The organism is Nocardiopsis suaedae, assembly GCF_027706745.1.
GTDB classification, from domain to species: Bacteria; Actinomycetota; Actinomycetes; order Streptosporangiales; family Streptosporangiaceae; genus Nocardiopsis_A; species Nocardiopsis_A suaedae.
The window spans coordinates 1-55,954 of record NZ_JAQFWP010000030.1 but is presented as its reverse complement, the minus strand read 5'-3'; the positions used below and the strand labels follow the sequence as shown (position 1 = coordinate 55,954).

54 protein-coding genes, 2 tRNA genes and 1 other RNA gene (1 of these 57 cut by a window edge) are annotated in these 55,954 nt (G+C 72.6%); 33 read left to right on the top strand and 24 right to left on the bottom strand.

Going from position 1 to position 55,954, the window contains the following annotated elements; translation table 11 throughout:
- From O4U47_RS16750 to O4U47_RS16715, 8 genes are all read left to right on the top strand, one after another.
- Positions 1-832, top strand: the end of a protein-coding gene (locus O4U47_RS16750; protein WP_270678804.1) for a transglycosylase domain-containing protein. It extends 1,454 nt beyond the left edge of the window; only the last 832 of its 2,286 coding nucleotides appear in the window; its start codon lies beyond the left edge, outside the window; it ends in the stop codon at positions 830-832.
- Between the two features lie 535 nt (positions 833-1,367).
- The gene (locus tag O4U47_RS16745; RefSeq protein ID WP_270678803.1) at positions 1,368-3,977 is read left to right on the top strand and encodes a transglycosylase domain-containing protein; all 2,610 of its coding nucleotides are present in this window, start codon (positions 1,368-1,370) and stop codon (positions 3,975-3,977) included.
- A 48-nt stretch (positions 3,978-4,025) separates the two neighbouring features.
- Positions 4,026-5,552: a glycosyltransferase family 87 protein gene (locus O4U47_RS16740; protein WP_270678802.1), complete on the top strand. Its 1,527-nt coding sequence runs from the start codon at positions 4,026-4,028 to the stop codon at positions 5,550-5,552.
- Positions 5,553-5,642: 90 nt separating this feature from the next.
- Positions 5,643-5,933, top strand: a complete 291-nt coding sequence (gene rpsF / locus O4U47_RS16735; RefSeq protein ID WP_270678801.1) for a 30S ribosomal protein S6 — start codon at positions 5,643-5,645, stop codon at positions 5,931-5,933.
- Between the two features lie 62 nt (positions 5,934-5,995).
- Positions 5,996-6,577, top strand: a complete 582-nt coding sequence (locus tag O4U47_RS16730) for a single-stranded DNA-binding protein (RefSeq protein ID WP_270678800.1) — start codon at positions 5,996-5,998, stop codon at positions 6,575-6,577.
- Positions 6,578-6,656: 79 nt separating this feature from the next.
- Positions 6,657-6,893, top strand: a complete 237-nt coding sequence (rpsR, locus tag O4U47_RS16725; protein WP_017539584.1) for a 30S ribosomal protein S18 — start codon at positions 6,657-6,659, stop codon at positions 6,891-6,893.
- Between the two features lie 28 nt (positions 6,894-6,921).
- Positions 6,922-7,368 (top strand): 50S ribosomal protein L9, encoded by a 447-nt coding sequence (gene rplI / locus O4U47_RS16720; RefSeq protein WP_270678799.1) that lies wholly within the window; start codon positions 6,922-6,924, stop codon positions 7,366-7,368.
- A 148-nt stretch (positions 7,369-7,516) separates the two neighbouring features.
- Positions 7,517-8,401, top strand: a complete 885-nt coding sequence (locus tag O4U47_RS16715) for a peptidoglycan recognition protein family protein (protein ID WP_270678798.1) — start codon at positions 7,517-7,519, stop codon at positions 8,399-8,401.
- 53 nt (positions 8,402-8,454) lie between these two features.
- Here the strand turns inward: O4U47_RS16715 and O4U47_RS16710 are convergent, their stop codons facing one another.
- Positions 8,455-9,807, bottom strand: coding sequence for an MATE family efflux transporter (locus O4U47_RS16710; protein WP_270678797.1), 1,353 nt, complete (start codon positions 9,805-9,807; stop codon positions 8,455-8,457).
- A gap of 331 nt (positions 9,808-10,138) precedes the next feature.
- Here O4U47_RS16710 and O4U47_RS16705 point away from each other — a divergent pair, with 331 nt between their 5' ends.
- Complete coding sequence (locus tag O4U47_RS16705) at positions 10,139-12,769, top strand: replicative DNA helicase (RefSeq protein ID WP_270678796.1); 2,631 nt, start codon at positions 10,139-10,141, stop codon at positions 12,767-12,769.
- Between the two features lie 7 nt (positions 12,770-12,776).
- On the opposite strand, the gene O4U47_RS16700 is transcribed toward O4U47_RS16705, so the two are convergent.
- Positions 12,777-13,727 carry a LysR family transcriptional regulator gene (locus O4U47_RS16700; RefSeq protein ID WP_270678795.1) on the bottom strand — a complete coding sequence of 317 codons (951 nt, stop codon included), beginning with the start codon at positions 13,725-13,727 and terminating at the stop codon, positions 12,777-12,779.
- Between the two features lie 166 nt (positions 13,728-13,893).
- Here O4U47_RS16700 and O4U47_RS16695 point away from each other — a divergent pair, with 166 nt between their 5' ends.
- A complete protein-coding gene (locus tag O4U47_RS16695; RefSeq protein WP_270678794.1) occupies positions 13,894-14,451 on the top strand; it encodes a sugar O-acetyltransferase in 558 nt (185 codons plus the stop codon).
- Positions 14,452-14,631: 180 nt separating this feature from the next.
- Here O4U47_RS16695 and O4U47_RS16690 read toward each other — a convergent pair whose 3' ends face one another.
- The 5 genes from O4U47_RS16690 to upp form a co-directional block, all read right to left on the bottom strand.
- Entirely contained in the window at positions 14,632-14,838 is a 207-nt protein-coding gene (locus O4U47_RS16690) for a hypothetical protein (protein ID WP_270678793.1), read from the bottom strand.
- 298 nt (positions 14,839-15,136) lie between these two features.
- Positions 15,137-15,652: a PH domain-containing protein gene (locus O4U47_RS16685; protein WP_270678792.1), complete on the bottom strand. Its 516-nt coding sequence runs from the start codon at positions 15,650-15,652 to the stop codon at positions 15,137-15,139.
- A gap of 19 nt (positions 15,653-15,671) precedes the next feature.
- Positions 15,672-15,836, bottom strand: coding sequence for a hypothetical protein (locus O4U47_RS16680; protein ID WP_017539576.1), 165 nt, complete (start codon positions 15,834-15,836; stop codon positions 15,672-15,674).
- A gap of 175 nt (positions 15,837-16,011) precedes the next feature.
- A complete protein-coding gene (locus O4U47_RS16675; protein ID WP_270678791.1) occupies positions 16,012-16,236 on the bottom strand; it encodes a hypothetical protein in 225 nt (74 codons plus the stop codon).
- A gap of 395 nt (positions 16,237-16,631) precedes the next feature.
- Positions 16,632-17,285, bottom strand: a complete 654-nt coding sequence (gene upp / locus O4U47_RS16670) for a uracil phosphoribosyltransferase (protein WP_270678790.1) — start codon at positions 17,283-17,285, stop codon at positions 16,632-16,634.
- 245 nt (positions 17,286-17,530) lie between these two features.
- Here upp and O4U47_RS16665 point away from each other — a divergent pair, with 245 nt between their 5' ends.
- From O4U47_RS16665 to O4U47_RS16640, 6 genes are all read left to right on the top strand, one after another.
- Entirely contained in the window at positions 17,531-18,040 is a 510-nt protein-coding gene (locus tag O4U47_RS16665) for a tRNA adenosine deaminase-associated protein (protein ID WP_270678789.1), read from the top strand.
- Positions 18,041-18,105: 65 nt separating this feature from the next.
- Positions 18,106-18,606 (top strand): tRNA adenosine deaminase-associated protein, encoded by a 501-nt coding sequence (locus O4U47_RS16660; RefSeq protein WP_270678788.1) that lies wholly within the window; start codon positions 18,106-18,108, stop codon positions 18,604-18,606.
- A gap of 154 nt (positions 18,607-18,760) precedes the next feature.
- Entirely contained in the window at positions 18,761-19,240 is a 480-nt protein-coding gene (locus tag O4U47_RS16655) for a nucleoside deaminase (protein ID WP_270678821.1), read from the top strand.
- Between the two features lie 10 nt (positions 19,241-19,250).
- Positions 19,251-19,335 (top strand) — tRNA-Ser (locus O4U47_RS16650).
- Positions 19,336-19,876: 541 nt separating this feature from the next.
- On the top strand, positions 19,877-20,668 hold the full coding sequence (locus O4U47_RS16645) for an MHYT domain-containing protein (protein WP_270678787.1): 792 nt from the start codon (positions 19,877-19,879) through the stop codon (positions 20,666-20,668).
- 75 nt (positions 20,669-20,743) lie between these two features.
- On the top strand, positions 20,744-21,193 hold the full coding sequence (locus tag O4U47_RS16640; protein WP_270678820.1) for a phosphoribosyltransferase: 450 nt from the start codon (positions 20,744-20,746) through the stop codon (positions 21,191-21,193).
- Between the two features lie 57 nt (positions 21,194-21,250).
- Here O4U47_RS16640 and O4U47_RS16635 read toward each other — a convergent pair whose 3' ends face one another.
- From O4U47_RS16635 to O4U47_RS16625, 3 genes are all read right to left on the bottom strand, one after another.
- Positions 21,251-21,925: a hypothetical protein gene (locus tag O4U47_RS16635; RefSeq protein ID WP_270678786.1), complete on the bottom strand. Its 675-nt coding sequence runs from the start codon at positions 21,923-21,925 to the stop codon at positions 21,251-21,253.
- Positions 21,926-23,527: 1,602 nt separating this feature from the next.
- Positions 23,528-24,208 (bottom strand): HAD family hydrolase, encoded by a 681-nt coding sequence (locus O4U47_RS16630; protein WP_270678785.1) that lies wholly within the window; start codon positions 24,206-24,208, stop codon positions 23,528-23,530.
- Positions 24,205-25,047 carry a GntR family transcriptional regulator gene (locus O4U47_RS16625; protein WP_270678784.1) on the bottom strand — a complete coding sequence of 281 codons (843 nt, stop codon included), beginning with the start codon at positions 25,045-25,047 and terminating at the stop codon, positions 24,205-24,207. Before O4U47_RS16625 ends, O4U47_RS16630 begins: the two co-directional genes overlap by 4 nt.
- A 153-nt stretch (positions 25,048-25,200) precedes the next feature.
- Between O4U47_RS16625 and O4U47_RS16620 the strand changes: the two genes are divergently transcribed.
- The 7 genes from O4U47_RS16620 (at position 25,201) to O4U47_RS16590 (ending at position 30,665) form a co-directional block, all read left to right on the top strand.
- On the top strand, positions 25,201-25,842 hold the full coding sequence (locus O4U47_RS16620; RefSeq protein WP_270678783.1) for a hypothetical protein: 642 nt from the start codon (positions 25,201-25,203) through the stop codon (positions 25,840-25,842).
- Positions 25,843-26,033: 191 nt separating this feature from the next.
- Entirely contained in the window at positions 26,034-27,017 is a 984-nt protein-coding gene (locus O4U47_RS16615; protein WP_270678782.1) for a DUF2637 domain-containing protein, read from the top strand.
- Between the two features lie 126 nt (positions 27,018-27,143).
- Complete coding sequence (locus O4U47_RS16610; protein WP_270678781.1) at positions 27,144-27,272, top strand: hypothetical protein; 129 nt, start codon at positions 27,144-27,146, stop codon at positions 27,270-27,272.
- A gap of 83 nt (positions 27,273-27,355) precedes the next feature.
- Positions 27,356-27,634, top strand: coding sequence for a hypothetical protein (locus O4U47_RS16605; RefSeq protein ID WP_270678780.1), 279 nt, complete (start codon positions 27,356-27,358; stop codon positions 27,632-27,634).
- Between the two features lie 11 nt (positions 27,635-27,645).
- Positions 27,646-29,055, top strand: coding sequence for a DUF3631 domain-containing protein (locus tag O4U47_RS16600; RefSeq protein ID WP_270678779.1), 1,410 nt, complete (start codon positions 27,646-27,648; stop codon positions 29,053-29,055).
- Between the two features lie 95 nt (positions 29,056-29,150).
- Positions 29,151-29,354 carry an excisionase family DNA-binding protein gene (locus tag O4U47_RS16595; protein WP_270678778.1) on the top strand — a complete coding sequence of 68 codons (204 nt, stop codon included), beginning with the start codon at positions 29,151-29,153 and terminating at the stop codon, positions 29,352-29,354.
- 57 nt (positions 29,355-29,411) lie between these two features.
- On the top strand, positions 29,412-30,665 hold the full coding sequence (locus O4U47_RS16590) for a tyrosine-type recombinase/integrase (protein WP_270678777.1): 1,254 nt from the start codon (positions 29,412-29,414) through the stop codon (positions 30,663-30,665).
- A gap of 77 nt (positions 30,666-30,742) precedes the next feature.
- Here O4U47_RS16590 and O4U47_RS16585 read toward each other — a convergent pair.
- Positions 30,743-30,830, bottom strand: a tRNA-Ser gene (locus O4U47_RS16585).
- A 254-nt stretch (positions 30,831-31,084) separates the two neighbouring features.
- Here O4U47_RS16585 and ffs point away from each other — a divergent pair.
- Positions 31,085-31,180: signal recognition particle sRNA small type (gene ffs, locus O4U47_RS16580), an RNA gene on the top strand.
- Positions 31,181-31,312: 132 nt separating this feature from the next.
- The gene (locus O4U47_RS16575; RefSeq protein WP_270678776.1) at positions 31,313-33,613 is read left to right on the top strand and encodes a DNA polymerase III subunit gamma and tau; all 2,301 of its coding nucleotides are present in this window, start codon (positions 31,313-31,315) and stop codon (positions 33,611-33,613) included.
- A gap of 176 nt (positions 33,614-33,789) precedes the next feature.
- On the opposite strand, the gene O4U47_RS16570 is transcribed toward O4U47_RS16575, so the two are convergent.
- Entirely contained in the window at positions 33,790-34,929 is a 1,140-nt protein-coding gene (locus O4U47_RS16570; RefSeq protein ID WP_270678775.1) for a methyltransferase domain-containing protein, read from the bottom strand.
- Positions 34,930-35,086: 157 nt separating this feature from the next.
- Here O4U47_RS16570 and O4U47_RS16565 point away from each other — a divergent pair, with 157 nt between their 5' ends.
- The 4 genes from O4U47_RS16565 (at position 35,087) to O4U47_RS16550 (ending at position 38,798) form a co-directional block, all read left to right on the top strand.
- Positions 35,087-35,437 (top strand): YbaB/EbfC family nucleoid-associated protein, encoded by a 351-nt coding sequence (locus O4U47_RS16565; protein ID WP_270678774.1) that lies wholly within the window; start codon positions 35,087-35,089, stop codon positions 35,435-35,437.
- A gap of 211 nt (positions 35,438-35,648) precedes the next feature.
- Positions 35,649-36,248, top strand: coding sequence for a recombination mediator RecR (recR, locus tag O4U47_RS16560; RefSeq protein WP_270678773.1), 600 nt, complete (start codon positions 35,649-35,651; stop codon positions 36,246-36,248).
- 220 nt (positions 36,249-36,468) lie between these two features.
- Positions 36,469-37,740 (top strand): aspartate kinase, encoded by a 1,272-nt coding sequence (locus O4U47_RS16555; RefSeq protein ID WP_270678772.1) that lies wholly within the window; start codon positions 36,469-36,471, stop codon positions 37,738-37,740.
- Positions 37,737-38,798, top strand: coding sequence for an aspartate-semialdehyde dehydrogenase (locus tag O4U47_RS16550; protein ID WP_270678771.1), 1,062 nt, complete (start codon positions 37,737-37,739; stop codon positions 38,796-38,798). The genes O4U47_RS16555 and O4U47_RS16550 overlap by 4 nt, the downstream gene beginning before the upstream one ends.
- 134 nt (positions 38,799-38,932) lie before the next feature.
- Here the strand turns inward: O4U47_RS16550 and O4U47_RS16545 are convergent, their stop codons facing one another.
- Positions 38,933-39,661: a GntR family transcriptional regulator gene (locus O4U47_RS16545; RefSeq protein WP_270678770.1), complete on the bottom strand. Its 729-nt coding sequence runs from the start codon at positions 39,659-39,661 to the stop codon at positions 38,933-38,935.
- Positions 39,662-39,663: 2 nt separating this feature from the next.
- Complete coding sequence (locus O4U47_RS16540; RefSeq protein ID WP_270678769.1) at positions 39,664-41,475, bottom strand: S9 family peptidase; 1,812 nt, start codon at positions 41,473-41,475, stop codon at positions 39,664-39,666.
- Between the two features lie 175 nt (positions 41,476-41,650).
- Between O4U47_RS16540 and O4U47_RS16535 the strand changes: the two genes are divergently transcribed.
- On the top strand, positions 41,651-42,232 hold the full coding sequence (locus O4U47_RS16535) for an NADAR family protein (RefSeq protein WP_270678768.1): 582 nt from the start codon (positions 41,651-41,653) through the stop codon (positions 42,230-42,232).
- Here the strand turns inward: O4U47_RS16535 and O4U47_RS16530 are convergent.
- The gene (locus O4U47_RS16530; protein ID WP_270678767.1) at positions 42,195-42,803 is read right to left on the bottom strand and encodes an HXXEE domain-containing protein; all 609 of its coding nucleotides are present in this window, start codon (positions 42,801-42,803) and stop codon (positions 42,195-42,197) included. The genes O4U47_RS16535 and O4U47_RS16530 overlap by 38 nt on opposite strands.
- A gap of 46 nt (positions 42,804-42,849) precedes the next feature.
- Here O4U47_RS16530 and O4U47_RS16525 point away from each other — a divergent pair, with 46 nt between their 5' ends.
- On the top strand, positions 42,850-43,779 hold the full coding sequence (locus tag O4U47_RS16525; protein ID WP_270678766.1) for a Gfo/Idh/MocA family protein: 930 nt from the start codon (positions 42,850-42,852) through the stop codon (positions 43,777-43,779).
- Here O4U47_RS16525 and O4U47_RS16520 read toward each other — a convergent pair.
- From O4U47_RS16520 to O4U47_RS16495, 6 genes are all read right to left on the bottom strand, one after another.
- Positions 43,742-44,254 (bottom strand): NUDIX domain-containing protein, encoded by a 513-nt coding sequence (locus O4U47_RS16520; RefSeq protein WP_270678765.1) that lies wholly within the window; start codon positions 44,252-44,254, stop codon positions 43,742-43,744. The genes O4U47_RS16525 and O4U47_RS16520 overlap by 38 nt on opposite strands.
- 248 nt (positions 44,255-44,502) lie before the next feature.
- Complete coding sequence (locus tag O4U47_RS16515; protein WP_270678764.1) at positions 44,503-45,120, bottom strand: GNAT family N-acetyltransferase; 618 nt, start codon at positions 45,118-45,120, stop codon at positions 44,503-44,505.
- A gap of 243 nt (positions 45,121-45,363) precedes the next feature.
- Positions 45,364-46,641 (bottom strand): dihydrolipoamide acetyltransferase family protein, encoded by a 1,278-nt coding sequence (locus O4U47_RS16510; RefSeq protein WP_270678763.1) that lies wholly within the window; start codon positions 46,639-46,641, stop codon positions 45,364-45,366.
- Positions 46,642-46,654: 13 nt separating this feature from the next.
- A complete protein-coding gene (locus tag O4U47_RS16505; RefSeq protein WP_270678762.1) occupies positions 46,655-47,653 on the bottom strand; it encodes an alpha-ketoacid dehydrogenase subunit beta in 999 nt (332 codons plus the stop codon).
- A gap of 18 nt (positions 47,654-47,671) precedes the next feature.
- The gene (pdhA, locus tag O4U47_RS16500) at positions 47,672-48,781 is read right to left on the bottom strand and encodes a pyruvate dehydrogenase (acetyl-transferring) E1 component subunit alpha (RefSeq protein WP_270678761.1); all 1,110 of its coding nucleotides are present in this window, start codon (positions 48,779-48,781) and stop codon (positions 47,672-47,674) included.
- A gap of 383 nt (positions 48,782-49,164) precedes the next feature.
- Positions 49,165-49,833 carry a GntR family transcriptional regulator gene (locus tag O4U47_RS16495; RefSeq protein ID WP_270678760.1) on the bottom strand — a complete coding sequence of 223 codons (669 nt, stop codon included), beginning with the start codon at positions 49,831-49,833 and terminating at the stop codon, positions 49,165-49,167.
- A 696-nt stretch (positions 49,834-50,529) separates the two neighbouring features.
- Between O4U47_RS16495 and O4U47_RS16490 the strand changes: the two genes are divergently transcribed.
- Together O4U47_RS16490 and O4U47_RS16485 are read left to right on the top strand one after the other, a co-directional pair.
- Positions 50,530-51,267 (top strand): phosphatase PAP2 family protein, encoded by a 738-nt coding sequence (locus tag O4U47_RS16490; RefSeq protein ID WP_270678819.1) that lies wholly within the window; start codon positions 50,530-50,532, stop codon positions 51,265-51,267.
- A gap of 79 nt (positions 51,268-51,346) precedes the next feature.
- Positions 51,347-52,315, top strand: coding sequence for a hypothetical protein (locus O4U47_RS16485; RefSeq protein WP_270678759.1), 969 nt, complete (start codon positions 51,347-51,349; stop codon positions 52,313-52,315).
- Positions 52,316-52,367: 52 nt separating this feature from the next.
- Here O4U47_RS16485 and O4U47_RS16480 read toward each other — a convergent pair whose 3' ends face one another.
- From O4U47_RS16480 to O4U47_RS16470, 3 genes are all read right to left on the bottom strand, one after another.
- Complete coding sequence (locus tag O4U47_RS16480; protein WP_270678758.1) at positions 52,368-52,910, bottom strand: GNAT family N-acetyltransferase; 543 nt, start codon at positions 52,908-52,910, stop codon at positions 52,368-52,370.
- Between the two features lie 275 nt (positions 52,911-53,185).
- Positions 53,186-53,548: a peptidase inhibitor family I36 protein gene (locus tag O4U47_RS16475; RefSeq protein WP_270678757.1), complete on the bottom strand. Its 363-nt coding sequence runs from the start codon at positions 53,546-53,548 to the stop codon at positions 53,186-53,188.
- 309 nt (positions 53,549-53,857) lie between these two features.
- A complete protein-coding gene (locus O4U47_RS16470) occupies positions 53,858-54,523 on the bottom strand; it encodes a DUF5701 family protein (RefSeq protein ID WP_270678756.1) in 666 nt (221 codons plus the stop codon).
- Positions 54,524-55,954: the final 1,431 nt, after the last annotated feature.

Below are 55,954 nucleotides of genomic sequence, written 5' to 3'. Positions count from 1 at the left end.
GGTGACCGCGCTCGACCAGGCGTCCGGGTTCGCGACCTTCGCCAACGGCGGCGTGCACATGCCCCGCCACATGGTCACCGGCGTCGAGGGCGCCGAGGGCGAGCTCACCCCCGAGGACGCCGGGAAGCTGGAGACCGGGACGCGCGCCTTCGGCGAGGGCGTCGCGGCCGACGCCACCTACGCCATGGAGCAGGTCGTGGACGGAGGGACCGGGTCCTCGGCGGCACTGCCCGACGGCCGCCCCGCGGCCGGCAAGACCGGCACGACCGACAGCGCCAAGGCGACCTGGTTCGTGGGCTACACACCGCAGCTCTCGGTGGCGGTCGGCATGAGCAGGGCCGACGGCCAACCCCTGGAACTGCCCGGCATCGGCGCGGTCTACGGCGGCACCACCTCCGCACTGGTCTGGAAGGACTTCATGGAGACGGCCATGGAGGGCCGGCCGGTGCGGGAGTTCCCCGAGCCGGTGTGGGGCGGCGGAGGCGGCCAGGACACGCCCGTACAGCCGCAGGAGCCCCAGCGGACCCAGCAGGACACGCCGACCCGCGAGCCGCAGGACACGCCCACCGATGAGCCGACGGATGAGCCGACCTCCGACGGAGGGGGCGACGACGGGGGCGACGACGGTGACGGCACGGAGTCGCCCGACGCCGGGGACGGCGGTGACGGGGGCACCGGAGGCGGCGACGGCGGCACCGACGACGGCGGCGGCGACGGAGGAGACTCGGGGACCGGCGGTGGCGACGGCGGCACCGGCGGTGGCGGCGGATCGGACGGTGGCTCGGAGGGCGGCGGCGGAGGAGGCGCATCACTCCTCGACTCCGGGACGTGATGACCGACCGGTCCGGGTGTTGCCTGGATCACTTTCGCAAAGCGCGGGCGCCGCCCGCGCTTTGCCTTTTCTTTACCGCGGTTGCCCTGCGCAGACGGGGGTCGGCGGGCTCTTCCGGTGCGGGTCCCTCCCCGGCAGGGCGGCCACGGAGTACGCTGCGTGCCGAGCCCCTGAGTTGTCCGTACCGTGACCCGCTCAGGGGCGTCGCAGGGTAACCTCGCGGCTCGGGTTGTGCTATATGGCACCGTGCCCTTAGCGTGGCGCCTGCTTTACCCGGGGCGGCGCGGAGGCGCACCGGCACGAGGTGCGCCCGCGGTCCGAGACCGTCCCCAGTGAGGTCCAGCGACAGGAGGAAGCCGAGGACCACGTATTCCGGTCGACCGGAAAACCCCGCCCCAGGGCGGCGCGTCCCCTTAACGGACGCCGCCCCCTTGGGCGCGACCGACCGGAACCGTATCCCCCATGGGGCGACCGAGCGCCCCGCTCCTACCCGAGTCGTCAGGCCGTACGGCCGTAGATCAGCAATCGAGGACGCGTGAGTACCGAAAGACGACGTAACGCCGGCGGCGGCCGTCGGCGGGCCTCGGGCCCGTCCGGTGACGCGCCGCGGGGAAGCGGCGGCAGGCGCCGGGCCGCCGGCCCGGCCGCGGACGAACGCGCCGTCGGGCGCCGCCGGGACGACGACGGCGGCGACAGCGGCTTCTGGGACGACGAGCGGCCGCGAGGCCGCCCCGAGGGCGCGCGCTCGGAGGGGCCGCGCTCCGGCGGCCGGCGCCGCCCGCAGCAGGACGACCGCGGACGCGCCCACGGGGCCCGCTCCGGGGGCGCCCGGCGCTCCGGCAGCGGCGGCGGGGGAGGCGGTCGGCGCCGCCCGCCCGCGAACGGTGAGCACGACGACCGCGGGCCCATCCGCCGCTTCTGGTCCAAGGCGTGGAAGCCCATGGTGATCACCGCCGGTGTGCTCTTCATCGGCGGGGTCGTCGCGTTCTTCATCGCCTTCGCCCTCACCCCTGGGCCCGGGGACATGAAGGCCCAGTCCGAGGCCACGCAGAAGGCCACGGTCATCTCCTACGCGGGCAAGGAGGGCGAACCCGGCGAGGAGATCGTCACCACCGGTGACATCAACCGTCAGCCGGTCACCTACGACGAGATCCCCGACTCCGTCATCAACGGCGTCCTCGGCACCGAGCAGCGCACCTTCCCCAGCGACGGCGGAATCTCGATCACCGGCACCATGCGGGCCGTGCTCAGCGGCGGCTCCGCCGGCGGCGGGTCGACCATCACGCAGCAGATGGCCCGCAACTACTACGACACCCTCACGCGCGACCAGACCATCACGCGTAAGGCCAAAGAGATCATGATCTCCATCAAGCTGGGCCAGCAGCTTGACAAGGAGCAGATCGTCGAGCAGTACCTGAACACCATCTACTTCGGCCGCGGCGCCTACGGTGTGCAGGCCGCAGCGCAGGCCTACTTCGGCAAGGACGTTCAGGACCTCGACCAGGCCGAGGGCGCCTTCATCGGCGCGATCATCCAGCAGCCGGGCAACTTCGAGAACTACCAGGCCGACCCCAAGATCGAGGAGATCCTCAAGGAGCGCTGGAGGGACGACTCGGTCAACGGCATGGTCCTGATGAACCAGGACTACCCCGACTACGGCATCACCCAGGCCGAGGCCGACAAGCTGGAGTTCCCCGAGACGGTCCCGTACTCGCCCGGGGAGGACCTGACCGAGGGCCACAAGGGCTACGTCCGCGACGCGGTCATGAAGGAGCTGGAGCAGCGGTACGGACTGACGGCCCAGCAGATCGCCACCGGCGGGTACCGGGTCACCACCTCCCTCGACGCCAAGCTGATGAACAAGGCGGACAAGGTCTTCGGCGAGGTCCTGCCCGAGGGCATGCCGGAGGACACCAACTACGCCCTGACCTCCGTCGACCCCGCCACCGGCGAGATCAAGGCGTTCCGCGGCGGAACCGACTTCACCCAGGACGCCAACAACTCCCTCACCGAGCGCGCCCAGGCCGGTTCGGCGTTCAAGCCCTACGTGCTCGCCACCGGCCTCGGCCAGGGCATCAGCCTGGAGAGCGAGTTCGACGGCTCCTCCCCGCAGAAGTTCGAGGGCATCGAAGGCGAGATCCAGAACGACAGCAACCGCGACTGGGGCGTCGTCAACCTGACGGAGTCCACCAAGCACTCGGTGAACACCGCGTTCGTCCAGCTCGCCATCGACGTGACCCCCCCGGCCGTCGTGGAGACCGCCAAGGCCGCGGGCATCGCCGAGAAGCAGTTCGAGACCGCGGACATGGGCCCGAACATCGCGCTGGGCACCTACCAGGTGACCGCGAAGGACCAGGCCACCGGTTACGCGACCTTCGCCAACGGCGGCGTGCACATCCCCGCGCACATGATCACCAAGGTGGAGAAGCCCAACGCGGAGGGGGACTACGTCGAGCTCGAGCCCAACGACGCCGACCAGCTGGAGAAGGGTGAGCGCGCCTTCAGCGCGGACGTCGCGGCCGACGCCACCTACGCCATGCAGCAGGTCGTCTCGCCCGACGGCGGCGGCAAGAACGCCATGCTCTCCGACGGCCGGCCTGTGGCGGGCAAGACCGGTACCTCCAACGACGCCAAGTCGGCCTGGTTCGCCGGGTACACCCCGCAGCTGGCCACCGCGGTCGGGCTGTTCCGCGACGGCGGGAAGCAGATCCAGATCCCGGGCGAGGCGGACGTCTACGGTGGTACGACGTCGGCGAAGGTGTGGAAGGAGTTCATGGACACGGCGATGGAGGGCAAGCCGGTGAAGCAGTTCCCGGCCCCCGCCAACGTCGGCACCAAGCAGGACTCCCTCCCGGCCACCCCGACGCCGTCGCAGCAGCCCACGGAGCAGCCCACGGAGCAGCCGACCGAGCAGCCCACGGAGCAGCCCACGGAGCAGCCCACGGAGCAGCCGACCGGACAGCCGTCGACGCCTCCCGGCGGCGGTGAGTGCCCGTGGTGGGAGCCGAACTGCGATGACGACGGGTCCGGGGGCGGCGACGACCAGTCACCCGGCCCCGGCAACCCCGACAACCCCGGGGGCGGTCCCGACAACCCCGGCGGCGGTGACGACGACGGAGGACTCATCGGGCGGCGCTTCGAATAGCCGCCCGCGCCGCCCCGCCCCGGCGGGGCCGAAGCGAACAGGAGTGATGTGACCTCCACGTCCGGAGGCGCCGGACGCCCGAGTGCCGGCGGCGGTCAGACGACCGCCGCCGGCACTCGGCGTATTCCGGCCGGAGAAGCGGCAGACGGCGGCCCGGCTCGGGGCGCCGCAGGGGACGCCGTCCCGTGGGCGGCGCTCGCAGGGCTCGGTGCCCTCGGAGCGCTCCTCGGGTACCTCGCCAAGTACCCGTGCAGATTCGGGGGCGCGTGGCTGGACGGAGGGCAGTACGCCGCCGCCTGCTACAGCGACGTCTTCCCGCTCTACTACCGGGACGGGCTCGACCAGGGGCTCGTGCCCTACATCGACAAGCCGGTCGAGTACCCCGTGCTCACGGGCGGGCTGATGCACCTGGTCGCGCGCGCGGTGTCCGGGCTGCCCGACCCCCTCACGCGCGCGCTGGCCTATTTCGACGTCACCGCCTTGGTGATGGGGGTGTGCCTGACGGCCACCGTGCTGGCGACAGGGTGGCTCGTCGGCCGCGGGGGAGTGCACCCGCCGGACGGCACCGCATTCGACCGGCGCCGGGCCCTGCTCGCCGGGGGCGTCACCGCGCTCGTGCCCGCGGGGGTGCTCACCGCCTACATCAACTGGGACCACCTGGCCGTCGCCCTCTTCACGGTCGGGCTCGCGCTCTACGCGCGCGGGGACCGGTGGCAGTGGGGCGGGGGAGCGCTCATCGGCCTGGCGGTGGCCGCCAAGTTCTACCCGTTCCTGGTCTTCGGGCCGATCCTCGTCCTCGTCCTGCGCCGCCTCCTCGGGCGCGGCGGGCTCGCCGCCGGGGACCTGCTGCGCCCTCTGGGCGGGGCCGCCGCCGCGTGGGCGGCCGTCAACGCCCCGGTGGCGCTCGCCGCACCCGAAGGGTGGGCCACCTTCTTCGCCTTCAGCAGCGAGCGCGGAACCGACTGGGGGTCGGTCTACTACGTCCTGGGCGGCCACGGCCTCTTCGACAGCGGCGACCACGACCTGGTGAACACCTTCGGCACCGGGGGCCTCGCCGTGGCCTGCGCGCTGATCGCCGTTCTCGGCGTCACGGCCCGCCGCCCGCCCCGCCTGGAACAGCTCCTGCTGCTCACCGTGGCCGCCTTCCTGATCACCAACAAGGTGTGGTCGCCCCAGTTCGTGCTCTGGCTCATCCCGCTCGCGGTGCTCGCCTGGCCGCGGAACCTGGGGACCTGGCCGCCGGTCGCGGCGTTCGCGCTGTGGCAGCTCGCGGAGGTCGGCTACTTCTTCGGGATCTGGCAGCACCTGCTCCACACGACGGCCGCGGCCCAGGGCGCCGACGCCGGGCTGGACTTCGAGGGGTACGCGCTGCTGTCCCTCGGGCGCCTGGTCACCCTGGTGCTGCTGTGCGGGGTGACCGTGGCCGACGTCATGGCGGCGGGGCGCCGGGGCGCTGCGGACCCCGCCGCCGCGCCCGGCTCCCCGCCCGCCGCCGCACCCGGGGCGGAACCCGGGCGCGGTCCGGGGCGAGGGGCCTGGACAGCCCCTGGCGAAGGCGGCGAATCGGCCCCTTGACGGCTGGTAATCTTGGCGTTCGTCTGGCTCAACAGCCCTCCTGCCATGGAGAGACCATGGCCGCGACAGTCCAGAGGAGGTACGACGGCAATGCGTCGTTACGAAGTGATGGTCATCCTCGACCCGAACCTCGATGAGCGCACGGTCGCCCCGTCGCTCGACAAGTTCCTCGCGGTGGTCCGCAACGACGGCGGCTCCGTGGAGAAGGTCGACGTCTGGGGCAAGCGCCGCCTCTCCTACGACATCGAGAAGAACACCGACGGCATCTACGCGGTGATCGACCTGTCGGCCGAGCCCGCCACGGTCAAGGAGCTGGACCGCCAGCTCGGCCTGACCGAGTCCGTCCTGCGCACCAAGGTCCTCCGCCCCGAGGTCCACTAGGTCCGCGCCCGCGTCGGCGCCCCGCACGCCTGATCCGAACCGATAGGAATCCGGAGCCTTCCATGGCAGGCGAGACCCAGATCACGCTCGTCGGCAACCTCGTCGACGACCCTGAGCTGCGATTCACCCCCAGCGGGGCCGCGGTCGCGAACTTCCGCGTCGCCTCCACACCGCGCGTCTTCGACCGCCAGAGCGGCGAGTGGAAGGACGGCGAGGCCATGTTCCTCAGCTGCGCGGTGTGGCGCCAGTACGCGGAGAACGTGGCCGAGAGCCTCCAGCGCGGGATGCGCGTCATCGTCCAGGGGCGCCTGAAGCAGCGCTCCTTCGAGACGAAGGAGGGCGAGAAGCGCACCGTCTTCGAGATCGACGTCGACGAGGTCGGGCCCGCGCTGCGCTACGCCACCGCCAAGGTGGCCCGCACGCAGCGCCAGGGCGGCGGCCAGGGCGGCGGTTTCGGCGGCGGCGGCGGGGGCTTCGGCGGCCAGCAGGGCGGCGGATACGGCAACCAGGGGGGTGCCAGCGGTGGATACGGTGGCGGCCCCCAGGGCGGCCGCTCCGGCCCTCCGGCCGACGACCCCTGGGCGACCAACGGCGGTGGCGGCGGTTTCGGCGGCGGCGGGTTCTCCGACGAGCCCCCGTTCTAGCCCGGCCTCCGCGACGGCCACCCTGTCCGAACTGACCATCCCCGGACCAATCCGGGGCTCTTGACAAAGGAGCACCACGATGGCGAAGCCGGCAGCACGCAAGCCCAAGAAGAAGGTTTGCCTGTTCTGCCAGGAGAAGGCGTCCTACATCGACTACAAGGACACCACTCTGCTGCGCAAGTTCATCTCCGACCGCGGCAAGATCCGTGCGCGCCGTGTCACCGGCAACTGCACGCAGCACCAGCGCGACGTCGCGACGGCGATCAAGAACGCCCGCGAGATGGCGCTGCTGCCCTACACCAGCACCGCTCGCTAAACGGGGAATACCGAGGGAGGTTCTAGTCGTGAAGCTGATTCTGACCCACGAGGTCGACGGTCTCGGTGCCCCCGGCGACGTCGTCGAGGTGAAGGACGGCTACGGCCGCAACTACCTGCTTCCGCGCGGGTTCGCCATCCGGTGGACCCGGGGCGGCCAGAAGCAGATCGACTCCATCCGCCGCGCCCGCCAGGCCCGCGACATCCGCACCCTGGAGGAGGCCGAGCAGATCGCCGAGCGCCTGCGCTCGCTCCGTGTGGAGCTGGCCCGGCGCGCCGGCGACGGCGGCCGCCTGTTCGGGTCGGTCAACGCCGCGGACGTCGCGTCGGCGGTCACGACCGCCGGCGGGCCGCAGGTCGACAAGCGCCGTATCGAGATCCGCAACCCGATCAAGTCGGTCGGCGAGCACAAGGTGCGCATCCGCCTGCACCCTGAGGTCTCGGCCACGATCGCGCTGGAGGTCGTCGGCGACTAGTCCGCCGCGCCCTTCCCGGCCCCGCCCCCGCACCGCGGGGGCGGGGCCTTCGTTCGGACACGCCGCATTGCCGATAGTGATTCTTTGATCACTATTTGTAACTTATCGTGGCCTGTGGGCACGTCGCCCCACAGGAAGGATGAGGCCGATGGGCAGTCACGAGCAGGAGTCCCCGCACCCGATGGGCCTGACCCGGCGCGGGGCGGTCCGGGCCGGAGCCCTGGCCGCCGGAGCGGTGCTGCTCGGCGGCGCGGCGGACCTGGCCGCCCCGGCGCCCGCGCTGGCCGTCGCCGCCCCCAAGGTCTACACCCGCTCCGACTGGGGGGCCCGGCGGCCCAAGCGCTACGCGACCGTCACCGGGGCGCCCGACCACATCGTCGTCCACCACACCGCCACAGGGAACAGCACCGACTACTCCAAGAGCCACGCCGCGGCCCTCTCGCGCGCCATCCAGCGCCACCACATGGACAGCAACGGCTGGGACGACACCGGCCAGCAGTTCACCATCTCCCGCGGCGGCCACATCATGGAGGGCCGCAACCGGAGCCTGGCGGCGGTGCGCGACGGGCGCCACGCCATCGGCGCCCACACCGCGAACCACAACTCGCACACCGTGGGCATCGAGAACGAGGGGCTGTACACCTCGGCCGCGCCCACCAAGGCGCTCATGGCGGCGCTCGCCGACACCTGCGCGTGGCTGTGCCTGGCGTACGGGCTGGACCCGGCCGAGTGCATCGTCGGGCACCGCGACTACAACGCCACGAGCTGTCCGGGGGACCGGCTGTACGGGATGCTGCCCGACCTGCGCAAGAACGTCGCCGCGCGGATGCGCACCGCCCGGGAGCGCATGGAGCTGCTCACCCTGGCCGAACTCCCCGAAGAGCACCTGCCGTCGTACCCGGCGGTGCCGACGGGCGAGCGGGCCGCCCCCTACTACCACGGCCCGGCGCTCGGGGAGCGCGACGCGGTGCGGGCGGCGGACGACGGCGCCGCCGACGGCCCGGAGGAGGACCTCCCCGGGGAGGGCGCCTGAGGCGACCGCCAGGCGGACCGGCCCGGCGCACGCCCCCGGGCCGTCCGGACGCGTCAGGTACGCGTCGACCCCAGCACCACCCACGCACCGCTGCGGGCGCGCAGCCCCAGGGTGAGGCCGCGTGCGGCCATCCACACCCCGAACGCCAGCCACAGCCGCAGCAGCGCGTCGGGGGAGCCCGGGGGCGTCGTCCACAGCACCACGGCGGCGCACGGCAGGAAGGCCAGCATCGTCCAGAAGCTCGCCCAGGCGAGGTAGCGCTGGTCCCCGGCGCCCATCAGAATGCCGTCGAGCACCATCACCACACCGCTCAGCGGCTGCAGGAGCGCCACCACCAGCAGCGCGGAGACGATCAGCGCGGCCACCCCGGCGTCCGAGGTGAACGGGACCGCCGCCCACGGGCGCGCCGCCAGCACCAGCACGGTGAACACGGCGCCGACCATGACGCCCCACTCCACCATGCGGCGGGTGGCGGCCCGCGCCCCCTCGGCGTCCGAGGCGCCCAGGTAGCGGCCGATGATCGCCTGCGCCGCCACCGCGATCGCGTCCATCGCGAACACCAGCAGCGACCAGAGCTGGAAGGCGACCTGTTGGGCGGCGATCTCCTGGTCGCCCATGCGGGCGGCCACCGCGGTGGTGACCACCAGCACCACCCGCAGCGACACCGTGCGGACGAACAGCGCCGCTCCGGCCGCCGCGGACGCCTTCACCCCGGAGGGGTCGGGCGCCAGGGGCACCCCCTCGCGCCGGGCGGCCCGCACCACCACCGCGAGGTAGACCGCGGCGCCGCCCCACTGCGCCACCACCGTCGCCCAGGCCGAACCGGCGATGCCCGTGTCGAGCACGAGCACCAGGAACGCGGCCAGGGCGGCGTTCACCGCGGCGGTGCCGACCGACACCAGCAGGGGCGTGCGGGCGTCCTGCAGCCCGCGCAGCACCCCCGTCCCGGCCATGATGAGCAGCAGCGCGGGTGCGCTGAGCAGGCTGATCCGCAGGTAGGTGAGGGCGTAGGGCGCCACCTCGTCCGAGGCGCCGAGCGCCTCGACCAGCCAGGGGCCGCCGGCGTACCCGGCGGCGGCCGCCGCGGCGCCGATGATCAACGCCAGCCACAGGCCGTCGACCCCGCTGCGCAGCCCTTCGCGCACCTGGCCGGCGCCGAACCGCCGGGAGACCGCGGCGGTGGTGCCGTAGGCCAGGAAGATGCACAGGTTGGCCAGGGTCATCAGGATCTGCCCGGCGACCCCGAGGCCGCCGAGCGGGCGGGTGCCCAGGGTGCCGACGATCGCGGTGTCGGTGAGCAGCAGCAGCGGCTCGGCGATGAGCGCGAAGAAGGTCGGCACGGCGAGGCGGAAGATCTCGCGGTCGTGCGGGTGGCGGAAGGGAGGCGCGGACAGTGGTGCGGACATGGCCCGGCCACGTTACCGGACACGTGTTCGAGGTGGGGGACCGGCGTCCACGGTGTGGCGAACGCCCTGTGGAAAACCTGTGGACGAAGATGTGTGCGGTTTCTTTCACGCACAGGCGGTGTACAAGGTATTCGCAGGTCATACCGTGTGTGCGGGGAGTGCACAGTAGTTATCCACAGGCGTTGTGCACAAGCTATCCGCAGGAACGCCGCAGTCGTCCACAGGATCTCCCCAGCAGCGTCCACAGGCCGCTTTGCCTTGCGGGGTCCGCGGTCGGGACAATCGCTTGGGCCGGTGCAGGCAGGACCGGCCGTCATCAGGGGGAGAGTACGTGAGCGTCGCCGAGCAGCCGTCGGAGCACAGCGGTTTCGACCGCACTCCGCCGCACGACATCCTGGCGGAGCAGAGCGTCCTGGGCGGCATGCTGCTGTCCAAGGACGCCATCACCGAGGTCGTCGAGATCGTGCGCTCCAGCGACTTCTACCGGCCCGCGCACCAGACGGTCTACGACGCGGTCGTGGACCTGTTCTCGCGCGGCGAGCCGGTGGACGCGATCAGCGTCAACGCCGAACTGACCAAGCGCGGCGAGATCGCCCGCGTCGGCGGGGCGCCGTACCTGCACACGCTGACCGAGGCGATCCCGACCGCCGCCAACGCCGGGTACTACGCCCGCATCGTGGCCGACCGGGCGGTGCTGCGCCGCCTGGTCGAGGTGGGCACGCACATCGCCCAGATGGGCTACACCGGCGACGGCGAGGTCGACGACATCGTGGACCAGGCCCAGGCCGAGGTCTTCCGCGTCGCCGAGAAGCGCACCGGCGAGGACTACCTCCCGCTGAGCGACATCATGCCGGGGGCCCTGGACGAGATCGAGGCGATCTCCGCCCACGACGGCTCCATGACCGGCGTCCCGACCGGCTTCACCGACTTCGACCAGCTCACCAACGGCCTCCACGCCGGACAAATGGTCATCATCGCCGCAAGACCGGCAGTAGGCAAAAGTACACTGGCCCTGGATTTCGCGCGCGCCGCGTCCATCAAGAACCAGTTGGCCTCGGTCTTCTTCAGTCTGGAGATGGGGCGCAACGAGATCGTCATGCGCCTGCTCTCCGCCGAGGCGCGGGTGCCGCTGCACACCATGCGCTCCGGGCTGATGACCGACGACGACTGGCAGCGCCTGGCCCGCAGGATGGGCGAGGTCGCCGGGGCGCCGCTCTTCATCGACGACTCCCCGAACATGTCGATGATGGAGATCCGGGCCAAGTGCCGCCGCCTGAAGCAGCAGCACGACCTCAAGCTCGTCATCGTGGACTACCTGCAGCTCATGAGCTCCTCGGGCCGCGTGGAGAGCCGTCAGCAGGAGGTCTCGGAGTTCTCCCGGTCCCTGAAGCTCCTCGCCAAGGAGCTGGAGGTGCCGGTCATCGCGCTCTCCCAGCTCAACCGGGGTCCCGAGCAGAGAACGGACAAAAAGCCCCAAGTCAGCGACCTGCGTGAGTCCGGGTGCCTGACCGCGGGTACACGGATCCTTCGGGCCGACACCGGCGCTGAGACCACCATGGGGGAGCTGTACGCGTCGGGGGAGAAGGACATCCCCGTGTGGGCGCTCGACGAGGGCCTGCGGCTGATCCCGAGAACGATGACCCACGTCTTCTCAAGCGGGGTCAAGGAGACCTTCCGCCTTCGCCTGCGGTCGGGGCGCGAGGTCGAGGCGTCGGCGAACCACCCCTTCCTCGCCTATGAGGGATGGCGGCCGCTCTCAGACCTGGCCGTGGGGGACAGGATCGCCGTTCCCCGGCACACGCCCGCCCCGGAGTCCGCGGAGCGCTGGCCTGAGGCCGAGGTGGTGATGCTCGGCCACCTCATCGGAGACGGCTCGTTCGTCAAGCGCCAGCCCATCCGGTACGCGAGCGCTGACGAGGCCAACCTCAAGGCCGTTGAGCAGGCGGCGTCCCACTTCGGGGTCGCCCCGGTCCGTGACGACTACGAGGAGGCCGGAGCGACCAGCCTTCGGCTGCGGTCGCCCCATCGCCTCACCCACGGAAAGCGGAACCCGATCGCCGAGTGGCTCGACGGGCTCGGCCTGTTCGGCCTGCGCAGCCACGAGAAGTTCGTCCCGCGGCCCGTCTTCGGACTGGCCAACGACCAGGTGGCGCTGTTTCTGCACCACCTGTGGGCCACCGACGGCTGCGTCTTCTGGGACGACAAGGCGGGCCAGGCGAGGATCTACTACGCCTCGACCGGTCGGCGGCTCGTCGACGACGTGGCGGCCCTGCTGCTCCGGTTCAACGTCATGACGCGGTTGAAGAAGGTGAGGAAGGGCGAGTACCGCCCCGGCTACCAGCTGCACATCGTCGGCGGCGAGAACCAGGTGCGCTTCCTCAGGAAGATCGGTGTGCACGGAGAGCGGGCGCTCATGGCCGAGGTGTGCCGGGAGGAGCTCGTCGACCGCTCCTCCAACACCAATCTCGACACGATTCCGGTCCAGGTCTGGGACCGGGTGCGCACGACCCTTGAAGAGAAGGGGATGACCCAGCGTGAGTTCGCGTCGGCCGTGGGGACCCAGTACTGCGGAAGCACCATGTGGAAGCACGCCCCGAGCAGGGAGCGCATGGGACAGGTCGCCCAGGTGCTCGACGATGCGGAGCTGGACCTCGTCGCCACCAACGACGTCTTCTGGGACGAGGTCGCCGAGATCGAACCACTGGGTCCCCAAGAGGTCTTCGATGCGACGGTGCTCGGCGCCCACAATTTCGTGGCAAATGGGATAAATGTGCACAACTCGATCGAGCAGGATGCCGACATGGTGCTCCTGCTCTACCGAGAGGACGTCCACGACAAAGAGTCCCCTCGGGCCGGGGAGGCCGACATCATCGTGGCCAAGCACCGGAACGGTCCCACCGCCGAGGTCACCGTCGCCTTCCAGGGGCACTACAGTCGCTTCGTCGACATGGCGCCCGGGTAGGGGCTTCTCAGGCCCGGCCCGGACGGGCCCACCCGGGGACCCAGACGCCGCTCTCCGGGCGGCCGGGGGAGGAGGGCGCCAGATGGGCGCGCAGCTCCGCCAGGCCGGGGTGCGGGTTGTCGGTGCGCCACACCAGTGAGTGGGGGTAGACCGGCGTCGGGTCGACGATGGGGATGCGGCGCAGGCTGTGGCCGGCGGGCCATGCCAAAGGGGTCTGCTCGCTGACGAACGTGGCCAGCGTCGTGGATCCGGCGATGGTGTCGAGCAGGTGCTCGATTCCGAAGTTCGGGCCGACCGTCTCGATCACGATGCCGAAGGCGGCCGCGAGCTCGTCGTAGTAGGCGGCCCACTCGGTGCCGGGCAGGTTGCCGGGCATCCAGACCCGTCGGCCTGCGAGCCGGGCCGGAGTGACCGCCGCCGCGTCGGCGAACGGGTGCCCCGGCCCGGTGAACAGGTGCAGCGGTTCGTCGAAGACGGGCGCGGCCTCCACACCCTGTGGAAGCCGCCGCCCCGGCATGGTGACGGCCCGGAACGTCGCGTCGATCGTCCCGGCCTGGACGGCGGCGATGGCGGCGTCGAAGTCGAACAGCGTCACGACGTCCAGCGCGGTGCCGGGGTGGGCCAGGTGGAAGCCGCGCAGCAGGCCCGCCAGGGAGAGCCGTCGGCCGATGACGTCGACGCGCAGGGCGCGGCCGCCCGGCCGCACCGAGTCGGCGGCCCGCTGGGCGGCCTGGAGGAACGCCCGGGCGTGGGGCAGGAACGCCTGCCCGTCGATGGTGATCCGTGCGCCGCGCGCGTCCCGGGTGAAGAGCCGGACGCCGAGCTCCGACTCCAGCGCGGCGACGCGCTTGGAGACCGCCTGCGGGGTGATCGACAGGTCGGCGGCGGCCTCTTGGAACTGTCCCGCCTCCACGACGGCGACGAAGGTGCGTACGGCGGCGACGTCCATGCCGCTCATCCTAGGAGGACAACCGATCGTTGTTCGTGGCCGCCGTGTGCGTTGTTTGATCCCAGGCCATCGCGGCCCTTGTGATGGATCCGATCAACGCATGGTTGATCCCCCGCCGTTCCCGGCGGGTGCCACTCGACGGCTCCGGCCGGAGCGCTCTTCGCGAGGAACCCTCATGCCCGATCGCGACCGCCTGTACATCCGCACGCCCGAGTTCGCACGCGTCGCCGAGCGGATCGAGCAGGTGAACACGCTCACCGCACGGCTCAACGCCTTGCCCTACGAGGACAAGGCCGCGCGTGCCGCCCTGTTGGCGGAGATCACGGGCGGGCCCGTCCCCGACTCGGTCACCGTCTACCCGCCCTTCTACAGCCACTACGGGCTCGGCATCGACTTCGGGGAGAAGGTCTTCGTCAACCAGGGCTGCACGTTCATGGACTACACGGGCGGGGGCACGATCCGCCTCGGCGACGGCGTCATGATCGGACCGAAGACCAACCTCATCGCCGCCGACCACCCGTCCCGTCCCGCCCAGCGGAGCGAGTTCCTCACGATGGCGCCCATCACGATCGAGGCCGGGGCATGGCTCGGAGCGGCCGTGACCGTCCTCCCCGGGGTCACCATCGGGCGCGGTGCCGTGGTCGGCGCCGGAACCGTCGTCGCCAAGGACGTGCCGCCCGACACCGTGGTGACCGGCCCGGCCGCGATCGAGCGCAAGCGGTGGAGCGCCTGAACGGCGGGCCGGTCGTCGGCGCCTGTTGGCCCTGAGGCCCGGCCGGACGCGCCGGCGGAGCGGCTGCCGCTGCTGAAGTGAGCGGCCCCCGCCCCGCGCACGGACGAGGGGGACGACGCGGTGCGTCGTCCCCCTCGATCGTCTTCGCCGCGCGTTAATCGCGCGGTGGTCCGGCCCCGGTCAGATCCAGCGGGCCTCCGGCCGCATGCGGCCGTTCGCGTCTTCCACCAGCACCCAGGACATCGCCGGGCGGCGGTCGGTCTCCTCAGAGGCGCGGGGCGCCGGAGGAGTGAGGTCGGCGCGGCGCAGCGCACCGGGTGCGCGGCGCACCACGGTGGGGCGCGTACGGCGCCGGGTCGGAGCGGGGCGGCCGGACTGAGCTGCCATGCCCTGCCTGCGAACCATGGCGGCACCCCTTTCGTCTATCGCAAGAGGCCTTACGTTAACCCCTCGTTCACCTAAGAGTCAACTCAATGTTCCCGATGCCCGGGGCGAACGGGGGGTGCGCGTGCCGTTTTCGCAGCTCACGTTGGACGAAAGAGGCAAGGTGAACAGAAGGTGAACAAACGGGGGACGGCGGGGGAGGGAAGGTGAACGCGGGCTCCCCAGGACGCCCTCGGGCGCACGAAAAAGGCGCCCGCCGTACGGCGGGCGCCCCTCGGCCACCTCGATACCGCGCCGGGCCCTACCCCTTGTCGGGGAAGATCAGCCCGACGACCTCCAGATAGAGCTGCTCGGGGTAGGGCACGAAGTTGATCCGGCTGAGGGCCTGGTCCTGACCGGCCGACTCCATCACGAACGTGCCGTACCCGAGGAAGCGGCCCACCAGGGACCGCTCGAAGCGCATGTCGGTGACCTTGCCGAGCGGCATCATGTTCACCTGGCGGGTGATCAGACCCTGGGTGAGCAGCAGCCTCGCGGAGGTGATCACGAAGTAGTCCACCGACCACTCCGCGACCTTCCAGACGAACCACACCAGCACCAGCAGCCACACCCACCAGATGACGGCCAGCGCGGTCGGCGTGGCGGCCAGCGCCGTGTTGCTCAGGATGCCGGCCATGATGAGGGCGCCCAGGACCAGTGCCACGGGCGTCATCAGCACGGCGGGGTGCCGCCGGATGGTGACGACGTCCTGCTCGTGGGGCAGCAGATATCGGTTGACGGATGCGGGAGCCCGGTTCGTCGAGGCTACGAGCTTCATTGCCGCACGTTCCCTCAGGTCATGCGCTGAGCGCGTTGACGAAGCGCGACAGCGACTCGGCCGCGGACATCAGGCCGCCCAGACCCGTCTGGATGACGCCGGCCGCGCTTTCGGGTTGAGTGAGCAGGTAGAAAGCAACGAAGGCGATGAGGGCGTACCCCAGCCATTTTTTCAACTTGGCCATGACCGACTCCCCAACAAAGCACGCTGACCCACCAACCCAAGGTGATTGTTACACCGACAATCGACCCCGTAAAGCCAGATGCCCGCCTTCGGCGTGGCGTGACGCACGTTGGGCGTGTGGTGCTGGTCACGTTCCGTGCGGGACGGGGCGCGGGGGCGGGCGTCCGGGCGCGGGTCTAGGCGCGCTCCGCGAAGGCCAGGGCGAGCACCTGGAGGTGCTGGCGGGCGATCCGCTCGACCAGGTCGGGGGCGGCCCGGCCGGTGACGTCGAGGGCGCCCTGGCGTGCGGCGCCCACGCATCTGTCGACCGTGGACCGCTCGTGCACGCCGGAGAATTCGGCGCCGAGGCGGTCGGCGACAGGGGTCAGTTCGCGGTCTGCGGTGTCGGTGTGCTCGGGCATCTCACTCCTCGAGGGGCAGGGTGAGCTACGGCGCTCCGTGCTCGGTCGGTGTCGTTCGGTGAGCGCTCCCGGGTGCGGTGGGGCCCGGTTCAGCGGCGCGGTGGGGTGGGGCCGGGTTTCGGTCGGGTCGGGGCAGTGGTCGGGTGCGGGTACCGATCAGGATCACTCTAGGGGGTCACGCCTCCATCTCAGAATCAATTCGACTGGTCAAAGTCGTGTCGTCCACGCGGCTTCGGCGCGCGGCGCGGTACGACGGAGGGGTTCGTCGCACGGACCCCTTCTTCCCCCTTTTCGGTCATTCATTCCGGTCAGGACCGACATATACAAAAAAGCGTCCGTCCCGTGTCGGGACGGACGCACGGCGGACACCGCTCCCCCGGAGGGAGCGGGACGGATCAGACGCAGCCGTACAGGCGGTCGCCGGCGTCGCCGAGGCCGGGGATGATGAAGCCGTTGTCGTCCAGGCGGTCGTCGACCGCGGCGGTGACCACCCGCAGCACCGCGCCGTGGTCCTCGCCCAGCGTCTCGCCGAGGCGGTCCTCCACCGCCGACAACCCCTCGGGCGCGGCCAGCAGGCAGATCGCGGTGACGTGGTCGGCCCCCCGGTCGACCAGCAGCTTGAGCGCCGCGGCCAGGGTGCCGCCGGTGGCCAGCATCGGGTCCAGCACGTAGCACTGGCGGCCGGACAGGTCCTGGGGGAGCCGGTCGGCGTAGGTGGCCGGCTGCAGGGTCTCCTCGTCGCGGGCCATGCCCAGGAACCCGACCTCGGCGGTGGGCAGCAGCCGCGTCATGCCGTCGAGCATGCCCAGCCCCGCCCGCAGGATCGGCACCACCAGCGGGGTGGGGCGGCTGAGCTGCACGCCCTCGGCGGGGCGCAGGGGGGTGTCCACGGTGACCCGGCTGACCCGCACGTCCCGGGTGGCCTCGTAGGTGAGCAGGGTGACCAGCTCGTCGGTGAGCCGCCGGAAGGTGGGCGAATCGGTGCGCACGTCGCGCAGGGTGGTGAGCTTGTGCGCGACCAAGGGGTGGTCGACGACCAGGGTCTCCATTGAACACTCCGGGTGAGCTGCTGAAACGTGCGTGATCCGGCGAACGAGTCTATCCGCGCACGGCACCGCTTCCTCCCGGTGATCACGATCTCTCACATCCGGTTCCTCCCGGTGCCGGATGTCCGATCTAATGGGGGATGCAGGCGCTCCCCGCCGCTCGCGGAGGCGGCGTCCGGGGCTACGATGGCGCGGCCGGGGGGCTTCTGCGATCCTGGCCCGATCACGACCGGCCTGATGGGGTGGCGATGACGGAACTCGACGAGAGCGACGGGCTTCCCGGGGAGGGCGACTTCGCGGCAGTCGCCTACCGCGAAGACGACCTCTGGGATGTCTACCTTCTTCCCGAGGCCCTGACCCGCGACTTCAAGGGGCTGCTGCACGCCCTGCGCCAGCAGCCGAGCATCAGCGGGGCGATCGGACTGGTGTCGGTCGGCGACGACTTCTTCATCATCGCGCGCGTGTACGGGCACGACAACGTGAGCGTGTTCCTGTCGGACGTGACGGCGTCGGTCGACTGGGAGGTCGCCCGCGAGGTGCTGGACTTCCTGGACATCGACGTGCCCGACGACGAGGACCTGGACCAGGTGCTGCCGGCCGGGGACCTGTCGATCCTGGCCGACCTCGGGCTGGAGGAGATGGAGCTGGGCGCCCTGGCGGGCGATCTGGACCTGTACCCCGACGAGGTGCTGGCCAGCGTGTCCGAGCGGCTCGGATTCCAGCAGGCGTTCCAGCGTGCCCTGGACACCATGGGGTAAGGAGCCCCACGACGGCCGTCGGGGAGGGCCCGGCGGGGTCCACAGCGAGCAGCCGGGAGCACCAGGTGTCGGTCTTCTCAGCGGTCTTTTTCCGCGCGTCCGGGGAATGGGGCGCGGCGGAGGTCGACCTCGCGGACGCCGAGGGGGTGGACGACCTCGCCGACGCCATGCGCGACGCGGCGGGGGAGCACGCGCCCGGTGCCGAGAACGGGACGATGGTGCTGCTTCTGGAGGCCGACGACGAGTGGTTCGGCATCGTCCGCCTGGACGACCGGGAGGACCCGCGGGTGTTCCTGTCGGACGCGCGCTTCGTGCACGAGAACGACATGGCGGCGCTGCTGCTGGACAGCGGCCAGATCGAGGCGCCCGAGCAGGTGGAGGGGACGGGGCAGAAGCCGCTGCCGGACCCGGGCGGCGACGCCTCCCTGCTCGACGACCTGGGGACCGCTTCGGGGGACCTGGCGGCGCTCGCGCTGGCCGAGGGGGCGCTCCCGGCGGACGTCCTGGCGGAGGTCGCCGAGCGCGCCGGATTCGCCGACCGGCTGGACGCGTTGAGGACGCCCTGAGACCGCCCGAGGGGTGCCGGGGCGGACGCGCGCAGGCGGCGCGCAGGGGAGGTGCGCACGGGATGCGCACGGCAGTCGTGGAGGGCGCACGGAGGATGGATCGGTGACCGGGGACGGGGCCGCGGGCGTGCCCGGATACGGGGTCGGCCCGCTCATGGACCGCGCCGTCCTGGACGCGGCGCTGATGCGCGCGCTGGAGGAGGGGCGGCGCGCCGCCGACCTGGGCGACGTGCCGGTGGGCGCGGTCGTCCTGGACGAGGGCGGCCGCGTGCTGGCCGTGGGCCGCAACGAGCGCGAGGCGGTCGGCGACCCGACGGCGCATGCCGAGGTGGTGGCGCTGCGGGCGGCGGCGCGTGAGCGCGGCGAGTGGCGGCTGAGCGGCTGCACGCTGGTGGTGACGCTGGAGCCGTGCACGATGTGCGCGGGCGCGGCCGTGCTGTCCCGGGTGGACCGGGTCGTCTACGGGGCGCGCGATCCGAAGGCCGGGGCGGCCGGCTCGATGTGGGACGCCCTGCGCGACCGGCGGCTCAACCACCGCCCGGAGGTGGTCCCGCCGGACCTTGTGGGTCCCGAGGCGGCCGACGCCTGCGCCCGCCTCCTTTCCGATTTCTTCTCCGGGCGACGTTTCAGGTAGAGTCACTCTCGGTGGAGTCGCCTAGTGGCCGAGGGCGCTCGCCTCGAAAGCGAGTGAAGGGCAACCTTCCGTGGGTTCAAATCCCACCTCCACCGCTTCTGGCCCGGGTTCACGCAGGTGAGCCCGGGTCTTTTTCGTGTGCGGGAGGTCCGCGGCGCCATCCGGTACATATCCGGTGCACACGGAGGCCGAGCGTCGTGGGCGGCCTGCGTGCGCCCGCCCTGTGCGCGCCCGCCTCGCGCGTGCTCGCGCCGACGGCCGCCGAAGCGTGTCCACGGCTCCCCCTGGGGCCGCCGGCGGCGTGAACGGCGCGGCCGCCCGAGTGATGTAGGTCATACTCGTCGCCCCCACTTCTTGCGTGGTGCGGTGCGATCGTGACGGTGCGTCATACGTTTCTGAGAAGTCTGAGAACCGCCGTGGACCCTGAGTGGCCGGGGGATTCCGCACGTGTGACGGGTGTTCGCGCATCCGTGCGGTCGTGATTTCGCTCCTCTGGGTGACGGCTTTTCGGAACGTTCGTCTCCCCGGTTGCGGTTGTAACGAAACGGCGGCCTTGGCATGATCCGACGCGCTTTCCGAACCAACGCCCCGCACCCGTCCCCGCTATGACGGGACGTTGAGAGAGAAGACGATCTGATGATCGAACACGCAGCGCTCGGCTGGTGGACCCCCGCACTGGCCTACGGCGTCTCCGTCCTCGGCTCCTTCATCGGGCTGATGTTCGCCACCCGGGCCCGCTCCGCCGACGGCGCCTCCCGTTGGGGCTGGCTCGCCCTGGGCGCCGTCTCCCTCGGCGGCGCCGCCGTGTGGTCCATGCACTTCATCGCGATGATGGGGTTCCGCGTCAACGGAATGGTCATCCGCTACGACCCCCTGCTGACCGTGGTGAGCGCCGCCGTCGCGATCGCCATCATGGCCGCGGCGCTGGCCGTCGCCACACTGTGGCGCACGCTCCCGGCCCTGCTCGCCGGAGGCGCGGCCGCCGGCGCGGGCGTCGTGGCCATGCACTACATGGGCATGGCGTCGATGCGGATGGAAGGCGAGATGCACCATTCCACCGGTTTCGTGGCCGCCGCCTGCGTCATCGCGGTGGTGGCCGCCACGGTCGCCCTGTGGTTCGCCCGGAACCTGAGCAGCAGCGGCTCCATCGTGGCGGCGGCCTTCGTGATGGGGGTGGCGGTGTCGGCCATGCACTACACCGGGATGATGGGCGTCAGCGTCGAGGGCCACGGCGGTTCCATGTCGGATGTTCCCGCGGGGATGTCCGCCCTCGATTTCCTCACCCCGATGATCCTGGGCCCCGGCCTGTTCCTGTCGCTCAGCGCGCTCCTGCTGCTGGCGCTGCCGGAGGAGGAGCGCGGACGGCCGCGGCCGCGCGCCCGGTACGGGGCGGTCCCGGCGGGGCGCGATACTGGGGTGCGGTCCTGACCTGCACCACGCCGAGGGGGCACCGTGAGCGGCGACGTCCGTGAGAACCTGACCTACGAGCTGTTCGGCACCGCCATGCGCGAACTGGCCCAGACCATCGCCGACGACGGCTTCGCGCCCGACATCGTCCTCTCGATCGCCCGCGGCGGCCTGTTCGTCGCCGGAGGGCTCGGCTACGCCCTGGACGTGAAGAACCTGCACGTGATGAACGTGGAGTTCTACACCGGGGTGGGCGAGACCCTGGACATGCCGGTCATGCTCCCGCCGGTGCCCAACGCCGTGGACCTGGGCCGCAAGAAGGTCCTGGTGGCCGACGACGTCGCCGACACCGGCAAGACGCTCAAGCTGGTGCACGACTTCTGCGCCGAGCACGTCGCCGAGGTGCGCAGCGCGGTGATCTACGAGAAGCCGCAGTCGCTGGTCAAGTGCGAGTACGTGTGGAAGCGCACGGACGCCTGGATCAACTTCCCGTGGTCGGTCGAGCCCCCGGTGGTCCGCCGCCAGGGCCAGGTCCTCGACGCCTGAGGACCCGTCCGGCACCCGGCCCCGTCCGGTGGGCCCGGGGGCCGCCGGGGCGCGGCGTCACCCCTGGGCGTAGTGGGCGAGCGTGTCCAGCAGCATGAGCCGCTTGCGGACCAGGTTCCGGGTCACGATCCCCTCGTTCCAGGCGAACGCCCACTGCCCGCGGACCGCCCACTTCATGCTGCCGTCGACCCCCGAGGCGGCGTCGAGCATCCGCGCGGCGAACGCCGGGTGGTCGGTGAACACGCCGCGCTCTTTGCGGCCGCGGGGGGTGTGGGCCACGTGGTGCGGCTGGTGCGGGAACCACCTGGTGACCGGGGTCAGCGCCGCGTGGCGCACCTCCCAGGGGGCGCGCGCGATGACGTCGGGGCAGGGGTGCGGCAGCCGCGCCGCGGTGAACCAGAAGTGGCCGCCGCTGTCCAGGTTGGCCAGCTCGTGGTGCGGGTTGTCGAAGGCGAGCACCCACAGTCCGTTGCGCGGGCCGCTGACGACGTCCTTGATCTCCTCGGGGGCGGCGGGCACCCCGAGCGCCGACAGTTCCGCGAGCGCGGGGGCGAGCCGCGGGGCGTCCTTCCCGCGCGAGGTGAAGTGGAGCCCCTCCTCCCGGGAGAGCTTGACGAGCATCTTGGCCCGGGAGCTGAGGATCTTCCGATCGGCGGCGCCGGTGACCGCATCGGCGGTGGCGTCGGCGGCGACCTCCGCCACACCTCCGAAGATGAAGCTCAAGAGCCCCACTGTCCTCCTTCTGGTCCACGTCCGTCTGTGCCGTACGCGCCGTCGATGCCGTCCGTTCGGCGCATCGGCGCGCCGATCCATGCTTCCGTGCGCTGGGAGGGACGGCAAGAACTTCGACGTGGATCGAAAGTGCCCGGTCGCAGGTGCGCACGGGCGGGCGCCGGGGCGCCGTGTGGGCCGTCGGACCGGCGGAGTGAGAGAGGGGCCGGGACGGGAACCGGGCCCGGACACGAACAAGGCCCCGACCGCGCACCCGGTCGGGGCCTTCGTTCTGCCTCATAGAGGCTGGCGGAGGATACGAGATTCGAACTCGTGAGGGGTTGCCCCCAACACGCTTTCCAATCCCGCACGGCAGCGTTCGGCGCCGTTCAACGGCATGTTGAGCAGGGGCCGCGCGGCGGACGTGGCTCCTGCCGAACGGCGCTGAACGGTGCTGAATGAGACGAAAACTGAGACGAAGCGGCGGCTCTGAGATGCCTCGTGCGGTGCGGTTTTCGGGGCGCGTCCGAGCACCTTCGGTGTCGTCTGTTCGTCGCTCTGCGGGCGCCTGAGCGCCCCGGTCCGTCTCGCCATCGGCTTCGAGTCCGGCGTCGTCCCAGCCTGTGTGCGGGAGCCGGGCGGGGCGCTAGGCCCAGGGGTGTAAATCGGGAGAAAGCGCCCCCGAAAGCCGGGGGGTGAAAGTCGCGGCTTTCAGCCCTGCCGCCTGGGGGAAGGAGGGCGGCCCGCGGGGAGGGGTGAAAGTCTTTCTCGCTCGGCTGCGCGTGGGTGGCGCGCGCGGCGCTAGATGATCTTGTCACGGGGCGGGTGTCACGGCCGTCACGGGCCCTGTCACGCCGGTGTCACGGGCGCCTGTCACGACCCGTGACACGGCCCTGACCTGTAACTCCCTCCCCCGGCCCCCGCCCGCCCCGCACCGGGTGTCACGCGGGGCGAACCGGCCCGGCGAAGCGGGGTTCCCCCGCGCTCCGGCGAGGGGTGTCAGAGGGGGGTGTCACACCCCCGTCAGACCGGGGTGTCAGACCCCTGTCAGAGGGGGTGTCAGAGGGGTCTGACACCCCTGCTGACCTAGGAAAGAGGGGCCGCCCCTCGCCGGGGTGTCAGACGAGCGGCTTCTACGGCTACGCAAGCGGCCCCGACGGGTACCTCGCCGACGCCGTCGGGCAGCGGCACGCCAAGCGTCCCGCCCTGCTACACATAGCACCCCTCGCGTCTCCGGCCGCGCGGCCCCGCCGGAAGCTAGCCATGGGGGGCGGGGCGTGAGCCGGAGTGGGGTTCGCCCGCCGCGGGGCGCGTGGTGATCGCTAGCCATGAGGGGGCGTTAGGAGGCGTTAGCCACCCCCGTTAGTCCGGGGCCGTTAGGCCCTTCCACCTGGGGGAAGGAGAGCGGCCGCCGCACGGCCCGTTAGCCCTAACGCCCCTCGGACGGCGACCGGCCCGGAACGGCGAGAACCCCAGCTACGGCTACGGGGCGGGAGGTCGCCCCCGCCCCGGCTTCCCGCAAGTCCGCCACAGCCGCCACAGCCGCAACGCCGCTGGTCAAGGGCCGGTTTCCTGTGGCGGATGTGTGGCGTGTGGCGGATGCCGGGCCGCCACAGGAGGCATCTAGTCGGTGAGCGCCCGAGCGAGGTCGCGCATGTGCTCCGTGATGACGTCGGCACTGAGTGCCTGGAACTCGTCGCGCTTTCCGGGCCGGTTGGCATAGCCAACAGCCACCGCGCCCACGGCGTGCGCCGCTTCGATATCGGTTGTTGAGTCACCAATGAGGATGCTTGTTGCCGGATTCGCTTCGAGCGCCTTCAGTGCCAGTCGAGGCAGGTGCGGGTCCGGTTTCATGAGCAGGGGTGATGCCTTGTCTCGCCCGATGACCAGCTTGACCAGGTGTGCGAGGTCCTGCTTGTCGAGGAAGGAGCGAACGGCTTCTGGTGAGTTATTGCTGACCACGGCCAGGGGGCGACCCGTCGAAGCACAGGCGCGCATGAACTCGATTGCACCTGCTGTCGGAGTCGCCATAGCTACCGAGCTGACCTCAGCAGACGTGAGCAGCGCCTCTGCGTCCTGGTGGTACTCCGGTGCGACTTCCCAGAGCCCGAGCAATACCTTCATCGGGTCGTCTTCAGAGCGGAGCGACTCCGGCAAGGCAACGCCCTGCCCGATGGCGGCGGCCCGTAGAGACTCCGCGGCTTCAGGTGCCGGGTAGCCAGCGAAGGCGCTGCATACGGGGCCGTCGAAGTCCAGAAGGACGTACCGGCTGCGCTGTAGCGTCTCCACGTCGGAGGCGTTCACTCGCCCCGCTCCTTCGCGACGGTCGACCAGATGCTGTCGAACCACATCTGCGACTGCGAGACGTACTGCGATCCCGCGGATTCGGGGTCTTCGTCGGCGGCATGGTGGAAGAGCACAGCGTCTCGCCCCATGAGGTCGTAGATATCGACCTTCTCGCCCCCGGCCACCACGGTGTTCTCCTTCACCGGGTAGAAGCCGAAGAAGATCTCTGCCTGATTGATGATGTACAGCTTGAACATCGAGGCCACGGGGTAGACGCGCGTCTCAACCGCGGCCTTTTGAACGAGCCCGAGCGTCTCCAGTTCGCCAACCGAGTCTTCGATGCCCTGGGTGTTCCGGAGCATGATGTTGGTCATGCGCTCCCTGACAGCCGGGTCGTCTTCTCCGGTGTCGGTACGGACAGGGAGTCCCATGGGCATCCGCATGTCCGGGACAAGCACGCGAATCGAGATGCTCTCAGGGGCGAGGCGACCGTGCCGGACCTTGTCCAGCGGTTCCTGTAGGGCGCCATGCAGGGTCTCGCCCCCGAATCCGGCGAAGTCGATGGTCACCTTCGGTTCGGTGAAGGCGCGTTCAATGTGAGGGCGGAGACCGGCAGGGCGTTCGGTCCGCTCTCGGACGAAGACCCCGCGGCCTTGCTGCGAGAGGACCAGCCCTTCGTCCCGAAGGAGTCGGATCGCTTGCTGGATGGTCATGCGGGCGACGCCGTACGTCTTGGCCAGCTCCGGACCTGACGGAAGCTTCTCGCCTGGTTCGAACTTGCGCGTGAGGATGGCGGCGCGCAGGGCGCTCGCTACCTGCTGAAACGGCGGGCGCGGGTCCTCCGGGTCGATGCTCATGGTCCCAGCGTAAGTCACCTGTCTAGGCCGCCTAGGAAGAAAAATCGCCGATCCTCTTGACTCCTCTAGCTTGGCTAGCCAAGCTAGGCGACATAGGGCGAACGGTATCGGACGACACCGGCCGTTCACGACCGACAGCTTGGGGAACAGCGCATGACTGCCTTGCTCGATGCTCCGACCGCCCCCGCCGACGACACCGCCGACCTCATCCGCTGGGCAGCATCGCTCCCGATGGGGGAGCGGAACCTGGCACTGGCCGCTTCCGACATGCCCACCGACCCGGACGCCCGCGACGCCGCCATGGGGAAGGCGGCCGACCAGCGGGCCGCGGTGACCGCCCGGTGGATCGCCCAGGGCGCCGAACGGCTCGGGGGAGAGGTCGCGCTGTGGAAGCTCGACCACCACTGGGGCATCCTCAACCGGCACGCGCTGCGCACCGGCGACTGGGAGAGCGCGGAGCGCTTCAAGGACGGCTACGGCGGTGAGCGCCTGGACGTCGCGATCGTGTCGAACCTGGGCAAGGCGGCGGGGCTGGACACCCACCCCGGCCCGCAGGTGGTGCTCTACACCCCCGACGCCGACGACGACGCACTGATGTGGGGCAACCCGGTGCCGCTGCGAGAGGCGCGCCTGCGCGCGCAGGCGGTCAACGCCGACCTGGTGCCCTACGCCGACGGCTACACCCTCGCCGCCCGCCCCCACCGGCCCCTGCCCGTCACGAGGGAGCCGGAGCGCCTGCTGGCCCCGCCCTTTCCGCGCGGCGGTGAGCCCGTGCGCGCTGGCGCCCCCGAATGAATCCGCCCCCGGCACAGCGTCTTCTCCGCCAAGATCCGCCGCTGTGCCGGGGCCCCTTCGACCCGCCCGAGGAACCCCGGACAGGGAGGTACACCCATGATGCCCCACAGCAGGCGACCGGCAACCGCCCCGGACGCCGCTCCCGCTGCCGCTGCCGCCGGTGCGCGGCAGCGGCGCCAAGGCGGTGCCGCATGAGCGCGACGGCTTCCGCCCACGACGGCAGCACCACCGGCAGGACTTCCGGGACGGGGCGGCTGGTCCCGTGGGTCGCCTTCATCACCGGCGCGGCGGTGAGCATCGGCGCGAACATCCTGCACGCCACCTCCGGCGGCAGGGCGGTTGATGCCGGGCAGGTCGTGGCCGCGGCGTGGGCGCCGATCGCGCTTCTGCTCGTTGCCGAGATGGTCACCCGCACCCGGCAGAGCGGCGCCTGGTGGATCGTGGCTCTGCGGTGGCTGGGGACGGCCGTGGTCGCCGCGGTGGCCGCGATCGTGTCCTACGGCCACATGCGCGACCTTCTGCTGTCCTACGGCGAATCGGCCCTGGTGGCCTACCTGCTCCCGTTGAGCGTGGACGGGCTGATCCTGGTCGCCAGCATCGCTCTGGCCCCGGTACCGGCACCCGCCCCCGAACCGCTCCGGCAGGAGACCGGCACCCCCGCCGACGACCCTCGGCAGGAGCGGCAGGCGGCCCCGGAACCGGTTCCCGAACCGGCCGGGTGGAACATGCCTGCCCCCGCTGCTGGCGCCCCGCACGGGCATCCTGCCGCGCCGGTTGCCGCTGCGGCGGCACACCCGCCCCAAGAGGCGGCACCACTGCCGGACGCGGCGGAAGCGCTGCCGGAGGCGGCGGCAGAGCCGCCCGCCCCCGCCCTCGACGAATCCGCCGGCGCCTGTGACCCGGAGGGCCCCGGGACCCCCGCCGACGGCACCGCCGCCGACCTGCCGGAAGCGCCGGAGCTGTCCACGGAAGAGGCCGCCGCCCGCGCGGCAGAGCTCATCACCGCCGCCGAACACGCCGGACGGGAGATCACCGGCGCGTTCATCGGCCGCGAGTGCGGCCGCTCCGAGCGGTGGGGCCGCGACCAGATCCGCAAGCACCGCACCACCCCCGCCGACGACGGCGCGCCCTCGCCGCTGGCCCTGGTTCCTGACACCCGCGCGCACAGCGCCTAACCACACCCCCGAGACCCGCCCGTGAGGAGGGCCGACCATGCCCGCTGACCAGTTCGCCGCCCTGACCGTGTTCCTCGTGGTGATCCCCGTAGCCGCGACCGTCCTGGTCGCCGCGTGCGGCCTGTGGTGGACCTGACCACACCCCCGGACCCGCCTTCGCAAGAGGAGACGACCATGCCCGCTGACCGGCTCGCCCCCCTGCTCCTGTTCCACCTGATCCTCCTGACCGCCGTCTGTGTCCAGGCCTGGACCTGACCCGACCCCACCGCTCCGCCGCGGGCCCACCCGCCCGCGGCGGGGCCCTTCCAAGACTCCTCACCAGTGATGGGAGACCAGCCGTGCCCCTGCCCGAGAAGCCCGACATGAACCAGGTCGTGACCATCAAGCGCGGCGACCTTCGCCTGTTCCAACAGCACGTGAACACCGTGGCCACCGCCGACGACCCCACCGCCGCCGCCTGCGAGGCCGCCTACATGCTCGCCCCGCTGGCCGCATCCGACCGGCTCCCGCGCCGCGCGGTCATCTGGGCCCTGTACGCCACCGCCGTACACCGGGGCGCCGACCCCGAACACGTCGCAGCACGGGTGATGGCCCGCATCAACGCCGCCGCGAATTGAAGGGCCCCGCCGTGACCGACACCCACACCCGACCAGCCCCAGAACGCACCGACGGCCACGTGCTCGATGAGGTGGAAGCGTTCATGCGCCGGTTCGTGGCCTTCCCCAGCGAGGCCGCCGTGGTCGCCACCGTACTCTGGGCCGCCCACGCCCACCTTCTCGACTGCTTCAGTTCCACACCCCGTCTGGCGTTCCTCTCGCCCGAACCGGGCTCGGGCAAGACCCGGGCCCTGGAGATCCTGACGACCCTGGTCCCGCGCCCGATGCTCACCGTCAACGCCACCACCGCCGCGATCTTCCGCAAGGTCTCCGACCAGGAGAGGCGGCCCACAATCCTCTTCGACGAGATCGACACCGTGTTCGGCCCCAAGGCCAAGGAGAACGAGGAACTGCGCGGCCTGCTGAACGCGGGCAACCGCCGCTCGGGGGTCACCCACCGGTGCGTGGGAGACGGCTCGAACCAGGAATCGGTCGCCTTCCCCGCCTACGCCGCCCTGGCCCTGGCCGGTCTGGGGGAGCTGCCCGACACCATCCTGACCCGGTCGGTCATCATCCGCATGCGCAGGCGCGCCCCCGGCGAGAAGGTAGAGCCCTACCGCGAGCGGCTGCACGAGCCGATCGGGCACGAGCTGAACACCCGCCTTGCCGCATGGGCCCGCTCTCTGCCCGAGGACTTCCAGGACGCCTTCCCCGAGATGCCCGAAGGGGTCACCGACCGGCCCGCCGACGTGTGGGAGCCGCTGCTCATGGTCGCCGACGCCGCGGGCGGCACCTGGCCCCAGCGGGCGCGGGACGCGTGCTCGGAGTTGGTCGGGGCCTCCCAAGACCCGGGCAAGGTCTCCCTCGGAGTGCGGCTGCTGGCCGACGTGCGCACCGCCTTCGCCGGGGCCGACAAGATGGGCACCGAAGCGCTGCTGGAGGCGCTGTGCGCCATGGAGGACGCCCCCTGGGCAGAGATCGGCGCCGGGGGCAAGCCCATCGACTCGCGGCGCCTGTCGCGGATGCTGGGCAAGTACCCCACCGCCGAAGGCGCCCCCATCAAGCCCCGCACGGTGCGCCTGCCCGACGGCACCACCCCCAAGGGCTACACCGCCGACGACCTGGCGGACGCATGGGCGCGGTACCTACCCCCCATGGCTAGCCAGAAGGGGGCGGACGGCGCCTGTGGCGGTCCGGTATCCGCCACACGCCACATATCCGCCACAGAAAACCGGCCGTTGACCAGCGGCGTTGCGGCTGTGGCGGACGTGGCGGACTCGCGGGAGACCGGGGCGGGCGCCGCCCGGGCACCGGTCGAATCCGGCACCTGCCCTACTTGCCACCGCACCTTCCGCCGGTACCAGCGCGGCACTGGCTACGGCTCCCAGTGCGCCTCGTGCGCTCTGGGAGTCCCCCCGACCCAGACCGCGTCGTCGGCCTGAACCGGCCTTCCACCGATTCCGAACACGACGCGGCCCCGGCGCTAGCCGCCAAGCACACCGCCGGGGCCGCACTCCCCGAAAGGAGCACCACCATCATGCAGCCCGTCACCACGGACAAGAAGCTGCTTCGCGTCGAAGAGGCGGCGAAGCTGCTGGGCATCGGCCGGACCCGCGCCTTCGAGCTGATCAAGGACGGGCGCCTTCGCTCCGTCAAGCTCGGCAAGACCCGCCTCGTTCCCGCCAAGGCCCTTGACGAGTTCGTTGAGCTGCTGCTCTCCGAGAGCACCGACGCGGCCTGATCCACCTCGGGGGCCGCTGCACAGCGGCCCCCGCTCGAATCGCGGAAGTAGGACAGCATGACGCGCGACTCGAAGCGCACCCGGCAGCCGAACATGGCGTCTTCGATCTATGAGGGGACCGATGGCTACTGGCACGGCCGCGTGACGGTCGGGATCAAGGACGATGGCAAGCCGGACCGCCGCCACGTCTCCCGGAAGACGAAGGCGGCCGTCACCCAAGCCGTGCGGAAGCTCGAACGGGAGCGGGACAACGGCACCCTGCGGAAGGCCGGAGAGCGCTGGCGAGTGAAGGACTGGCTCACTCACTGGCTGGAGCACATCGCCAAACCGTCGGTAGGGGAGAACACCTACAGCGGTTACCGAGTGGACGTGAACGTCCACCTGATCCCCGGCGTCGGGGCGCACTGGCTCGACAAGCTCAAGCCGGAGCATCTGGAGGGGTTCTACGGCAAGATGCGCGACAAGGGCAGCAAGCCCGCGACGGTTCATCACGCCCACCGCACGATCCGGGCGGCGCTCAACGAGGCGCTCCGGCGGGGCGTGATCACCCGCAACCCCGCGCTGCTGGCCAAGGCGCCGAAGGTGGTGGAAGAGGAAGTCGAGCCGTATTCCATCGACCAGGTCCGCGGGCTGCTCCGGCTCGTTGCCGAACGGCGGAACGGCGCGCGCTGGGCTCTGGCCCTGGCTCTCGGACTCCGACAGGGCGAGACGCTGGGGCTGAAGTGGAGGGACCTGGACCTTGACGCCCGAACGCTCCGGGTGCGGCGCCACCTGCTCCGGCCGAAGTACAAGCACGGGTGCGCCAACCCCTGCGGCCGCAAGCCCGGGTTCTGCCCCGATCGGGTCCGGGCGAACCCGCTGACCAAGGACACCAAGTCCGCCGCGGGGCGCCGCCCGGTCGGTCTGCCGGCGCCTGTGGCCGACCTTCTCCAGGAGCACAGGCGCCTACAGGAGAAGGAGCGTGAACAGGCCGGACACCTGTGGGAACGCGGCGACTGGGTCTTCACAGACGTGTTCGGGCACCCGGTGAGCCCGAACACCGACTTCCGGGAGTGGAAGGCGCTGTTGAAGGAGGCAGGGCTTCGGGAAGCGCGGCTTCACGACGCCCGGCACACGGCCGCGACCGTGCTGCTCATCCTCGAGGTCCCGGACCGGGCCGTCATGGGCCTCATGGGGTGGTCCTCCGGCTCGATGCTCAAGCGCTACCAGCACCTGGTCGACCAAGTCCGGAGCGACGTCGCGGACCGCGTCGGCGGGCTCATCTGGGAGCGGCCAGAGCGGGCCGACAACGGCGCCGAAGAGGCGAACTGAGACTAAAACTGAGACGAGAAACGAACGAGGCCCCGACCGCGCACCCGGTCGGGGCCTTCGTTCTGCCTCATAGAGGCTGGCGGAGGATACGAGATTCGAACTCGTGAGGGGTTGCCCCCAACACGCTTTCCAAGCGTGCGCCCTAGGCCTCTAGGCGAATCCTCCGAGAACAACTCTACATGCCGTGGGGGAGTGCTTCGAACGGATTCCCGTGGCCCTCCGGTGTGCCTGGGGGCCGGGAGGAGCCGTTCCGGCCGCATGTCGACCAGACGACACGGAGACAAGGCGCCCCGGCCGCTCAGCGGCACGCCGACCGGTGCGCCGCGCCGGGGCGGGGGCGCGGCGGTCATCGCCGAGGGCGAACGGAGCCGCCCCCGCGCGCCCGTGCGGTTCGGTCCCGGCGTCCTATACAGTGGGGGGCAGACCCCTCGTGCGGCGTCACCTTATGAACCTCCCCAGGGCCGGAAGGCAGCAAGGATAAGTAAGCTCTGGCGGGTGCGCGAGGGGTCCTTTGTGTTTCCCTCCCCCTCTCACCGGCCCGCAGTCCCCGGCGGTCCCGGCCCGGTTCGGCGAACGCGGCGCGTCCCGTCGGCGGGAGGCGGTTGAATGGGGGGCGTGGATGCGACCGAGGGAGCCGTGAACACGCCGTGAGCATCGCGCTGTACCGCAAGTACCGGCCCGCGACGTTCGGGGAAGTGCGCGGGCAGGAGCACGTGACCGACCCGCTGCGCCAAGCGCTGCGCAACGGCCGGATCAACCACGCCTACCTGTTCAGCGGCCCGCGCGGCTGCGGCAAGACCTCCAGCGCGCGGATCCTGGCGCGCTCGCTCAACTGCGACCAGGGGCCCACCCCCGACCCGTGCGGGGAGTGCGAGGCCTGCGTCGCCCTGGCGCCCGACGGCCCCGGCAGCATCGACGTCATCGAGATCGACGCGGCGTCGCACGGCGGTGTGGACGACGCGCGCGACCTGCGGGAGCGGGCGTTCTTCGCGCCCGTCAACTCGCGTTACAAGGTCTACATCATCGACGAGGCGCACATGGTGACCCGCGAAGGGTTCAACGCGCTGCTCAAACTCGTCGAGGAGCCGCCGCCGCACCTGAAGTTCGTCTTCGCGACCACCGAGCCGGACAAGGTCATCGGCACCATCCGCTCGCGCACCCACCACTACCCCTTCCGGCTGATCCCGCCGAGCACGCTGCGCGAGCTGATGGAGGAGATCCTCACCGAGGAGGGGGTGTCCTTCGACCAGGCGGCACTGCCGCTGGTGGTGCGCGCCGGCGCCGGGTCGGCCCGCGACTCGCTGTCCATCCTCGACCAGCTCCTCGCCGGGTCCGGGGAGGACGGCATCACCCGCGACGGCGCGGTCGCGCTGCTCGGCTACACCGACTCCTCGCTGCTCGCCGAGATGGTCGACGCGCTGGGCGACCGGGACGGCGCGGCGGCGTTCTCCCTGATCGACCGGGTCGCCGAAGGCGGCCACGACCCCCGCCGGTTCACCGCCGACCTGCTGGAGCGGGTGCGCGACCTGGTGGTGCTCGCGGCCGTGCCCGACGCCCTGGACAAGGGGCTGATCAACGTCTCCCCGGACGCGGTGGAGAAGATGCGCGAGCAGGCGTCCCGGTTGGGGCCGGCCGAGCTGACCCGCGCCGCCGAGGTGCTGAACCAGGGGCTGACCGAGATGCGCGGGGCGACCTCGCCCCGACTGCAGCTGGAGCTGACGTGCGCGCGCGTGCTCCTGCCCGGCGCGGCGTCGCCGGGCGACGCGGGCGCCTTGGCGGCGCGGCTGGAGCAGCTGGAGCGCAGGGTGGCGTCGGCGCCGGTGAACCCGGCGCCCGCGCCGTCGGCGCAGGCCCCCCAGGCCCCCCAGGCCCCGCCGCCCGCGGCGTCCCCGGCGCCTGCGGCCTCTTCGGCGCCTGCGCCCGCCCCTGCACCCTCCGAACCCGTTCGGGAGCCCGACGCCTCGCCCTCCGCCCCCGCGGCCTCCCCTCCGGCGGCGCCTGCACCGGCGCCGCAGGCGGCCGCGGCGGACGACGACTGGCCGGAGGCCGTCCGCCCCGGTGAGGGCGCGGCCCGCCAGGAGGCGGCGCCGCAGGCACCGCCCGCCCCGGCACCGCAGCCCGCCCCGGCCGGGCCGACCGCGCCCCCGGCCCCGTCGGCACCGTCGTCGGCGCAGGGGGGCGGCCCAGTCGACGTGGGCACGCTCCAGGCGTCCTGGGGCCGGGTCATGGAGGCCGTCAAGAGCCTGCGCCGGTTCACCTGGATGGTGCTGAGCGGCAGCGACGTCCGCCCGGTCGGCGTCGAGGGGAACATGGTCCAGCTCGGGTTCTCCCGGCCGAACGACGCCAAGGGCTTCTCCAACAGCGGCAGCGACGCGGTCGTGTCCAAGGCGATCCAGCAGGTGCTGGGCGCCGAGGTGCGGGTGGTCGCGGTGACCGGCAACGCCCCGCAGGGCGGGGCCGCCCCGGCGCCGCCCGGGCCCCTGCCCCCGGCAGGTGGGCCCAACGGGTCCGGCGCACCCGGCGCACCCGGCGCACCCGGCGGCCCCGCCGGACCGGCAAGCCCAGGAGGCGCCGGCGGTACGGGGGCGCCGGGCGGATCGGGGGACCGGCCCTCCGGGCCCGGGAACGGTCTGGGCCCCGAGTCGGGCACCGGCGGGGGAGCGGCACCGGGGCCGGCCCCGGCGGCGCAGCAGGCCCGCCGGATCGCCACGGGGCTGGAGGAGCCGCCACCGGACCCCTATGAGGACGCGGCCGCGGCCCCGCCCCCGGACACGGCGGGCGCCCCGGGCCGTGCCCCCGCCCCCGCCCCCGAGCCGCAGGAGCCGGACGAGCCCGACCCGGAGAACGACCTGGACGACGACGGCGGGCCTCCGCCGTCGGCGCTGTCCCTGATCGAGTCCGAACTCGGCGGCAAGGTGATCGACGAGATCGACCACAACACGGGCTGACCGCCGCCGGGAGGACGGACGGCCGCCGCGGCGGTGCTCGCGGGCGGCGTTGGTCCTGAGGGTGCCCCCCCGGTGCGGATCCCCGTTGATCTCGGGAAAAACGACGCTACGAGCACGGTTTTAGCGTCGTTTTTCCCCGAGATCAACGATGGAGGGGCGGGGCGCTGGGACCGGGCCTATTCCTGGTCCCATCCGGGGCCGTCCGGGGTGTCCAGCCACACCCGGTGGCCGCCGTCCGCGGCGACCGTCAGGCCGTACCGCTCCGGCGCGGGACCGCCCAGGGCGCGCCACTCCTCACGGGCGTCCTCCACCTCGTCCCACAGCGACCGCGGCCCCGCCTGCTCGACCCGCCACGCCGTCCCCGACGGGACCACCCGGGCCCACGACTCCCCGTCCGACGAGACCAACCACAGTTGCCGCCCCGCGCCTCCCGGCACCGCGCGCAGCCCCATCCGCCACCGCCGGACCGCCGCCGTCACCCCGAACGCCGACGGGAACCGGGTCAGCGGCGCGACGGGGTCGGGGCCGTGCAGCAGCCGCGTCTCGTCCGGCTCGGCCTCCGGCGGCGGCGCCGCGGCGGGCGGCGGCCGCTGGGACAGCAGCGGCATGAACCCCAGCCCTCCCAGGAACGGCCCGCTCGCCGACCCGTCCCCGTGCACCGTCAGCCGGGCGAGCACCCCGGCCCCCTCCATCGCCGTCCACGGCAGCACCACCAGACCGCCCTTGACGGTCTGGCGGATCCACGCCCGCGGCACCCGGGTGGCGGCGCAGGTCGCGATCACCCGGTCGTACGGGGCGCCCTCCGGGTACCCGGACTCCCCGTCGTCCCGCACGGTCCGCGGCGTCCGGCCCGCGCGCACCAGCGCCGCCCGCGCCCCCTCCAGCACCTCCGGGTCGATCTCCACGCTCACCACCCGGTCGTCGCCGAGCCGGGCCGCCAGCAGGGCGGCGTTCCAGCCGGTCCCGGTCCCCACCTCCAGCACCCGGTGCCCGTCCTGCAGGCGGGCGGCCTCCAGCATCCGGGCCACGATGCCCGGCGCCGAACAGGACGAGGTGGGCACCCCCTCCGGCCGCCGCGGGTCGCCGTCGTCGACCTGCACCACGATCGGCTCGTCCGCGTAGGCGGCGTCCAGCCACCGCTCGGGCGCCCGGTCGGCGTCCAGCGGGCTCCCGGAGGCGGTGGCCGCCCCGTGCAGGGGGACGAAGAAGTGCCGGGGGACCGCGCGGAAGGCCGCGGCCAGCCGTCGGTCGCCGAGCGCGCCGGACGCGGTGAGGGAGTCGATGAGCGCACGGTGGCGCCGTGCGGCGCTGGGCATCGCGTGTCGCCCCCGGTGGTGCGTGTCGCAGGGGCGGCCGTCGGCCGCCGGTGTCATGGTCCCCGGCGCGGGCGCGCCGGTAAACCCGCGGCGGTTAGTCTCGGCAGAGTCGGCAAGCGATCCGAGGGGAAGTGGCCCAGTGAACCCTGGCGGCGGAATGGACATGCAGGCGCTGCTGCAGCAGGCCCAGCAGATGCAGCAGCAGCTCATGGAGGCCCAGCAGGAGCTGGACGAGTCCCGTGTCGAGGGGACCTCCGGCGGCGGGCTGGTGACGGTGGTGGTCAACGGGCGCGGCACCGTCGAGGACGTCACGATCGACCCGAAGGCGGTGGACCCCGAGGAGCCCGCCGAGAGCGCGCAGACCATCGCCGACCTGGTGCTGGCGGCGGTGCGCGACGCCGAGTCGGCGGTCGAGCGGCTCCAGCAGGAGAAGATGGGCCCACTGAACGACGCCCTGGGCGGGATGCCCGGCGCCGGCGGCGGCATGCCGGGCCTGCCCGGCATGTAGGCCCGGCCCGGCGGACGGGCGGGCGGTCCCGGCGAAGGCGGGGACGCCCGCCGCCACCGTGCGCGGGCGGCGGCCGTGCCGCCCGTACCGGCGGCACGGCGGCCCGGGCCGGGCACCGGCGGCCGCCCCGTGTTCCGGGGCGCCCGGGACCGATCGGCACGCGTCCTCGGCTACGGTGGGAGGGCGAAAGCTGCGACACCTTGGGTAGGCGATGTACGAAGGCGCGGTCCAGAACCTGATCGACGAGCTCGGGCGGCTTCCCGGCGTCGGTCCCAAAAGCGCGCAGCGCATCGCCTTCCATCTGCTCGCCGCCGAGCAGGCCGACGTCAAGCGCCTGGTCGACGCCCTCGTCGAGGTCAAGGACCGGGTCCGCTTCTGCGAGGAGTGCGGCAACGTCTCCGAGGAGGAGCGCTGCCGGATCTGCCGCGACCCGCGCCGGGACGAGGCGGTCATCTGCGTGGTCGAGGAGTCCAAGGACGTCGTGGCCATCGAGCGCACCCGCGAGTTCCGCGGCCGCTACCACGTGCTGGGCGGCGCGATCAGCCCCATCGAGGGCGTGGGCCCCGACGACCTGCGGGTCAAGGAGCTGATGGCGCGGCTGTCGGACGGCCGGGTCACCGAGCTGATCCTGGCCACCGACCCCAACCTGGAGGGGGAGGCGACGGCGACCTACCTCGCCCGCCTCGTCAAACCCATGGGCCTGAAAGTCACCCGCCTGGCCAGCGGGCTGCCGGTCGGCGGCGACCTGGAGTACGCCGACGAGGTGACGCTCGGCCGGGCCTTCGAGGGCCGCAGAAGCCTGGAGTTCTAGATCACATCCGGGCGCGGAGCCCCGGCGTAAGGCCCGGTCCCGCGGTGCGCCGCCGGAGCGGGCGCGGCCCGCTCGCCGATGAGCGCGAGTAACGTCCCCCATTCCGGGTAAGCCCAGCCCTCGGTGCCTTTCTGCCCAGGTGGGAGGGTATCTCCCTGAAAACCGCTCGCTACACTCCATATCTGATCACCGTGAATCCCAATCCTCAGGAGCGCCGACCGTGGCATTGATCGTGCAGAAGTACGGTGGCTCCTCCGTCGCCGACGCGGAGGCCATCAAGCGGGTAGCCCAGCGGATCGTCGCTCAGAAAAAGGCGGGATACGACGTGGTCGTCGTGGTCTCGGCCATGGGCGACACCACCGACGAGCTCCTCGACCTGGCCGAGCAGGTGTCCCCGCTGCCCCCCGGGCGCGAGATGGACATGCTGCTGACCGCCGGCGAGCGCATGTCGATGGCGCTGGTCGCCATGGCCATCGGGAACCTCGGCTACGAGGCCCGTTCGTTCACCGGATCGCAGGCCGGGGTCATCACCACGTCCCTGCACGGCAACGCCAAGATCATCGACGTCACCCCCGGCCGCATCCGCGAGGCCCTGGACGAGGGCTCGATCTGCATCGTGGCCGGCTTCCAGGGCGTGTCGCAGGACAGCAAGGACATCACCACGCTGGGCCGCGGCGGCTCCGACACCACCGCGGTGGCGCTGGCCGCCGCCCTGGACGCCGACGCCTGCGAGATCTACAGCGACGTGGACGGCGTCTTCACCGCCGACCCGCGCATCGTGCCCTCGGCGCAGCGCATCCCCAAGATCTCCTACGAGGAGATGCTGGAGATGGCCGCCAGCGGCACCAAGATCCTGCACCTGCGGTGCGTGGAGTACGCCCGGCGGTACAACATCCCGCTGCACGTGCGCTCGTCGTTCAGCCAGAAGCCCGGAACCTGGGTCGTCTCCGAAGTCGAGGAAAGCGAAGGCATGGAACAACCGATCATCTCCGGCGTCGCGCACGACCGCAGCGAGGCCAAGATCACCGTGGTGGGGGTGCCCGACCGCGTCGGTGAGGCCGCCGCCATCTTCAATGTGCTGGCCGAGGCCGAGGTCAACATCGACATGATCGTGCAGAACGTGTCGGCGGCCTCCACGTCGCGCACCGACATCTCCTTCACCGTCCCCGAGTCCTCGGGCCAGACCGCCATGGCGGTGCTGAAGAAGATCCAGGACAAGGTGGGCTTCGAGGCGCTGCGCTACGACGACAAGATCGGCAAGGTGTCGCTGATCGGCGCCGGCATGCGCTCCTACCCCGGCGTCACCTCGCGCTTCTTCGACGCGATCGCCGGGTCGGGCACCAACATCGAGATGATCTCCACCTCGGAGATCCGCATCTCCGTCATCGTGGCCGAGGACCAGGTCGACTCGGCCGTGGCGGCCGCGCACACCGAGTTCCAGCTCGACGCCGCCCAGGTCGAGGCCGTCGTCTATGGAGGTACCGGCCGATGAGCAACCGTCTCCCCACCCTCGCCGTCGTCGGCGCCACCGGCGCCGTGGGCACCGTGATGCTCGACATCCTCTCCACCCGGGAGAACGTCTGGGGCGAGATCCGCCTGGTCGCCTCCCCCCGTTCGGCGGGCAAGCGCCTGACCGTGCGCGGCGAGGAGGTCGAGGTCCAGGCGCTGGCGCCGGAGGTCTTCGACGGCGTGGACGTCGCCATGTTCGACGTGCCCGACGAGGTCTCCAAGGAGTGGGCGCCGATCGCCGCCGAGCGCGGCGCGGTGGCCGTGGACAACTCCGGCGCCTTCCGGATGGACCCGGACGTGCCGCTGGTGGTGCCCGAGGTCAACGCCGAGAAGGTGGCCGACCGCCCGCGCGGCATCATCGCCAACCCGAACTGCACGACCCTGTCGATGATCGTGGCCATCGGCGCGCTGCACCGCGCCTACCGCGCCACCGACCTGGTCGTCGCCTCCTACCAGGCCGCCTCCGGCGCCGGGCAGGAGGGCATCGACACCCTGCGCGACCAGGTCGCGGCGGCGGCCGCCGACCGCACCCTGGGCGAGCGGGCGGGCGACGTGCGCTCGGCCGTCGGGGAGCTGGGCCCGTTCCCGGCCCCGCTGGCGATGAACGTGGTGCCGTGGGCCGGGTCGCTCAAGGAGGACGGCTACTCCTCCGAGGAGCTGAAGGTCCGCAACGAGTCCCGCAAGATCCTGGACCACCCCGACCTGAAGGTCGCGGCGACCTGCGTGCGCGTGCCCGTGGTCACCACGCACGCCCTGTCCGTGCACGCCACCTTCGACCAGGAGGTGGACGCCGCCAAGGCACGCGAGCTCTTGGCGTCGGCCCCCGGCGTGGTGGTGCAGGACGACCCGGCCGCCGGCGAGTTCCCGACCCCGGCCGACGTGGTGGGCACCGACCCGACGTGGGTGGGGCGCATCCGCCGCTCCATCGACGACCCGCGCTCGCTGGACCTGTTCCTGTGCGGGGACAACCTGCGCAAGGGCGCCGCGCTGAACACGGCGCAGATCGCGGAGGTCGTCGCCAAGGAGTTCACCGAGGGCTGATCCCCCTCCGGCCGGACCGGGCACCGGTCCGGCCGGGACCAGGGCACCGTGCGCCCGGGCCGCGTCCCGCGCGGGCCGGGCGCACGCCTCTTCCGCGGCCTTTCCGGTGCCGGCGCCCCCTCAAGGGCGCCCCCTCAGGGGCGGCGCCAGCGCGGCCGCGTCAGGCCCAGCCGGTACACCAGGCGGCACTGGTCGACCGACCCGACCAGGTCGGACGTCTCCACCGGGCGCCCCTGGCTGTAGTGGGTGCGCTCGACCACCAGCATCGGCCGCCCCGGCGGCAGGCGCAGCGACGCCGCCTCGGGCGCCCGCAGCGGGCGCACCCCCACCTCCTCGACCACCCGGTCCACCCCGACGCCGACCCCGGCCAGCCGTTCGAGCACGCCCGCCTCCGGGGCGTCGACCGGGCTGCGCAGCGTGCCCCTGGTGAGCGCGGTGGGCTCCCAGGCGGTGTGCACCGCCACCGGCTCGCCCTCGGCCGTGCCGACGGTGCGGGTGCGGAAGACGGCGGCGCCCTCCTGCAGCACCAGGCGCCGGGCCAGGCCGCCGGACGCCCTCTCGGTGGCGACGTCGTACTCGGAGGTGTGCAGCGGCCCCACCCCGGCCCCGGAGAAGCGGTCGGTGCGCGGGAAGCGGTGCACGTCCGGCGGGGTCCGCACGAAGTAGCCCGCCCCGGGCCGCGCCTCCACCAGCCCCTCGTTGACCAGCAGGCGCAGGGCGTGCCGGGACACCTGCTCGCTCACGTCGTAGGCGCGGGCGAGGCGGGACCGGGAGGGCAGCCGGTCGCCGGGGGCCAGCTCCCCGGACAGGATCGGCCGCCGCAGCAGCTCGGCCATCCACACGTAGCGCGGTTGCGGCTCCACGGCTACGCGGTCCCTGGTACGGGCCCTCCCGGCACCCCGGCGAGGCTTCTCAGCGCGAAGTCGAGCTCGGCGGCCATGTGCCGGATGCGCTCCTCCACGACGAAGGACCCGTGCCCGGCGTCGAACCGGTACACCTCGTGCGGCTTGCCCAGCTCGCGCAGGCGGCCCACGTAGTTCTCGATCTGCCGGATGGGGCAGCGCGGGTCGTTCTCCCCGGCGAGGACGAGGACCGGGGCCTTCACGTCGGCGGCGTAGGTGAGCGGCGAGGACGCCGCGTACCGCTCGGGGACCTCCTCCGGGGAGCCGCCGAACATGGACCGGTCGAAGGCGCGCAGCGCCTCCATCTCGTCGGCGTAGGCGGCCGGGTAGTCGGCGATCGGCACCGCGGCGATGCCCAGCGACCAGTCGTCGGGGCGCACGCCCAGCCCGAGCAGGGTCAGGTAGCCGCCCCAGGAGGCGCCCTCCAGCACCAGCCGGGCCGGGTCGGCCAGCCCGGAGGCCACCGCCCAGTCGCGCACGGCGGTGATGTCCTCCAGCTCGGTGAGGCCGACGCGGCGCTCGATGGCGTTGCGCCAGGCGCTGCCGTACCCGGTGGAGCCGCGGTAGTTGACCCGGACGACGGCGAACCCGTGGTCGACCCAGGCGGCGACGTCGGAGAAGAAGGCGTCGGTGTCCTGGGCCTCGGGGCCGCCGTGCACCAGGAAGACGGTGGGGTAGGGGGCGGTTCCGGCCTCGGGCTCGGACACCAGGGCGTGCACGGCGCCGCCGGGCCCCTCCACGTCGACGTCGCGCACCGGCACCGACGGCGGCGCGGTGGCCCCGGGCGGGGTGAGCACGGTCTCGCCGCGGGTGTTGCGGATCACCGGCGGGAGCTGGGAGCTGGACCAGGAGTACTCCACGGTGCCGTCGGGGCGCGCCGTGGCGGCGCCGACCAGGCCCGGGGGCGTGTCCAGCGGCTCGGTGCGCCCGCCGTCGGGGGTGTGCAGGTGCAGGCGGGACCGGGCGCGGTGCTCCTGGACGATGAGCAGCTGCTTGCCGTCGGGGGTCCAGTCGGCGGAGAGGTCGCCGGGCAGGCCGTCGAGGCGCACCTCCTGCTCCTCGCCGGTGACGGGGTCCCACAGCAGGGGCTCGGCGCGGCCGCGCCGCTCGTGCACGACCAGCAGGGTGCGGCCGCCGGGGGAGAAGTGGCCGGGGTACAGCGCGAGCCCGGGGCCGTCCCACAGGTCGCCGACGGCCTCGGCCCGCGGCGGGGAGTCCGCCTCCGCGCCGTGCAGGCGGTAGACGCGCACGGCGGTGTGGCGGGAGTCGCCGTGCTCGCTGTGCGCGATGGCGAACAGGGTGCCGTCGTCGGAGCGGGAGGCGAGGTAGCCCTCCTGGCGGTGGACGTACAGCTCGGCCGGGGGCTGCCCGGGGCGGCACAGGTGGACGCTGAAGCCCTCGTCGGTGGAGCGCCCGACGAGCGCGGTGCCGTCGGCGCCCAGCGCCAGCCCGGCCGAGTAGGACGGCGGCAGGCCGGGCGCGGCCTCGGTGTCCGGCCCCCCGGCGAAGGGGCGGCGCCGCCAGACGCCGAACTCGTCCCCGTCGGTGTCGTCGAACCACCACACCCAGGCCCCGGTGGGGTCGAGGGCGCCGAGCTCGGTCCCCTGGCCGCGCGCGGTGGCCTGGCGGTGCTCGCCGGTGGTGCGGTCCCAGGTGTACAGCTCCCACGTCCCGCTGGAGTTGCTGCGGTAGAGGGAACGGTCAGGGGCCTCACGGGCCCAGGAAGGAAGACTGATCCTGCCGGCTCGGAACCGGTCCTGCCAACGCTCGCCCATGATCCTTAGTAAAGCAGTGGACTTGCGCCGATTGGAGGCGAATCCGCGAGTCGACTTGGCCACTCTAGGACGAATCGTCACGTCGGTGCGGGGACGGTGGGAAAAGGGGTGGCGGGAGGGGTGCGCCCGGTCCACGATGGGGCCGGGTCCAGGCGAGAGGTGTGAGGCGGGAGCGATGGCGGAGCAGCGGGACGCCACGGGAGACACGGTCACGCGCGGGTCGCTGGCGGAGGCGTCCGCCCGGGGCGAGCGGCTGAGGTTCCTCTTCTTCTGGGGGCACGCCCCCGCGCGCGACGGCTCGATCGGCAAGGGGTGCCTGAGCCAGTGGTGGCCGGCCGGGTTCGACGTGGACGGCGAGCACTACGCGACGGCCGAGCACTGGATGATGGCGGGCAAGGCGCGCCTGTTCGGCGACGACCGGGCCGCCGCCCGCGTCCTGGAGGCGGGCACCCCGGGCGGGGCGAAGCACGTCGGGCGCGAGGTGTCCGGCTTCGACGAGGACGTGTGGCGGGCACACCGCTTCGACCTCGTCGTGCGCGGCTCGGTCGAGAAGTTCCGCCAGAACCCCGGCCTGGGCGGCTTCCTTCTGGGCACCGGCGAGCGGATCCTCGTGGAGGCGAGCCCCAGGGACCGCATCTGGGGGATCGGCCTGGCCGAAAGCGATGAACGCGCCCTCGACCCCGGCCGGTGGAAGGGCGAGAACCTGCTCGGCTTCGCCCTCATGCGCGCCCGGAGCCTGCTGGCCGCGGAGCGCTGACGGCGCGGTGCGGCCCCCTGCGGTCCGCGCCGCGCCGGCCACGGGCCAGGCGCAGCACCGCGGGCGCCAGCCCGTGGGCGGCCGCCGCGGTGGCCGGGAACAGGGGCAGGGCCCACGCCGCGGCCCCCTCGGCCGGGGGCACCCCGGCCTCCTTCAGGCGGCGGTGGGCCCACACGGCGAAGGGGGCGACCACGAGCGGGGCCGTCACCACCCCGGGCGTGTAGGTGCGCAGCGCCGCCGACGCCGCCACGTGGGTGAGGGCGTGCGGGCCGAACCCGGCCAAGGCGGTCCGGTAGAAGGCGCTGCGGCCGCCGGTGCGGGCGCCGTCGGCGGAGGCCGCGGGCATGACCGCCCCCATGACCGCGAGCGCCCCGGCGGTGTGGTCCCGGTCGAGGGTGAGCCGGTCCCACACCCGCTCCGGCACCCAGGGCAGGGCGGCGGTGAGCCGGGGGCGGGCGCGCCGCGCCCAGCCGGGCAGGGTGGCCGGCTCCTCGGCGTCGTGCAGGGCCCAGCCGACGAACAGGCCCCAGGCGGCCCCTGCGGGCACCGGGCGGCGCGGATGGGCGTCCATGCGGGTCCTTCCATGTCCGTGCACGGGCGCGGGTAGCCTTCGGCGGATGAGAGTAGCCATCATCGGACTCGGCGACATCGCCCGAAAGGCGTACCTGCCGACCCTGGCCGTCCGCCCCGGCGTGGAGCCGGTGCTCATGACCCGTTCGCCGGAGCGGCTGGCCGAGACCGCGGCCGCCTACCGCGTCCCCGACCGGGACTGCTTCACCGACCTGGGCGCCCTGCTGCGCCGGCCGCCCGAGGCGGCGTTCGTGCACGCCGCGACCGGCGCCCACGCCGAGCTGCTGGAGACGCTCATCGACGCGGGCGTCCCCACCTATGTGGACAAGCCGCTCGCCCCCGAGCTGGAGGCCGCCGAGCGGATCGTCGCCCGCGCCGAGCGCGCCGGGGTGGGGCTGATGGTGGGCTTCAACCGCCGCTACGCGCCCGGGTACGCCGCCGCCCGGGAGCGCCCGCGCGACCTGGTCATCCTGCAGAAGAACCAGCAGGACCGCCCGGACGCCCCGCGCCGGGTGGTCTTCGACGACTTCATCCACGTCGTCGACACGCTGCGCTTCCTCGCCCCCGGCGGCGCCGAGGCCCTGGAGGCCGCCGACGTGTCGGTCGACGCCCGGGTGCGCGGCGGCTCGCTGGAGCACGTGGTGCTGCGCCTGGCCGGGCGCGGCTGGACGGCCATCGGCGCCATGAACCGCGTCTCCGGTGCCAAGGAGGAGCGGCTGGAGGTGTCCGGGGACGGCGGCAAGCTCACCGTCGTCGGCCTGGGCGAGACGGTCGAGCACGCCGGGGCGCTGCGCACCGAGCGGCGGGGCGACTGGACGCCGGTGGCGCGCCAGCGCGGCATCGAGCAGATCTGCACGGCCTTCCTGGAGGCGGTGGCCGCGGGCGCCCCGCTGGACGCGCGGGACGCCCTGCGCACGCACGAGCTGTGCGAGCGGATCGTCACGCAGGCGGAGGGTCGCCGTCCAGGCGGCGCATGAGCACCCCGTCGGCCAGCATCAGGCGGCGCACCAGCGCCTCGTCGTAGTCGGCGAGCCCGGCGTCGTTGAGCACCCGCATGTGGGCGGGGTGGGGCAGCACGTCGCGCGGGTGCACCTGGCCCACGCCCCCCGCCTCGCCCGGGTCGAAGCCCTCGGGCACCGGGTAGGGCTGCAGGGCGCGGAAGACGTGCAGGTGCCGGTGGTCGCCGGTGCCGCCGTCGCCGCCCCGGACCTCGTAGAGCCCGGTGGGGGCGAGTGGGCCCGTCCGCAGTCCGGCGCCCTCCTCGGCGGCGCGCCGGGCGGCCTGCTCGGCGCTCTCCCCGGGGGCGGTGCGGCCGCCGGGCAGGGTCCAGTGCCCGGCCTGCGGTCCGCTGGCGCACAGCACGAAGGTGAGGGTCCAGTCCGGTCCGGGAACGATGGCGGCGGCCTCCACGGCCGGGGCGGCCGGTCCGGGTGGGGGGAAGACGGTCGGCATGGTCCGGTCTCTCCTGGTCGGCATGGTGTGCTGCGGGGGCGCGGCCACGCGTCCACCCCGCCGCTGACCACCATCGCGCATCCGCGGCCCCCGCGCCACCTGTTGCGCGGGACCGGGGGCGCACGGTGGCGGCCCCGCCCGCATCGAGCGGGGCCGGGGCGTGTGCGGCGCGGGGGCGGGCGCGGCCCCCGTCGGCGCGTGGGGGAGGGCCCGGCGCCGGGCGCGGCCGGGCGCCCGTATCGGGTGTTTCACGTGGAACCGGGCCCACGCTCCATGCACCAGGTGGTCGGGGCGCCGCCGGGGAGGTCGACCTCGGCCGTCACCTCGAAGCCCAGACGGCGGTAGATGCGGACGTTGTCGGCGGTGGCGGTCTCCAGGAAGACCGGCGCTCCCGCGGCGTCGGCGGCGTGGAGGCCGGGCTCGACGACGGCGCGCCCCAGCCCCTCGCCCTGGCGGTCCCGGCGCACCCCGACCGTGGCGAGGAACCAGCACGGGCGGTGCGGCCGGTGCGCTTCGAGCAGCGCGTCGGCCCGGCCCACCTCGGGCAGCCGGTCGCCGTAGAGCGCGGCCAGCTCGGGGGAGGTGAACAGGTCCGCCGGGATCTCGGTGTCGGGGACGGTCCACACCGAGGCGGCCGCGTGGTCCGCGGTGGTCCACACCCGGCCGTAGGGCAGGCCGATGCGCTCGGCGAAGTAGAGCTGCAGGGCGCGCAGGCGTTCGGCGTACCCGTCGGCGGGGACCGCCCACCGGGTCCACGGGTAGTCGGCGAACGCGTCGGCCAGGGTGTCGGCGATGGCCGGGAGGTCGGCCTCGGTCGCGGGGCGGACCGGGGCGGCGCCCGTGGCCGGTGCGGACGGGTCGGTCATGTCGTGGGGTGCTTCCGGGTCGGGGCCGTGGTCGAGGGGGGGACCGCGGAGGGCCCACCCGCCGCCACTGTGCCCCGTTTCCCCGCGGCGGTCGAGGGTTTTTCCTCCCGGCGGCGCGGCGCCCGCCCCGGCGCCCCGCCGCCGTGCACCGGGCCGGCGCGCCCCGGAGACGCCGACGGGGCGCCCCCGCCGGACAGGACCGGCCGGGGCGCCCCGCTGCCGCGGTGTGCGCAGGAGCGTCCGCTACAGGATGATCCGCATCGGGCTCTCCAGGACCTCGGCGAGGTCCTTCAGGAAGGCGGCGCCCACGGCGCCGTCCACCGCCCGGTGGTCCACCGACAGCTCCAGCGCGATGGTGTTGCGCACGGCGACCTCGCCCTCGTGCACCACCGGCGTGGGCTTCATGGCGCCCACCGCCAGGATCGCCGACTCGGGGGTGTTGATCACCGCCGAGAAGCTGTCGATCCCGAACATGCCCAGGTTGCTGACGCTGAACGTGCCGCCGCTCATGTCCTGCGGCTTGAGCTTGCCGTCGCGCGCCTTGCCCGCCAGCTCCCGGGTGCGGGTGGAGATGTCGGAGAGCGTGGCCTTGTCGGTGCCGTGCAGCACCGGGACGACCAGGCCCTCGTCGATCGCCACCGCGACCCCGACGTTGACGCGGTGGTGCTGCAGCAGCCGACCGTCCTCCCAGGAGCGGTTGACCTCCGGGTGGGCGGACAGCGTGGTGGCCGCCGCCTTGACGATCAGGTCGTTGAAGCTGACCTTGACGCCGGTGTCGGCGAGCTGCTCGTTGATCTGGGCGCGGAAGGCCTTCAGCGGCTCGGCGTCGATGGTGCGGCGCAGGTAGAAGTGCGGCGCCTCCTGCTTGCTCTCGGCCATGCGGCGCGCGATGGTCTTGCGCATCTGGCTGACCTTGAGCTCCTCCGACGCGCGCGGGTCCTCGGAACCCGCCTGTGCGGCCGGGGCCGCGGCGGCCGGAGCGGCGGCCGCCGCCTCCGGGGCGCCGGAGGCGGCGCGGTCGCGGGCGGCCTCCACGTCGGCGCGGACGATGCGCCCCTTGGGCCCGCTGCCCTCGATCGCGTCGATGTCCAGGCCGTACTCCTTGGCCAGGCGGCGCGCGAGCGGAGAGGTGCGCGGACGCGCTGGGCCCTCCGCACCGGCGGCGCCCTCCCCGGCGGCCGGGGCCGGCGCGGGCTCGGCCGCCTTCTCCTCGGCCGGGGCGGCCTCGGGCTCGGAGGCGGCGGGGGCCGCGGGGGCGCCGCCGGGCTCGGGGGCCTCGGCGTCCGGCGTCTCGCCGATGAAGCCGATCACGGCGCCGATCGGCACCGTGTCACCGGCCGACACGAACTGTTTGACGAGGTAGCCGTCCTCGTAGGCCTCGTACTCCATGACGGCCTTGTCGGTCTCGATCTCCACCAGCACATCGCCGGAGGCGACCTTGTCGCCGACGTTCTTGGCCCAGGAGCTGATGACGCCTTCCTCCATGGTGTCGGAGAGGCGCGGCATGTAGATCTCGGACATCAGTGCTTTCCCCTCAACCCACGCGCCGGCCGACGGCGTCCAGGGTCTCCTTGACGGCGGTGGTGATCGACTCGACCGACGGCAGGGCGGCGGTCTCCAGCGGCTTGGCGTAGGGCATGGGGACCTCCGCCATGGCGACGCGGCGCACCGGGGCGTCCAGGTAGTCGAACGCCCCCTCCTGGATGGAGGCCGCGATCTCGGCGCCGATGCCGTAGGTGAGCCAGTCGTCCTCGCAGATGACCGCGCAGCTGGTCTTGCGGACCGACTCGACCACGGTCTCCCGGTCCAGCGGGCGCAGGCTGCGCAGGTCCACCACCTCGACGCTGATGCCCTGCTCGGCCAGCCGCTCGGCGACCTGCCCGGCCACCATGGCCATGCGGGAGTAGCCGATGAGGGTGATGTCGGTGCCCTCGCGGGTGACCTTGGCCCTGCCGATCTCGGCGACGCTCTCGTCGCCCTCGGGCACCTCGCCCTTGGTGTTGTACAGGCCGAGGTTCTCCAGGAACAGCACCGGGTCGTCGTCGCGGACCGCGGCGCGGAACATGGAGGCCGCGTCGGCCGGGGTGCTGGGGGCCAGCACCTTCAGGCCGGGGACGAAGGAGTAGTACAGCTCGATGTTCTGCGAGTGCGTCGCCCCGAGCTGCTGGCCGCCGCCCCCGGGGGTGCGGATGACCATCGGCACGGGGGTCTGGCCGCCGAACATGCCGTAGACCTTGGCGGCGTGGTTCACGATCTGGTCGATCGCGATGAGGGAGAAGTTGATCGTCATGAGCTCGACGACCGGGCGCAGCCCCAGCATCGCCGAGCCCACGGCGGCGCCGACGAAGCCCTCCTCGGCGATGGGGGTGTCCCGGACGCGCTTCTCGCCGAACTCCTTGAGCAGCCCCTCGGTGATCTTGTAGGACCCCTCGAAGACGCCGATCTCCTCGCCCATGACGAAGACGTTCTCGTCGCGGAGCATCTCGGCGCGCAGGGTGTCGCGCAGGGCCTGGCGGTAGGTGATGACGGACATGTCCCGCTCTCCTTACTTCTACTCGGCGAAGACCGGGTCGGCGGGCATGCGGCGCGACTCGTTCGCCACGGGGGTGGCGTAGGTGTAGTCGAACAGCGTCGACACGTCGGGGTGCGGGCTGTTCTCGGCGAAGTCGGCGGCGTCGGCCACCTCCTCCTTGACGGACGCGGCGATCTCCTCGCGCAGCTCGTCGGTGAGCACGCCGGCGTCGCTGAGCTGCTTGGCGAAGATGGCGACCGGGTCGTTCTGCTCGTCCTTGGCCTCGGCCGCCTGCTCCTCGGTGCGGTACTTGGCCGGGTCGACGACGGAGTGGCCCTTCATCCGGTAGCTGGTGGCCTCCAGCAGGAAGGGGCGCTGCTCGGAGCGGGCGCGTTCGACCAGGTCGGCGGCGGCGTCGCGGACCTCCAGCACGTTGCGCCCGTCGACCTTGACGCCCTCGATGCGGAAGGCGGAGCCGCGCTTGTGCAGCTCGGGCTCGGCCGAGGACATGTCGACGGTGGTGCCCATGCCGGTGAAGTTGTTGATCACCACGAAGACGATGGGCAGGTTCCACAGGGCGGCGATGTTGAGGGACTCGTGCCAGGCGCCGATGTTGGTGGTGCCGTCGCCCATCTGGCACATGACGACCTCGTCGCCGCCGCGGTAGGACACGGCCAGGGCGGCACCGGTGGCCAGGGGGAGCTGGCCGCCGACGATGCCGTACCCGCCGAGCATGCGGACCTCGGTGTCGTACATGTGCATGGACCCGCCCCAGCCCTTGGACACGCCGGTGGAGCGGCCGTAGAGCTCGGCCATGACGCGGCGGGGGCTCATGCCCTTGCCGATCGCGTAGCCGTGGTCGCGGTAGTTGGTGAAGAGGTAGTCCTCGTCCTTGAGGGCCGTCATCAGGCCCACGACGGTGGCCTCCTCACCGAGGTTGAGGTGGCAGTAGCCGCCGATGCGGGCCTGCGTGTAGGCCTGGGCGGTGCGCTCCTCGAACCGGCGGACCAGCAGCATCTGCCGGTAGTAGTCGAGCAGGACCTTGGGCTGCTCGTCGGCGATCTTCTGCGCGGCGCCGGACCGGTTGCGCCTGCGGCCGCCCGAGTTCCTGGCGGTGCCGCCGCCCTTCGGCTTGGCCGTGTCAGCCATGGTGGTGCCTTTCTACGTGCGGGATCGGCCCTCCCGGGACCGATGGGCCGCGAGGGACCGGTGCCCGTGGCCCGCTGTGCGGCGGGTCCGGGGCGGGGGAGCGCGCAGCCGGGCTCAACGGCGCGGCGCTCGGTGGCTGTGGAGTTGTTCGTGTGCGAAGAACTCTCTTGTGCTCGTTTCCCCACGGGTCGGCGGCCATTCCTGCAGGGGCGTTCGCCCTGAAGGGAACCGCCGGGCGGGTGGCGAGCCCTGCGCGTGTGACGTGCGTCGCGGACACTCTACGGATTGATCGATGATCGATCAATCCGACTCTAGAGGAAATCCCGGGCGAAACCGGCCCCCGCCCCCGGGGCGGGCCGGCGGTCCCGGGCGGTCTGGGACGGTCAGTTCCCCGCGTCGCGGGACTTCATGGCGGCGTCGACGTAATTGTGAACGTGCTCACTCAGCATCCGCCCCACGTCCGGATCCCGCTCCACGAACGCCCGGGTGATGCGCGCGTGGTCGGCCGCCTTGGCGTGCAGCTCCATGTCCAGCCAGCGCACCGACAGCCGGGTCCACACCTCCACGCCCAGCGACTCCCAGGTGTGCAGCAGCACGTCGTTGCGGGCGGCCAGGACGATCCGGCGGTGGAACTCCACACTGTGCCGGATCTGCTCCTCCACGTCGCCCTCCTCGGTGGCGCGGCGCAGCCGCTCCACCTCGTCCCGGAGCGGCGCGGGGTCCTCGGCCAGCCGGTCCGCGGCGAGTTCGGCCGCGACGCGTTCGAGACCGGCCCGGACGGGATAGATCTCCGCCATGTCCGCCACACCGAACTCGCGAACCCGCGCCCCCTTGTTCGGGACCGAGTCGATCAGCCGAAGCGTCTCCAGCTCGCGCAGCGCCTCCCGCACGGGGGCCTGGCTGACGTTGAGCTCTGCGGCGATCCGGCGTTCGACGATGCGCTCGCCGGGCTTCCACCTCCCCGAGAGCAGACCCTCCACCAGAACGCGGCGGATCTGCTCGCGGAGGGGGTTGCGGGCCACCCGTGCGGCGTCGTCGGGCGTGGCGGGCATCAACGGCCTTTCTGGTCGGGGGCGCCGCTGCCGCGGCGGTCCCGGTCGTAGGGGAGCGCTTGCACCTTAGCCGCCCGGAACGGGCCGCCTCCGGCGGAAATATCGGACGACCGATACCTCGGATGTGCTAACGGAACGCTCACGGTCGGGGCGCGTGCGGGTGAACTTCGCCCCGAACTCCGCTGACCGGACGGCAAAGTGCGAGGTAGGACGATCGTAGCCACCGGGGCGCCGCGCCCCTTGACGGAGTGGAGCGCTATGCTCTCCTGTCGGAAATGTTCGATCAAAACCGGGTAACGTGGAGCGCGGGACCCCTCCCGGTGACCGGCCGTCCCCGCGCACGAGCGGATCCGCCTCCTTCCCGCTCCGCCCCCGCGGCCCCGGACCCGCGGCGGTTCCGCAGTCCGGAACCGGGTGCTCTGACCTCGCGCCCGAGAGACGTTCCCCATTCCCCGTACGAGTCCGAGCGGCGAGCCCGTCCCCCGAAGCACACCCGTGCCGCAGGCCAGCCCACGAAACGTGAGACAGCACTGAGCACACATGATGCCTACATCGCGGACAAGGTCGAAGCCGTCGCGACGCGCGGGGCCGACACCGGCGCCACCCCATAGACAGCGTCGCGCCCTGGACACGGTGCCGCGCCTGACCGCCAAGGCGGCGCGCGGCGCCAAGGACGGCCGTGTCACCTGGCCCAGTGTGAGCGAGATCGCATGGGGGATCGCCTCTGACAAGATCGCGATCGCGATGGCCGTGCTGCTCATCACGATGACGATGCTCTCGGCCGGCCCGTTGCACCCTATCGACAATCTGATCAACAACGCACCTCGGCCGTACTGGGACGAGATCCGCGAGTTCCTGATCCTGTGGCCCGACACGGTCGCCTCGCGGTTCGTCGCCATCCCCGTGCTGGCGGCCACCGCGCTCCAGCTCGCCTACCGGCACCGCTCCTGGCGGCCGATCATCCTCGGAGCCGTCGGCGTCGTCGGCATGATGAGCCTGGTCGCGGCGATGAAGCTGTTCTTCTCGCGCAACCACCCCCGCACCTACGACCCGTCGTTCTTCGGCGACTCCGGGGGCGTGTCCTTCCCCTCCGGCCACGGGGCCAACGCCATCCTCATCTACGGCCTGGTGCTGTTCCTGATCATCCGCTACCAGGCGGCGCGCCCGCACATCATCCGCCGCCTGGGGTTCTGCATCGTCGGCATCGCGCTGCTGCAGTCCTTCGTCTCGGCCTACCTGCACTTCCACTGGTTCACCGACCTGGCGACGGGCATGATCGCCGGCGGGCTGTCGCTGCGGATCGTGATGTGCCTGGACGCGATGATCCCCGGCGGACGGACCACCATGTGGTGGCCCTGGTACGGCGGCAGCTTCTGGAGCGGGGACGAGTCGGACCGGCCGCCGTCCGACGAGCGGGAGCCGCGCGCGGCGTGACCGGGCCGCCCCGGCCCCCGGACGTCGGTAGTCTCCGGCGGGGACCGGACGCACCGGGGGAAACAGGGGAGAGTGGCACATGGCCGTGGAACTGAGCTTCGAGCGCGATCCGGCGATCCTCGACCGGCTGGCGGAGGAGCTGTGCGCCGCCGCCGGGGTGGAGCCGCCCGAGCCCGGGGAGGGCGGGGAGGACGACGACCTCGGTGTGCTCGGGGCGGTCGTCGCCCGCGGCCCGGAAGGACTGGAGGGGTGGGCGGTGCTGCTCGCCCCCGACGACCCGGACGACGAGGGGCCGCACCTGCAGTGGGCGCTGGCCGCCATGGAGGCCGAGGGGCTCAAGGGCGGCGCCGAGCCCGTGCGCGACACCACCGACGCCGAGTTCGCGCTGGTGGAGCGGATCGTCCGGGAGGCCGCGGCGCGCGCGGCGGAGCTGGGGCACGACGCGCTGCTCTGGTCGCCGACCCACCGCGAGACCGACGCCCGCCTGGCCGAGCGGCTCGGCGCCGAGGTCGAGCGCGAGGAGGGCCGCACCTGGGGCGCGGGCGCCGAGTGGCGGCGCCCGCCCGGCCTGCCGCCGGTGCGGGTGCGCACGATGCCGACGGAGCCCGACGACGCGCTGCTCGACACCTACGTCGAGCTGTACCGGGCGTTCGGGGCCGACAACGACTTCGGCGAGGACTGGGACCGCGAGGAGGTGCGGGAGTGGCTGGACAACAGCCACCTCGGCCCGGACCTGCTCGTGGGCGAGGCCACCTTCGACCTGATGCCCGAGGACGGCGACGGCGTCCCTTCGGCCCAGTTCACGGTGGTGGTCGACGGGATGGGCACGGCGTCGGCGGGCCTGGTGGTGCACCGCGGCCCCGAGCCGGAGGCGCTGGCCGGGGCGCTGGCCGAGGCCGTCGAGGGCCTGCGCGGCGCCGAGGGGGTGCGCGAGTTCCACCTCCAGGAGTTCGACGACGAGACCGTCGCGGAGGCGGCGGACCGCGCGGGCCTGGAGGTCATCGACCGGTGGCCGGTCTACATCCTGGAGCTCGACGAGCTCGACTGACGCGAGGGGGCGCCGGGCCGCGTGCGGCCCGGCGCCCCTTTCGCCGTTCGGTTCAGCTCTCCTTGCGCTCCTTGTACTCCTCGGCGAGGAGGCCGAGGACCACCTCGTCGAGGAACTCGCCCATCACCCAGGCCGAAGAGCGCGTCCGCCCCTCGCGGACGAAGCCGTTGCGCTCGGCGGCGTGCAGCATGGCGAAGTTGTCCGCCAGCGTCTCGATCTGCAGCCGCTTGAGGCCGCGCACGGTGAAGCCGTAGTGGCACAGGGCCGCGACCACGTCGGTGCCATAGCCCTTCCCGCGGTGGCCGGGCCGCAGGCCGAGTCCGACGTGCGCGGACCGGTGGTGGGGGTCGATGCCCGCGAGAACCGCGGTCCCGATGAGTGTTCCGCCTTCCAGCTCCACCACGGAGAACTGCACGGTCTGCCGGTTGGAGTCGTCGACGACGAGCCGCGGGTCCTTGGTCCCGGGCGTGAGCGGCCTCCAGGGCTGCCCGTCGGCCCGGGAGCCGTTGACGACGTCGTCGTAGAGCTCGGCGAGCAGCACGGGAATGTCCTCGTCGTGCCGCGCCCGGAGCCCGACCTTGGTTCCTTTGAGCATTGGAGTGTTCTATCGGGTCGGACACACGGACAACAAGCGGAAAAACCGGAATCCATGTCCGAATGTGGACAAGCGGCGGCAAGCGGCGGCACCGGGTCCGGGTCGGCAGCCCTCCCGGCGGCGCCGCCTCTCTCCGGCGGTCGGCCGCCGTCCCCCGGCGGCCCGCGACGGCCCGCGGTTCGCCCTCGACGACCCACCGCCCGCCGTCGACGGCCCGCCGACCGGCCGGGGCGGCGGACCCCGGCCGGTCCCTGGCTGGTCCCCGACCGGACCGGTCAGCAGAAGTCGCGGGCGATGAAGCTCTCCATCTCGTCGTTGCGCCAGAGCGATGGGATCCGCTGATGCGGTGCGACGCAGCCGAGGAAGCCGGTGGTGTTGTCGTTGTCGTACATCACGATGTAGAGGTCGGAGGCGTTGTCGACGCTGCTGATCTCGTTGTCGCCGTTCCACCAGTCGATGTCGTAGGGGCCGCCGGCGCGGACGTCGATGTACCGGCTCCCCTGGTAGTGGGCGTCCTCCCACATGCAGACGTGGCCCGCCCGGCAGTAGCCGTCGGCCATTGCGGGGGTGGAAGCGGTGACAGGGAGCGCGGTGGCGGCGGCCGCCAGGACCGCGCCGACCCGGATGGCCGTGTGCACGTGACCCTCCTCGCGGGGCGGCCCGGCCGTTCCGAGCCCACCCCGATCGGTGATGTTCCCGGCACACTCCGTGCCCAACCCGCCCCGTCCGTGCGCACGGAGACCGGAGCCGGTCGCTCTCCGGCCCCGGGCGGACGCGCCCGCGCGGCGCCGTACCCGCTGCCCCCGCACCACCGCAGCCGGACGGAACCCGCGTCACCGCGCCGGAGGCGCCCCGCCCGTGCGGCACCGCGCCAGATGCGCCCGCGCGGCACCGCAGCTGGGCGGGCGCGCCCTGCGGAGTGGGACCTCTCCCGCCCGGTAGGCGCCTTAGACCGTGCGGGCCACGGCGGAGCCGAAGCCGAGCCAGGTGTGGCGGTTGCCCCACCAGCACCAGCCGACCTTGGGGGCGTCGCGGCGCTCCTTGCCGTCCCTCCCGGTCCCGTTGCTGATCCAGATGGCGGGCGTGCGGGAGTCGAACCTCCCGTTCTCCTTGCGGAGACGGGACCCGATGGTCATGAAGCAGAGGTTGCGGTCCAGGGCCTCGGGCTGCTGAAGCACCCAGTGCACGCCCTCGGTGAGCAGGAGCGGGGAGCGGCCCTCCCGCTCGAGCTCGGGCAGGGCCTCCTCGGGGCTCCAGTCGGACATGCGGTCGCCGCGGTCCACGCCGGTGAGCAGGTACAGCGGGGCATCGGGCAGGTCGATCCCGACAGGGGCGAAGCGGTCGACGTCGGTCATGTCGGTGACGATGAATCCGGGTTTGCCACCGCGCCGGAGCAGCGGCGCGAGCGCCGATGCGGGGGCCCGGTCCGGGTGGACGGCGAGCAGGGCGCCGCCGTTCCCGGCGGCGTCTCCGGCGGCCTTGCCGGTGAACGCGCGCACGTCGTCGGCGGTGATCCCCGCCCGGTCGTGCACCCCCAGCGCGATCAGGCGCTCCGCCTGGTCACCGAGGGAGGGCAGCGGAGGCAGGGGAGCGGTGGTCGGTTCAGCGGTCACAGAACTCCTCGTTCTCGCGGTCGGGGGGTTCCCGGGTGCCCGCGCAGGCGAGCAGACCGGCACGCACCGGTCCCGGCGGGCGCGACCCCGCCCCCGCCGCTCCGGTCGCGCAGCGCTCAACGGATTCCGCCCCGCCGGTGTTCCCGGACGTGCGGGCGGTCGACCCGAATCGGCAACGACGGCAGAACCGGTGCCCCGCTTGTGGGCTCCGGCCGGGTGGCGGGCTGTCGAGTGCCGGGTGGAGGGCGCCAACGACGCGGGTCGGCGGCCCTGCATGCTGTTCTGTCGGCTGCCGGGTGTGTGCGTGGTCCCGGTGGTGGGCGGCGATGGCGGAAGCGGGGCGGTTCCCTGGGCCTGCTTGCCGTCGGGCGGGTTCCTCGCGGTCCGGGTGGGCGGCGGCGGGGCGCCCGGGGGGCATAATCCGGGCATACCGGGCGGGGGTGGGAGGGGGTGGCGGTCGTGTGTGGCGGATGCGCCACCCGATCCGCGGGCGGGTGTACTTTTCGCTGCGCGGGATGCTCTGAGGGGGTTCGTGGCGCCCGAGAGGCGGGTTCCGGTTCGCCGGGATGCGGCCGGTTGCCCGGTTTCGGGGGTGGTCTCAACCAACGTGCACCCCTCGACGGAGAACCTCCCGCATGGTGAGACGCAGGGGTCGGGGTTCGTGCTCTCCGACGCCCGGGCCCGCCGCCGCCGGGCCCGCCCCGTACCCGGCACCGCCGTGACCTGGGCGAACACTCCGTGTTAAGGGGTGGGAGGGGCGCGGAGCGCGCTCAGCGACACCCGCGGGGGCTCCGGGCGTGCGAAGCCGACGATTCCAGAACACGTTCTGGGAACGGAATGCCCGGTTCATGCCTGCATGTGGCGTTCGCCTCGGGTGTTGGAGCAGGTTCAGCGGCACCTGGGCGCCCCCGCCGGGCGCCCGGGGTTCACTCGGGGCCGATATCGGCTACCCGCAGTGACAGTGGGGGCGGTAAGCGGTCCGGGTGTGCCGTTTGGGGCTCTTTCGGAGGCAGAACGTGTTCTGGGATCGCGATGACCGCGCACCCCTGCTGCCCGTGCCGCCGCCCCGGGCGTCGATCAGGGCGGGGGAGGAGCCTCCATGGCTCGGGAGCCGGGCGAACCGGACACCGGGCGGGTAGGGGCCGGGCCGGAACCCGCCTTCCGGGCGCAACAGGCGGCCCGGGGCCGTCCTGCGTGGCGGTTCCGCCACACGATCGCCTTCGGCGATGGTCCTTTCGCCGCGCAGGGCCGCCGGGGCCCCGTCCGCGTGCCCGGGATGGCCGGGGTGTGAAGGTCCTTCCGGGGGCGGAGGCCCTCGGGGTGGCGGGGGTGGCGGTTCTGCCGCCCGGTCCCTTCTGGGGTGACCATTTCACCGCGCCGGATACCCGTTCCAGTGTTCTGTGTCCGGTATGCCGGTTACGCGCCGCCCGC

Bases quoted from the DNA above. Each gene is read 5' to 3' on its own strand.
- O4U47_RS16595 (WP_270678778.1), top strand. From the start codon at position 29,151: ATGCAGCCCGTCACCACGGACAAGAAGCTGCTTCGCGTCGAAGAGGCG.
- O4U47_RS16710 (WP_270678797.1), bottom strand. From the start codon at position 9,807: ATGTCCGCACCACTGTCCGCGCCTCCCTTCCGCCACCCGCACGACCGC.
- recR (WP_270678773.1), top strand. From the start codon at position 35,649: ATGTACGAAGGCGCGGTCCAGAACCTGATCGACGAGCTCGGGCGGCTT.
- O4U47_RS16510 (WP_270678763.1), bottom strand. From the start codon at position 46,641: ATGTCCGAGATCTACATGCCGCGCCTCTCCGACACCATGGAGGAAGGC.
- O4U47_RS16570 (WP_270678775.1), bottom strand. From the start codon at position 34,929: ATGCCCAGCGCCGCACGGCGCCACCGTGCGCTCATCGACTCCCTCACC.
- O4U47_RS16480 (WP_270678758.1), bottom strand. From the start codon at position 52,910: ATGCTCAAAGGAACCAAGGTCGGGCTCCGGGCGCGGCACGACGAGGAC.
- O4U47_RS16520 (WP_270678765.1), bottom strand. From the start codon at position 44,254: ATGCCGACCGTCTTCCCCCCACCCGGACCGGCCGCCCCGGCCGTGGAG.
- rpsR (WP_017539584.1), top strand. From the start codon at position 6,657: ATGGCGAAGCCGGCAGCACGCAAGCCCAAGAAGAAGGTTTGCCTGTTC.
- O4U47_RS16540 (WP_270678769.1), bottom strand. From the start codon at position 41,475: ATGGGCGAGCGTTGGCAGGACCGGTTCCGAGCCGGCAGGATCAGTCTT.
- O4U47_RS16550 (WP_270678771.1), top strand. From the start codon at position 37,737: ATGAGCAACCGTCTCCCCACCCTCGCCGTCGTCGGCGCCACCGGCGCC.
- O4U47_RS16515 (WP_270678764.1), bottom strand. From the start codon at position 45,120: ATGACCGACCCGTCCGCACCGGCCACGGGCGCCGCCCCGGTCCGCCCC.
- O4U47_RS16700 (WP_270678795.1), bottom strand. From the start codon at position 13,727: ATGAGCGGCATGGACGTCGCCGCCGTACGCACCTTCGTCGCCGTCGTG.
- O4U47_RS16615 (WP_270678782.1), top strand. From the start codon at position 26,034: ATGAGCGCGACGGCTTCCGCCCACGACGGCAGCACCACCGGCAGGACT.
- O4U47_RS16620 (WP_270678783.1), top strand. From the start codon at position 25,201: ATGACTGCCTTGCTCGATGCTCCGACCGCCCCCGCCGACGACACCGCC.
- O4U47_RS16640 (WP_270678820.1), top strand. From the start codon at position 20,744: ATGCGCGAACTGGCCCAGACCATCGCCGACGACGGCTTCGCGCCCGAC.
- O4U47_RS16625 (WP_270678784.1), bottom strand. From the start codon at position 25,047: ATGAGCATCGACCCGGAGGACCCGCGCCCGCCGTTTCAGCAGGTAGCG.
- O4U47_RS16655 (WP_270678821.1), top strand. From the start codon at position 18,761: ATGGACCGCGCCGTCCTGGACGCGGCGCTGATGCGCGCGCTGGAGGAG.
- O4U47_RS16505 (WP_270678762.1), bottom strand. From the start codon at position 47,653: ATGTCCGTCATCACCTACCGCCAGGCCCTGCGCGACACCCTGCGCGCC.
- O4U47_RS16530 (WP_270678767.1), bottom strand. From the start codon at position 42,803: ATGGACGCCCATCCGCGCCGCCCGGTGCCCGCAGGGGCCGCCTGGGGC.
- O4U47_RS16730 (WP_270678800.1), top strand. From the start codon at position 5,996: ATGGCAGGCGAGACCCAGATCACGCTCGTCGGCAACCTCGTCGACGAC.
- O4U47_RS16675 (WP_270678791.1), bottom strand. From the start codon at position 16,236: ATGCCCGAGCACACCGACACCGCAGACCGCGAACTGACCCCTGTCGCC.
- O4U47_RS16685 (WP_270678792.1), bottom strand. From the start codon at position 15,652: ATGAAGCTCGTAGCCTCGACGAACCGGGCTCCCGCATCCGTCAACCGA.
- O4U47_RS16680 (WP_017539576.1), bottom strand. From the start codon at position 15,836: ATGGCCAAGTTGAAAAAATGGCTGGGGTACGCCCTCATCGCCTTCGTT.
- O4U47_RS16690 (WP_270678793.1), bottom strand. From the start codon at position 14,838: ATGGCAGCTCAGTCCGGCCGCCCCGCTCCGACCCGGCGCCGTACGCGC.
- O4U47_RS16715 (WP_270678798.1), top strand. From the start codon at position 7,517: ATGGGCAGTCACGAGCAGGAGTCCCCGCACCCGATGGGCCTGACCCGG.
- O4U47_RS16565 (WP_270678774.1), top strand. From the start codon at position 35,087: ATGGACATGCAGGCGCTGCTGCAGCAGGCCCAGCAGATGCAGCAGCAG.
- O4U47_RS16495 (WP_270678760.1), bottom strand. From the start codon at position 49,833: ATGCCCGCCACGCCCGACGACGCCGCACGGGTGGCCCGCAACCCCCTC.
- O4U47_RS16590 (WP_270678777.1), top strand. From the start codon at position 29,412: ATGACGCGCGACTCGAAGCGCACCCGGCAGCCGAACATGGCGTCTTCG.
- upp (WP_270678790.1), bottom strand. From the start codon at position 17,285: ATGGAGACCCTGGTCGTCGACCACCCCTTGGTCGCGCACAAGCTCACC.
- O4U47_RS16645 (WP_270678787.1), top strand. From the start codon at position 19,877: ATGATCGAACACGCAGCGCTCGGCTGGTGGACCCCCGCACTGGCCTAC.
- O4U47_RS16665 (WP_270678789.1), top strand. From the start codon at position 17,531: ATGACGGAACTCGACGAGAGCGACGGGCTTCCCGGGGAGGGCGACTTC.
- rpsF (WP_270678801.1), top strand. From the start codon at position 5,643: ATGCGTCGTTACGAAGTGATGGTCATCCTCGACCCGAACCTCGATGAG.
- O4U47_RS16535 (WP_270678768.1), top strand. From the start codon at position 41,651: ATGGCGGAGCAGCGGGACGCCACGGGAGACACGGTCACGCGCGGGTCG.
- O4U47_RS16525 (WP_270678766.1), top strand. From the start codon at position 42,850: ATGAGAGTAGCCATCATCGGACTCGGCGACATCGCCCGAAAGGCGTAC.
- O4U47_RS16485 (WP_270678759.1), top strand. From the start codon at position 51,347: ATGGCCGTGGAACTGAGCTTCGAGCGCGATCCGGCGATCCTCGACCGG.
- pdhA (WP_270678761.1), bottom strand. From the start codon at position 48,781: ATGGCTGACACGGCCAAGCCGAAGGGCGGCGGCACCGCCAGGAACTCG.
- O4U47_RS16695 (WP_270678794.1), top strand. From the start codon at position 13,894: ATGCCCGATCGCGACCGCCTGTACATCCGCACGCCCGAGTTCGCACGC.